The sequence below is a fragment of the Clostridium cellulovorans 743B genome (assembly GCF_000145275.1).
Taxonomy (GTDB): domain Bacteria; phylum Bacillota; class Clostridia; order Clostridiales; family Clostridiaceae; genus Clostridium_K; species Clostridium_K cellulovorans.
Map to the genome: position 1 here is coordinate 4,094,676 of NC_014393.1, position 57,671 is coordinate 4,152,346.

Consider the following 57,671-nt stretch of genomic DNA (forward strand, 5'->3'; position numbering starts at 1 on the left):
ACAAATAGATTTGCTTAGCTCACTCGCTTTTCATTAGACAGTAACCTCACGATTACTATTTAAACAACTTGGTATTCATAAAGTTTTGTTCTGAATTTAAGTATCTTATTTCTAGTTTTAATGTCTACATGCTCTATATTTCCTTGATGATGAATCAAGTTATGACATTCATTACATACCCAGGCTAGATTGGTAAGTTTATTGATTTTATCCTGTGGTAGTTTTGTATTAATATGATGACAGTGCCTATTTCCAAAGTGTAGTGACTTACTACAGCATCTACATTTATATTTATCTCTGTTATAGGCATATTCTCTATTCATGTAATATTCAAAGTTATAAGTAACTCTATTTTTATTAATTAGAAGAATATCTGTATCATACATGGGTGGTCTATCCAGTGCCATTTTCCTAGCTTTGCTATTTTGGGTTTGATATAATTCTCTTCCTTCTAAAGAATAGGGTGTCATCTTCTGCTTAAATACTTTTCCCCATTGACTAGCAGTTATGTTAGCTCTTGTTATGCCTATATGTTGATTATCATTTACAAGTATTGCAAATGTTCTTCCGTTATATTTGGCATGTCTTTCTGGTCTATTGATTAGTAGATTAAGCTTGATTTCTTTCCAATTACTTTGCAGTTTAGGGAATACTCTCATGCAACTTCTTCTAACTTTATCGTCAATATAATTGAAAGTTTTACTACATATACTGCTTTTCCAGTATTCACATACTCCAACAATCTTAGAATTGATTTTCTCAATTTGTATTGCTTGGTCTATGTCTTTAGGTATTGCTTTTAGCTTCTTTATTTCCCTACATATATCCTTAACTTGTTGTTTTACTTTTTCCGTATTAGGAATAGCTTTTCCAACAACCTTTTTAGGATTTGGTTTAGAAGGTGTTTTTCTAGGTAATTCAGCTAATACATCAAATCCTAAGAATTTAACTTTTTCGCACTTAATATCTGTAATTACTGTCTTTTCCTCCGATAATTCAAGCTTCAATTTATGTTTGAAATATCTTCTGATATAGTGCAGTAATCTTTCTGCTTCCTGCCTAGATGTTGTTAATATCACCCAATCATCTGCATATCTAACTAAATACTTAGGTTTAATGCCTGTTCTCCTTAGTTTCTCTCGGCAATGTGAACGGTCGTTTTTAGTTTCAATTCCCTTTGGCTCTTGATACATACGACCTATCATCCAGTCGAAACTATTTAGATATACATTAGCTAATAATGGAGAAATAATTCCTCCTTGTGGCGTTCCTGCTTCAGTGAGATAGAACAAATCTCTCTCAATATATCCTGCCTTTAACATAAGCTTAATCAAACATAACATCCGCTTATCATGTACTCCCATTTTCCAGAGCTTATTTATCAACACCTTATGATTGATGTTATCAAAATAACTTTTGATATCACCTTCAATAACGTAATGCGGAATATCTTTGCTCGTAGAGGATATTACATGAACAATAGATGCTATAGCATGACTGCAAGCTCGGTAAGGTCTAAAACCATAACTATGAGGATAGAATTTTGCCTCACAGATTGGTTCTATTACTATGCGAATACATTCCAGTATGATTCTATCAATTACAGTTGGTATTCCTAGTGGCCTTTTCTTACCATTACTCTTAGGTATATATTCTCTTCTTGCAGGTTTAGGTTTGTAGTTGGAAGCACTCTTTTTAACTAGGCTAATAACTTCCTCCTTTGACATTTGTAAATACTTATCTATTGTATTTCTATCAGTTCCAGGAGTTTTACTACCACTATTAGATTTAATATTATGAACGGCAGTAATAATTGTAACCTCATTAAAAGCTACTTCCATTAGACCGGTGAATGTCTTATTTAATTTGCTTTGCATGTAAATAAAGTCTAGCTTTTCATTTAATTCTTTTTCAGAATTGAAGTTGCTGCTTATATGCACAGATTATCACCTACTTTCTAATTTAATCTGTGGTTGCATACGGATTATTTCACCGATTATTCAACTTCATTAATACCTTGTTGTATCTATTTGTCTGGTGTCCTTCGCCATGTACTAGGCTTTCCCTAGCTCAGACTACTACGACACCTCTGACTTCCTAAATGCTTCATTGTTCTGTCAAACTCCACATATAGGCTCTCACTTGTTCCAATCTATCTATCCTTTTTAAAGTAAACCGTAGGTGGTTGCTCTACTCCGAGGTATCTCAACTCTGTTTGAATTCTAGTTATGCAGAGTCGTCTTACATTATTTCGAATGTAAGATTGTAATGAAAGTGGCAAGCTCATTACAAAATATCCTTAGCTTCCAGTTTTCACCGGCTGGTCGTTACGGAGCGTCAAACACAACTTTCTTACGTCACCATAGTTTACGGATGCCCACCTTTATACTCTTCCATGCCTATTACTAGGTTTAGGTTTTTCAAAGGTGTCTTCACCACGCTTTACACAATGACTATTAACAGATAACCACTGCATAGTGGAGTCTTAGCATTCATACTATCTCTGGCTTCGATACGCCATCAACGATATGAATTCTGTATGACCAAGGTACTTCCCCTTGGATTTCGATAGATTAGTTTAGCTGTACAATCAACTATCTAGTTTCGTAATCTTTATCAGAGATTACTTGTTAGAAACAAGTCGCACTACCACCTCATACCATAGGATGGAATATATTTTCCTTAACAAAACTATAGGCATGATTACCTAACTTATATGTAATCATGCCTATATATGCTAACTAATGTGCATCATTAGTTAATATTATTCTTCAATTGTAAAATTAAATAACAGCTATTATAAAACCATGCTTTTATGCACAACTTTTAAAATTGTCCATTCAAACTTTGCACTTAATACCAGTAGACACATTTATCATTTACTATAGACATCAACTACCTTTGCCACATAATCATCCATACCAGATTGGGCTAAAACTACAATAGATTGGTTTTCTCCAGCTATATCAACTCGATATGCTTGAGCTTCATCTCTGTCACAACTCTTGTCTCTATTAACATTTATTTTATTCTTCTCTGCAACTCCATAATCCTCCAGTATTTCTGTAACTCTATTTTCCACCTCACCTGTTGGACATTCAAGTATACTAATTCTATCAATTACCTCATGGATTTTTTTCATTCTGTTAGCCTCCTAGTAAATTAGTTTTACGTTGTATTATGTCCATTTATTTTTTACTTAATTCTATATTATCAGTGGTAGAATTTATAATTTTCACTAAACTAACCTCTCCTGTACTGTTGCTTATACTCATCAAAGTTCCAAGTTCTAAAAAACTTTTTAGCAGCATTATATCCTGCTTCATATAAAAACTTTTGCTCACTTTCACTTAGACTAAATTGAGTACTAGTAACAGTTTCTGTAGGAATAAATATAGTTCTAACTTCTGAATGTTTATCTACATGCCTCATATCATGTGCTTGTGCCATTGTCTGAACAATAGCTCTTCCATAACTAATAGGTCTATCGATATTAACTGACGTAGCTGAAATATTCTCCTGTGACAAACGGAAACCAAATGTTGGCCACCGTGGTAAACCATCTTTCCTATCAAATATATCAACAGGATAATTACTAAGTAAGCCTCCATCCACCACATAGCAACTTTTTTTATTGGTTACCCATTTCACTGGTTTAAAGAAAAGCGGAATAGTACAGCTCATCCTTACAGCTTTTGCAATTGACATTTTATCTTTAGATACACCATAATAATTTAAATCATCTGGGAAGACTATCATTCTTCCGTCAGTAACATCAGAAGCAATAATTTTAAGATTATCCTCTGGCAGATCAGCAAAAGAATAAATCTTCTTTTTAACCAGTAAATTTTCTATAAAGTTTTCTAAATAATCATTATCGTATATACCCAGTTCTCGCCATACCGCTATCCCTTTCCCTACCACAGGAATACTTTCTACCCAATTCTTACCAGGAACTCTTTTGTAATCCATTTGATGCATAATACTACTTAATTCTTGTCCCGAATATCCACTAGCAAGAAGTGCAGCAATAATAGAACCAGCAGATGTCCCTGCTAACTTGTTCCAGTGATAACCTTGTTTTTCTAAGAACGTAACTGCACCAACATGTCCAATTCCACGTACTCCTCCACCTTCAAAAACAGCATCAGCTTTCATTTCAAATACCCCCCTTATTTATCCTTATCCATACCCAATATAAAATCATGAATTTTAATACTAATTTTGAATTATTTGTATAATTTAACCATAGTATAATTATATCATCCTCCAAAATTCGTTTCATATAAATAACTCCTATACTTCCTATAATTTAAACATTTAAGTTATTTATACTACCTGGTTTCTCTCGCAAAGATAAATTTCTTATTATTTTTTATTTTAATCGAAACTCCTTCTATAATCTTTCTATTCTCAAACTACATTAAATATTCGTGATTCCTAAACAGGTAAAAAGTCACGCAGTGTAAAGTTATATTTAAAAGCCTATAGAAACTATTTTCTAAATAATAAAACAAGCCTTAATTACTCTTATTGATGTAATCAAGACTTGTTTATGAGTTTCTATTTATTTGTATTTTCAGTTGTGCCTGTAGCAGGAATCTGGATTAATGAACCACTACCGGTCATAGTTGTTGGCAGCTTGCCATCCCATTTGCTCCACTTTGTATATTCTACCAATTCAGGAGTTAAACTTTGTTTTACCGCATCATTTGCCTTAGCTTCACCTTGTGCTTTTATTAAAGCAGAGTCAGATTCACCTTGTGCATTGATTCTTTTAGTCTCTGCATCAACTTTAGCTTGTTCTTGTAATACTTTAGCAGTTTGTAATTTTTGTTCTGCGTCTACCTTGTCTTGAATTGCTTGCATAGAATTATTATCTGGCCTTATAGCTAAAAACGTAAAGCTTTCTACTGAAATACCATACTGTTCCATGTCCTTTGTAAATTCGTCCATTACTTTTCCTTGTATTTCTGGTCTTGATGCACCATAAACATCCATAACTTCATAAGAAGATGTTACATTGTTGATACTTGATTTTAAACTTCTTCTTATAAAATTATTTTCAATAGTTTCAGCACTCTGACCTCTAAACTTTGTAAATATATCTGGCAATTTATTTACGTCCATGTGATAAGAATATGATACATCCACATTAACTGGTTTACCAGACTTTGTATTTATATCAAAACTCTCATCATCTTTACCTCCTTCCTTATTATCCTTGGATAAGAATACTGTTTCTGTTGAAACAGGATAGCTCGTTATATGTTCTGTTGGTAAAATCAAATGCCAGCCTTGACTAAGAGTTTTATTTTTTATACCACCGTCCATACCATAAATAACGCCTGCATAACCTGGTTTAATCTTTGTAACAGACATTGCTAAAAGAACTGTTCCTGCTATCATTACACTTGCTGTTATTAATCCACCTATTAAAAACTTTCTTGACATATATCTACTCATTTTCTTTCTCTTCCTCTCTCTTTATATCTTTCAAATTTTCATTAAATATTTTAGTAGTTTTTTCAGCTGCTTGTCCTATCTTTTCAAAATATCTAGATAGGAATATCCATACTAAGACTAATCCGATTATTACAAGTGCATAGAATACATACATTTCTCTCCCTCTTTCAAGCTAATAAATAATCTTTTCCACTCCCGATAAATTTTCAAATTGTTATGTAGGTAGCTTCTCAATGAAATCCACCTCCAAAGATGATATATGTATTATATGGTTTTCATAACCACTTTTCAAGTTAATAATTAGCCTGATTATGGTTATTTCTAAGCACTATTGTTAGTGTATACAATTACAAGCATGTCCATCTTCGATTATCATCATTTATCACCATTTATCTTACCTACTTATTTTTAACAAGTATATTTCATTGAAAAACTTAACATTCTATAATTTTCTATATAATAAACAAAATGCCCCAAAAATCTTAGATTTCTACCTCTAAGATTTTTCGGGAATTCTTCATATAAACTATGATAACACATTTTCTATTAATATCACCCGAACTGCCAAATGCTATGACTTAGGTTCCCGTATCTATAACTACGATGTAATAATCTTGCTATTTTCTTATCATCAGCTGCTCCCATTGCATAAAATATAGGAATAAAGTGTTCAACACCATAAAGTGGCACTGCATACTTAGCTGTAGGTTCCAAAGAATGATAATTATACAGAGATTCTAAATCCCACTTCTCCAAACAACTTGCTAACCACTGATCAAATTTAATTGCCCAATCGTCAACACCTATATTATCTTTCTCCCAATTCAAAGCACCAAGGTTGTGTACAGTTCCTCCACTAGCAATGATTAAAACATCCTTCTCCCGTAATGATGATAAGACTTTCCCTATTTCATACTGGTCTTTAGGCAAAGTATGAGGGCTTACAGACATTGAAATCACAGGAATATTTGCTTCAGAATAAATCAATCTGAGGACTACCCATGCACCATGATCTAACCCGCGTTCTGCATCAACTTCAAAAGGAATACCTTTCCTATGGAGCAACTGTTGAATTTCTTTAAATATCGCCTCATTGCCTACTGCTGGATATTTAATTCTATACAATTCTTCTGGGAATCCGCTAAAATCATATATCATATCATACTCGACAGAATTGCCCACCTTTTGAATATCCGACTCCCAATGAGCAGAAAAAATTATAATAGCTATTGGCTTCTTTATAGTGTCACTTAATTTATACAAAAACGTAGTATATGCATTATCTTCAACTGCTAATAGCGGTGATCCATGTGCGATGAAAAAATATGGTATCATATAATCACACTCTCTTTATAATGTTTCTTTTACAATCTTGGATACCTCCTTTAGATAATCTCCTCTAATTTCATCAGTGACATATGGAACCGCACCAAAGAAAATATGTTTTACATCCTCTATTCCACTAAAATTAAATATCCCTTGATCTGTAGCTTGCTTCATTGAATTATGCATTCCACTTGCAGAATATGCTTCATTTGGTGAACCTGTGGTACAAAATAACAACCCCTTCTTACCTGTCAATAAACCTTTTGGTGCTCCATTTTCACTGGTATATGCAAAGCCATAGGAAAATACTCTATCCACATATCCCTTTAATATTGCTGGAACAGAAGCCCACCAGACTGGATAAACAAAAGTGATAACATCCGCCCATTTAATATTCTCTTGTTCCGCTGAAATATCTTCAAGCACCTTTCCGCTTTGTAAAGCAACAAAATCTGCTGGCTTAAGTATTGGGTCAAACCCAATTTCATATAAATCCCTAACTCTTACAGTGGCTCCCTTTTCCTTAGATGCATCAACTACTGTATCTAATATTCCTTTGCAAAAACTCTTGGGATTTGGATGTGCAAAAACTACTAAATGATTCATATTAATCCTCCATGTTTTAAAAACTTCTGTTTTATTATTAATCTAAATATTAAGTTTTATCCAACTATAAAAAACAGAAATAGAAACTGAAGCAAACGTTATTCTATATAAAAATATAGACTGCAACTTATAATAAATTTGTTGCAGTCTATTTGTCACTATTCACTTATTCATATGATTATGTAAAACATTTCTTTACACTTTTAATCGATTATCTCAAATAAGATACCACTAAATTTGGCTACCTCCATGGATAATTCAATAATATCATCCTCATCATTAATTTTATAGAATTCTTCAGTTTCTGAAACAGTACCACTATAGCGTTCCCAATTACTATGAAGAATCAACTTCACTTCTTGTCCTTCTTTTAAGGTTATATAATAGTTTTCGCAATCTTCATTTCCAAAGTTAAAAACTGCTAACAATGTCTGTTTAACCCCAGTTCTTGCTATTGTATAAATACATTTATCATTTTGCTCACAATCTATCCACTTAAAATTATGTAGGCTATAGTCATCATGTAATGGCTCATAATATTTATAAATTTGATTTAAGTTTAAAGTATATTGGTGGTAACAATCATGAACGGGATATTGCAAAATATCCCAATCTTGTTCTCTTTTTTCATTCCATTCTCTTAGCTGTCCAATCTCATTTCCCATAAAATTAAGTTTCTTTCCTGGATGCATTATCATATATAGGTACATAGCCCTTGCTTGAGGAAATTTATCTTCGTAATATCCACTCATTTTTTGCATAATAGTGGCTTTTCCATGTACTACCTCGTCATGCGAAAGAGCTAAAAGGTATTTTTCACTATAAAAATACAGCATGGAAAAAGTTAGTTTATGATAGTCCCTTGCACGATATTCTGGCGCTGTTTGAAAATATTCTAAGGTGTCATGCATCCACCCTAAATCCCATTTGTAATCAAAACCTAATCCATTTAATTCTACTGGTCTAGTAACCCCTTCATATGCAGAAGAATCTTCTGCTATAAGCATTGCTGTTGGATGTATACTTTTCAATCCTGAATTCATTACTTTAAGAAACTCTATAGATTGTCCATTTTCCCCTCTTTTTTCATCCCCTTGCCAATAAATAAGACGACTTACTGCATCCATTCTCAATCCATCAAAATGAAACTCTTTAAGCCAATAATTAGCTGCTGACTGCATAAAACACCTTACTTCTCGCCTTGAATATATAAAATTATAACTACCCCATTCACTTGTCCCTACGTCCGTACTTGGATACTCATATAAACAAGTGCCATCATAATTTCTTAATCCATAAGCATCAATGGCAAAATGAACCGGAACAAAATCTAAAATAACACCAATACCTGACTGATGTAATTTATCTATCATCTCTTTCAACTGATCTGGCGTTCCATACCTCGCTGTTGGAGCAAAAAATCCAGTATTCTGATATCCCCATGATTCATCACAGGGATGTTCTGATAGTGGCATAATTTCAATATGGGTATATCCGTCTTCCCTGACATAATCAATTATTAAATCAGCAATTTCGGAATACGAATACCAGCCTTCTTCCTCATCAGTCTTCTTTTTCCAAGAGCCTAAATGAAGTTCATATATGTTAAGAGGTTTATCATAGTTAACACTACGATTTTTCATCCATTCCTCATCGTTAAAACTATATGAGTTTAAATCTGTAGTAATGGAACAAGTACCAGGCCTTAACTCCATAAAGAACCCATATGGATCACAATGCTCATCTCTTCTTCCGTCTTCTGTATAAATGCAATACTTATACATCATACCGTAATCTGCCGAAACTCCACTAATAGAAAAGACACCACTTTGAAATTCTTGACTCATAGCCTCTTCTTGCCAATTATTAAATTCACCTATTATCGTTACATGTTTTGCTCTTGGTGCATAGGTACGAAAAGTAAATCCGTTACTTTCTTTATGAGCGCCAAAATACTCATATGCATCAAAAGATTTTCCCTCATAAAAATCCTGAAGTTTCATCTGTTATTACCTCTTTAATTTCTTATATTTAATTTAGAAAACTCTTCTACCTTACACAGATTCTATCTAACAATGACCTTATGCCAGTTCTATAAAATCAACACCTCTTAAATAAGAATTAAATTATTATTTATATATTGAAGTATAATGTAACGGTAGTTCGTTAACTTATTTACCATTTAATTCCATTATATAAAAAACAAACAATTTTGTACATAAATAAAGCATATTTGTTTTCGACAATCTTCTATAATGCCTTATCCCTCTTGACATATAAATTAAATAGGAGTAATGTATCTCTAGTTCTGACGCCAAAAAATTTTTATTATTTAACACCCATGATCCAAAGTTATTTATATGAATCCATATGAGTCATCAAATGCAGTATCTTTAGTAAAGAGTATATATAATTAAGAAGTTTTTGAATTTTATAGTACAGCTTTAAATAAAGAAAGGTAATAGATTAATGGAAGAGATTATTGAAGAAGTTTTTGAAATTTATATCTTTCTTCTTGAAAGATAAGAAAAGAGTTAATCCTCCTGAAAATGATGAGGAAAATATTGCAAAACTATAAATTATAGTTTCGCAATATTTTCTCAACTTCCTTTACTGCCTGTTCTGGTCCGCAGGAAGAAGTAAAAGATTCTTGAACTTTCTTTACCTGTTTTTTATATGTTGAACTTTCTAGCATCAGTTTGGCTTGAAGCTTTAGATTTTCTGCAGTAACCTCTTTTTTCTTTAATACTTTGCCTGCTCCAAGGTCTTGCAATCTATAAGAATTAAAGAACTGGTCTGCTCCAAGTGGCACCATAATCATTGGTACGCCTAGATACATTCCATCAGAAACACTACCCATTCCACCATGAGCTATAAATAAATCTGCGTGTTTCAATACTTCTGCCTGAGGTACAAAATCACGAACAATAAAATTTTCAGGTATGTATCCTATTTCTTTAATTCTATCTTTATTACCGGTAGACATAACAACTAGATACTCACTATCTTTAAATGCTTCAATTACATTTTTAAAGAAATCTGTCCATGTATTAAAAACTGTACCAAGAGTAGCATATATAACCTTCTTATTTGAGTTTTCTAGGCTTTCAATAGGAAAAGATTTATCCTTAACAGAAATTGTTGGTGTTGGACCAATATATAAGCATTTATTTTGAAAATCATTTTCCCTAGGTTGAAAATATCTGCTGGTAAAAATAATATTTAGTGATGCTGATTGAGGACTAAAAAATGTCAGTAAATCATTGACTTTTACTTTTAATACACGAGCTCCAAATATTTTAGAAACTCTTCTTCTAATTTTAGGATGATGTGCAATAAAATTAATTACATTGGGAATCCCTCTGGATTTTTTAAAAAGTTCTTTAATAGTTTCTTCATTTTGTAAAAATACAGCGGAGCAAAATATTATTGGAGTCTTAACTTCCTCTTGTAATTCTGCAAGACTTGGACATAATCCACCTATTACTACTGCATCATACTTTGATGCTAATTTCTTAACTTTTATGTACATTTCATTAATACTCTCACGTACCTTCTTAATAGAATCAAATGGATTACTAAGATTTATATTAACTGATCTATAGTATGGAATTATCGTAGCACCACAGTACTCAACCTTTTTTTGAAAGTCCTCTGTAATCAAATAATCTACTTCATGTCCATTGTTTACAAAGGCTGAAACCAAAGGAAAAGTTGGATTTGCATGTCCGTGCAGCGGTATATTTGCGAATAAAATCCTTGCCATAATAAAATTCCTCCTAATAATTCTACTAAAAAATAAAAAATCGTTGATTTATGATTTTATTATACTACCTAAAAAATACAATTCAATAAATAAATTGTATTTACACTCCTGATTTATGTATAAAATAGTATTATTATCAGAATTCCAATCCGTGTATAGCAAAAATTTCCATATAATAATAGTCCAATTTCATTAGTACCTATATTGCCATTTGAAATAAAAAAAGTGCTCCATCTAAATGAAGAGCACCCCACTAAGTAGACACAGTTAAAAAGACTGTTGTAGAATCTACTTAGTGGGGTGATTTTTATATCTATAGATTTTTATCTAATTCAAATTTTATTTATGCGATATATTGTCTAAAAGTTTTACAATGGATTTTGATGTATAACTCATTTGATCCTCATTTGTTATTGATGCCTCTCCATCACCTTTCTGATATCCGTAATCTCCAAAACCACCATGATTTCCACCGGCTATTCCTGTAAATACAGCATCCTTTGGCATAACTTCTTTTGCTTTTGTTATCTTGCTTATATCCGCAACCTTATCATTCTCACCCCATAAAGACAATACTTTTATATCTCTACTACTAAAATCTCTCTTATCTTGTGCATAGGAGGCTAATAAAACTAAGCCTTTTATATTATCATGCTTATCTGCATAATCTGCTGCTATAACTCCCCCTAAAGAATGTCCTCCTATAGCCCAAGTGTTAATTTCCTTATTTTTATCTATGACTTCACTGGCCTTGTTTGAAGAAAAAACTGCTAAGTTGAATCTCATTTTTGCTATAACAACGGTATATCCATTAGACGCTACTTCCTTAGCCATAGGAGCATATGCTGAAGCTTCTACCTTTCCACCTGGATAAAAAATGAATCCTATATCCTTTGCATTAGCTACAGGCTTAAATACAATATCACCATCTTGTTCCACTTTTACTTTAGAGTCTGACTTTAAGCTATCTAATGCTAAACTTCCAGACTTATAATATGTGCCTACATAAATAAAAAATACAGAAAGCAATATTAGTAAAATAATTGAAACTGTTGCACAAATTTTAAACTTTAAAGATTTCTTTTGTTTCATCAGAATATCTCCTTTTCAACTTACTAAGCTCTTCTATTCAATTAATAATTCTAACATATTTCATGGTTATATCATAAATTTAAAATTTACTTTATCCTTTGAAACCCTCATAATATTCCCCAAACAGCGTCTTAATATGATTCTTTGGTATCAAAACTTACCATCGCCCTTAAGATAGCAATCAAAGAATTCTAGAGAAAGCTTGTTTATAATTTTAAGACAAGGTTTTGCGCCGGTGGTAGATTTCTGTTGGTTAAATATATCAGTCAAAATAGGACTTGAAAGTGCTAGATCTGTTAATGTTAAATGCCCTACTCCATTAATATCAACATTAAATTCATCTTTATCTCATGCATAAAAAAATACAATAAGTGTAAACACTATTGCTTTTTTTATGCATGAGATAAAGCTGGAAATATTAATTTTTTCTTTTCAATTTCCTCTAAATCTTCTCCTAAAATAAATAATGTGCAATCTTCTTTTTGTAGTTCCTTTACAGTATATCCTACTTCATCATATGGAGTAAATCCAAGAACCACCTTTTTTATTTTATTTCCAAAAGAACTTATTACTGTTTCTAAATCAATCCTACACTCCGCAATAACTTGATAAATTTCAAGAACTTCTTCATTAACTTCAGCGATAATATAAGCCTTCTCTTCTGGTAAATAATAGACACAATTATTTAACCAACCAGTTGTCCAAAAAGCTACTAGTCCAAAATTATCAACATTAAATCTATCATTGCTAACACTATTTTCTAATATATTAAAAAAGTGTTGCCAATTAACCTTATCAGCCATATCAATATGCTGTATTTTCTCTATATTATCTGAAGAGTCAATGTCCTTGATGTATTGATATTCTCTAATTTTCTTAAAGCCAAACTTAGGATAAAAATCTAGAACTGTATCATTACCAAACAAATAAATTCCATCAACTTTATCTTTATACTCATGGATTATTTCCTCCATAAGACTACGACTTAAACCAAGATTACGGTAATCCTCGTCAGTCATGACTGTTCCAATTTGAATATAATGCTTTTCTATTCCATCCATCTTAAAGTCCATTAGATTGACAGATATATTAGCTATAGCTTTTTCACCATCAAAGAACGAATACGGAATATATTTTTCTCTCCAAAAACCATTATTATACCAATCTGTAAAGTCAATCTGATGTATTTTTTTAGCTAATTCATTAAAACCCTCTCTTAATTTATCATTATTTTTATAATCCTTAACATAATTGTATTTCATCATAATTACCCTCTCTAATCATTTCATTATTTTAACAGTAACTCAATACTGTTTTAAAGGCAACCTCATAATTATTTAGTAAGCAAAATTATGCATCAATTTTCTGATTTATGTAGCACCAACACTTGTGGATACTTAATTATGTTACAATCTTTTATCTTAATGATCCTACTGAAATACACAAGCGACCTGAAACAAAGTCATGTTAATCCTTAAAAAGACCACCTAGATTTTAAATTCTAGGTGGCCTTCATGTTTTATTATGTAATTGATAAGTATCTCAGTTTATATTGCTTTTTTTAAGAATGCAAGATCAATTATGTTGATTTTTCCATCCTTATTTAAATCTGCACTAGCTTTGTTTATCATTGTATCATTGTTTAATACATACTTCTTTAATAACTCAAAATCAAGTGAATTAACTACATCATTACCGTCTACATCGCCTAGAAGATTTACAGGTTGTGCATTCTTGTAAACTTTTGTTACTGTAAGGTCTGCACCAGTATCTCCAACTAAAATACCTTGGATTCCTGGTAATACCTTACCATAGCTATCATAGTTTGCAAGAGCTTTCTTATATGCACTTACCATATCATTTATAGTAAAGTATGCAGTCTTTGTAGTTGCGCTTGTTTTGATTGTTGAAGGTTTTACCATAACCCAACCTGTACCAGTCAAGTTTCCATATAGGACTAATTGAGGTACATTTTCACTTGTGTAATCTACAGCTATTGTAAAATCATTTGTAAATTCAGTATCTACAAAATCTAAGCCATAGGATAATGAAAGTGCTGTGCTCCAGCCTGTACAAGATGCTGTACCACTAAATAATACGTTTGGATCAACGGTTGAAAGATCTCTTGGATTGTTGAAACCATCTTTCATAGCTTGTACTAATTCAGGATAAGGGAATGTAAGGTTTTTTCTATTTAAAAGCCCCAGTCTCTCACCTGTGCTACCAAAATTATTATTATCCCACCACAAACATGGCATTCCATAAGCAGTAGCTGTTGATACATAGAACTTCGTAAAGTTAATTCTGTCTTGTAAGTTATCTTTATCTGTAATCGCGAATTCACCGATAATAACAGGAATTCCCTTTTTAACAAATGTGTTGTTTAACATTCTGAAAGTCTTGTCAATAAATGCTGCGTCAGCATCACCAAAGGTAGTTGGTGTACCTGGAGCTATATTAAGTGCTAAATTATATGGTATGTAAGCGTGGATAGATACTGCAACATTAGGATCATTTGGTACTACCATACCAGCAACCTTAGGATAATCTGAAGAAGCACAATAAGTAGGAACCATTATAAGTCTCTTAGCATTATTTTCGCCAGTTGCACGTATTACAGGAACTATTTTTGCGTTATATTCATTTAAGACATTAAAGTATTCTGAAGTACCAACCCAGTCTTCTTCATGTCTTGGTTCATTTATTGTATCAAATATTAATTTATCACTATAATCTTTAAAGTGGTTTGCAATTTGAGTCCATACAATAGTACCTTCGTTAATGATGGCAGCTTTGTGTGCTTCATCAAATTGACCTTGGAATTTATTATGGTGAATATTAACAATGGCATACATATCGTTAGCAAGTGCATAGTTTACAACTGTTTCAACACGAGCCATATATGCTGGATCAATAGTATAATTAGCATCAATATAGTTTTCATCCCATCTTACTGGAATACGAACTGTATTAAAGCCAGCTGCCTTTAATGTATCAAACATTTTCTTTGTTGTTACAGGATTACCCCAACCAGTTTCTCCGCCAACTGATTCTAAAGTATTTCCTAAGTTCCAACCAATCTTCATGTCTTTTACTAAATCCATAGCAGAAAGACCTCTCATTTCTGTTGGGTGAGTGTAATCAGCAGGGAATTCTGGTGCTGGTGGTACATATTTAATAAACGTATAATCTGTTACTTTTACATCAGCTGTAACACTAGTAACCTTTTGAAGATAGTTTACTTTTGCTGTTGCATCTGTTGGTAAATAAGAGTTTAATAAAATTTGTTTTGTGTTTCCTGTAAGTCCCCAAGAAGCTTTTTCTGCTGCAAATGCTTCTGAGTAATCTTTATTTAAGTTAATCACAAGGTCATCATAACCTGTTGCTTTAATTGTAACTGTTCCAACATGGAACTTTAATGTGTTTGCATCTCCAGCAGCAAGATTTCCATCAACAATATTTATACCAAAGTTTGCTGTAGCATTTGCTTTTGCTAATGTACCAGCAGCACTAATAGCATTTAAAGTTGTATCAGTTTGATATTGAAGACTAACACCATCACCTACGCTCATCCAAGCCCAGTCATCGGTGTTTTGTGCAAAAGCACTAGCAGAAATCTTTGTTTCAACACCTGGTGTTGTGTAAAGAACTTCCCCAGTTGCTGTTGCTGGTTTAATCGATTGATAATCTGTTACTGTAACATCAGCTGTAACAGAAGTTATTTTTTGTAGATATGCAGCTTTTGCAGTTGCATCCGTTGGTAAATAACTATTTAATAAAATTTGTGTGTTATTTCCAGTAAGTCCCCAAGTCATTTTTTCTGCAGTATATGCTTCTGAATAATCTTTATTTAGAGCAACTACAAGATCATCATAACCTGTTGCTTTAATTGTAACTGTTCCAACATGGAATTTTAATGTACTTGAGTCTCCTGCAGCAGCTAGGTTTCCGTCAACAATTTGGATACCAAAGTTTGCAGTTCCATTTGCACTTGCAAATGCAGTACCTGCATTGATAGCATTTACGTTTGTAGCAGTTTGATATGTTAAAACAGCAGTATCTCCCATGCTCATCCAAGCCCAGTCATCAGTATTTTGTGCAAACGCACTAGCATAAATCTTTGTTGCATCACCTGATGAGTATACACTTTCAGAAGTTGACCCAGTTGATGCTGGTTTAACAAATTGATATTCTGATAATGTAACATCTGCTTTTACACTAGTAATCTTTTGTAGATACGTTGCTTTCGCTGCTGCATCTGTTGGTAAATAATCATTTAGTAAAATTGATGTATTGTTTCCTGTGATTCCCCAAGAAACTTTTTCTGCTGCATATGCTTCTGAATAATCCTTGTTAAGATTAACCACAACATCATTATATCCAGTTGCTTTAATAGTAACTGTTCCAATATGGAATTTTAATGTACTTTTTTCTCCTGCAGCAAGATTTCCATCAACAACCTGTAACCCAAAGTTTGCAGTACCATTTGCCTTTGCAAAGGCACTAGTAGCGTCGATGGCATTGAAATTTGTTACGTCTTGATATACTAAGCTAGCAGTATCTCCCATACTCATCCAAGCCCAGTCATCAGTATTTTGTGCAAAGGCACTAAGATATATCTGTGTCGTAGTGCCTTTTGTTGTGTAGTTAGCTTCTGCGGCAGATACTTTTACCAACGGTTTGCTAACAACACAAGAGAATACCATTGCTAAAACTAGCAAAAATGATAGTATTCTGTTTCTCTTCTTCATGATAAATCCTCCTTTTTGTATATTTCCCCTAAATTTAAGAAATTATTTTGTGTATACATATAACCTTATAAATTTACTTTTTAAGGAACATACATACACATTTTTAATTATATACTATATTTCTGTAAATTTCCTCATATATATGTCATTTTTCTATATTTTGATGACTTTTTTCAATGTTTTCCCGATTTTTTTTTATTTTTCTTTCCATTTAAGCATCCAAAATTAAAAATAAAGCAAAAATCCTAGTCTATTCTTCATCTAGCATCCCAGCATTCTTATATAAATTATAGAAATGATTTGTTGGTCCTACCCCTTTTCCTATATCTAACGAATGTTTTATAGCAATAGTTATATATTCCTTAGCTTTTTGTATTGCATCCTTTACACTATATCCAAGAGCTAGGTTAGCAGCTATTGCTGAAGATATAGTGCATCCTGTTCCGTGAGTATTCTTTGTTTGTATTCTTTTTGAATAAAAATGTGTCAACTCTTTTCCATCATATAAAACATCTATAGCTTCTCCTTCTAGATGTCCTCCTTTTAGGAATACATTTTTACACCCTAATTTATATATTTCTTTAGCAGCCTTGTCCATCTCTTCAACAGTTTTTATTTCCTTTATATTTGAATTTACTTCTTTTAATATCTCTTCAGCCTCTGGTAAATTTGGAGTAATTACTGTTGCTAATGGAACCAACTTAGTTATTAATGCAGTTTTAGCCTCTGGTTTTAGTAATGAATATCCACTTTTTGATATCATAACTGTATCTAACACTAAGTTGCTAGGTTTATATTTCTCTAATCTACCACCTATAGCTTCAATAGTTGATATTTTTGAAACCATTCCTATCTTCACTGCATCTACTGAAATATCTGTAAATATAGCATCGATTTGAGCTTTTATAATATCTTCATCTATATCTTGTACAGCAAAAACTCCTTGAGTATTTTGTGCAGTAACAGCAGTAATAACACTCATACCATAAACACCATTTGCACTAAAACTTTTTAAATCTGCTTGAATGCCTGCTCCTCCACAACTATCTGAACCTGCAATTGTTAAGACTTTTTTCATCATATTTCCCTCCATATAAGTTTAATAAAACTGTAAATAAAAAACACAAACCCATAGGATTTGTGCTTAAACTGTCACATTGACCAAACAATATAATAAAATAATAAACAACTTCCTACGCTGGCATTACCCAGTTCAGGTATTAGGGTTAAAGAATTAAGGTTCTTAATCTCAGTTGGCCGATCCAACACCCCTGTGTTATAGATTTCTTAACTCTAACCTCTACTTACTCTAAAGGTTTTAAATTTAGCTAAAACTTATCACTCAAGTAGCTAAGGGAATATTCTTCTAAAACATTTCAAAAATAAGAAATTTAATCCCGGCGTAGAAATCTCTAGTTACATATTCAATTTTATAATTCATCATAACATACAGTCTTATTAGCTTCAAGTAAGTGATATTAATAACATTTTACATTGAACTTTTTACCGTCAGACACAATGTTGATTCTTAGAATGCTTGTTAACTTACTAAGACTCTTAATATTATTTATAAACTTAACATTATTCTTGCTCACTGCCTTTTCAATTATTTTTACTATATCTTGTTTTTGATTATAATTCAGCTTAAGATTGTTGCTTAGACATTCTCTATTAATATAAGTGAGCGTAGTCCATACTTGCTCCTCTGTTATACTATTTATATCCATCAGAACCCATGTAAAATCTTTTCTCCTATTATTTTCAGGATATGCAGCCTTAAAAAACTCTATGAAATGATTCACTAACTTTGGATCTTTTTCTTTAACATATTTTCCAAGTTGTGACTTTAAACTGTTCTTCAAATACATTATTGTATTTGGCTTCACAGATTCCTTTAGATTGTCTATATTTTCATAAATATAATTATATGTATTTATAATCTGCTCTTCACTTACATTTTCCTTCTTAAGGATTTTTACTATATCAATATATTCTAAAATATTCTTCTTACAACTAAGATCTTCATTATATAATTTTTCCCAGATTTCAACTGCAGTTAACCCTTCAAGCTTATTGTTACTTAACACTTCTTCTTTATCCATATGTAGTCCTCTCTCTTTTAGCTTTCTTAGTCCTTACATTGTACCATAGTTTCTATAATTACTCCTAGATTTCTAAGTTATTTAAAATTTCTTGGAATTCTTATAGAAATTAATATCAAAGAGAAACCTAACACATAACCATTATTTAATGTGAGCTGTAGTAATGTATTCATGGCCTTTTGGCACTTCATCATTTTTTCTATTAAACTCTATGGTTTTACCCATATGCAACGCCGCAATCTTCAAATGACATAAGGCAATACCCATGTCAATTCTATTAAACTTATTGTATGCTACTGCTTTTATGATGTTCGGTAGCTTACGACTGATAATAATATTATCAATACTTCCAGAAAAATACCACGGCTGGCTGTTCGTAGCAGAAGGTGCTAATCTTACAGCTTCAAGCAATTTGTCTGCATCCTTTAAAGAAGAAATTTCAGATAAGGCTTTACGCTTAAACTCTGAAATATCATCTCTGTGGACTGGCTCATTAGCATTTCCAAAGGCCAAAGTTATAACAAAGCCCAAGCCGTTCCTCGCGGAAGATACTTTTTGAGGTATACTCATACCTAACCAACAAGCACCAATTCCATTTGACGATAAAAATAATTCCACCTGCTGCAACATAAATCCTACATTCTGTAAATAACCATCTTTTCTTTCAGAATAAACTACAATATAGTGTGGTACTTTGATTGGTAATATGGTCTTTATCTCATTTTCCGGTAGTATGACAATATCAGTCTTGATATTATCATACAATGGAGTAACTTTCTCTATAAAATCTTTAATCCTTTGTAGGTCAAAACTGTCAATTGGTTCATTACTATATTTACGGACAGATTTTCGTTTTAAAATGGTGCTGTAAAAATCTAAATTATTCATATTTTTCTTTCCTTTATACATTTAGTGATAGCAATTTTATATTATTTTTGCTTCATCAGAATTCTAATGATATGTTTAAGATTGTACCATTATATCATCTTATATAATATATATTATCTGTTAGAACATTATTTTATTATTAATAATATTCAAATTACTGGTAGTTGTAATTAGTCTTGCACTAGGTTTTCCGATTTCTAACCCAATTATACCAACAATCAGTTGGTATAATTTTAATCTATACTCATTTAAGTTTTTCTTTCAACTACCACTGATTATTACCTTAATTTAAATCATCAAGAAGCCCTATAATTATTATTTCTTTTAATATAGAAAGTTGGCAAAATAATTCTAAATCATTTAAGCCAACTTATCTAAACATATATTTATCTAATTTATTCACCGTAAAAACTTTCCATTGTTTATGTTAAAGGTTTAAAAACTTCTCATTTAAATTATCTGATTTATCATTAGATTTTAAGTAAAAACCCGAGGTTATTGCACCTTTTGGACAAACTGCTTTACATTCACCACAACGAATACATTCAGCAGTATTTATTTCTTTAGTAACTTTAACATTCATTTTACATTTTTGCTCACAACTTTTGCATCCATTACATTTAAGTTTGTCTACATTCATTTGATAAAAGCTGTATTTATTGAACAAAGAATAGAATGCCCCAAGAGGACAAACATATTTACAAAAAGGTCTATACATAAAAATAGATGAAAGGATCGTTAGAATCAATAAACCCATCTTCCAATTAAATAAAAATCCAACCATTTCTCTTAACCCCCTATTTGTGGCAACTAAAGGGGTTCCCCCCTCTAAAGTCCCTGCTGGACAAATCCATTGGCAAAAATAAGGCGGAGCAAGTCCATATTTATTAGTAAGAAAAATCGGTAATATTATTACTGGAATCAATAAAAATATATATTTAAAATATCTTAGGTTTCTATCAAATTTAGCTGGAACTTTAATTTTTCTAGACTTAATTTTATAGAGCAAATCCTGAAAAAAACCAAAAGGACATAAGAACCCACAAACTAATCTACCTAAAATTGTACCCAAAAGCATAACTATACCAATAACATAATAAGAAAAGCTGTATTGTCTTGCTCCAAGTACTGCCTGCAATGAACCAATAGGACAAGAACCTACTGCTCCAGGACAAGAATAACAATTAAGGCCTGGAACACAAAGTGCTTTAGTTTTACCTGTGTAAATATCCCCTTTTAAAAATCCTAAAAAGTATCCATTGCTAAAAGCTGTAGCAAAGGTTTGAATCATAGTTCTTTTTTTCATATCCTACTCCCATATATGTAGTGAAATATTTATATCCTTTTAATACACTACTCTGTTAGCTCTGATAATTTCACTATACATTTTTAGCTAGTTCCATCATATCTGTAATAATTTCTTTGTATTCACCTGGAGTCCTTGCCCCAAATATTGGTTCGCCAACCATTTTACCAGCTTTATCTACAAATATAGTAGTTGGAAGCGTACTCACATGACTCAACAAAACATTTGTAAGTTTTTCATCTGGAATTAAGGTTAAAAACTCAGCACCAGCATCTGTCATAATCTCTGTTGCTAATTGATTCTCTTTTTCTGAATCTTCACAGATTGAAATAATATTGCTGTTTTTAGGTCTCTCACTATAAAGCTTAGATATACCTGGCATCTCAGTAACACAGCCACCACAATATGTTGCCCATATATTAATCATAGTAATGTCATTTTCTTTAAAATAATCTGATGTTAAAGTTTCTCCAGTAATAGTTCTTGCATTAAATCCATTTAAATCTATATCCGAAAATTTCTTCATCTTACCAGTTTCTCCATCAGTTATCCCTGCAATTTTATCTACGTCTGGTTTTTTATCAGAGAAATATTCTAATTTCCCAATATTTATAACTGCAGAAAATATACCGAGTATTACAAAAAAAACTACTACCACTTTGCTATTTTTTTTGCTTATATCATTTTTAGTAACGTCGTTTTTACTCATATCAATCTACTCCTAACAAATTACTTCTTTCAACTATTTATCCTACTCCTATACACTCAAGACAAATACTTATAGCTTTTTTTACGACAACGGAAGATTCACCTCTAAAAGTACCAACAACAATAAAAATTAAAGCTATTGTCAAAAGAACGTATTTTGTATTGTCTCCAATAAAACCCTTCTTATCCATTTATGTTCCTCACAATTTTACTGATTATTTTAACCTATCAATAATAGCTTTCTCATATTCCTCTGCACTTTGTGATCCCAATATAGGTTCTCCTACTATTTTCCCATATCTATCAACAAAGACAGTAGTTGGAACCACACTAACATGACTTATCAAAGTCTTTGAGAGTTTTTCATCAGGAATTAGCGTTAGAAACTCAGCATTAGCATCCTTCATAATTTGTGATGCTAGTTTTACATCTTCCGCGTCTTTTTCTGTTCCTATACATATTGAAATAATATTGCTCTTCTCAGGTTTGTTTTTATATAGTTTAGCTATTTCAGGCATCTCTTTAATACAAGGATTACAATATGTGGCCCATAAATTAATCATTGTTATGTCGTATTCTTTGAAATAATCTGATGTTACAGTTTCCCCAGAAATAGTTTTAGTACTAAAGCCAGTTAAATCTATCTCAGAAAACTCTTTCGTCTCTTCAGCTTTTTCCTTAGTATCTTTTTGGGATACGTTTGAATTTGATTCTTTCTTCGGTACCCCTACTTCTTTTATACCGACTAAAACCAAAACAACTATTGCAATTATTAACACTATAATTGCTGGCGTTTTTTCACTAAATCTACTCATGTTGTTCACTCCCTTAAGATTCAACTACAGCTAGTCCTTGAAAATATTATCCTATTTTATCTTTCTAAAACAATTCTATTGTTAAACGTATTCAATATTGTATCATCACATTATACAATATTTTTCATTACAATTCAAATATGTAATATAATTACTTATTAAACTTTATTAACACATTTATCAAATAGCACTTCTGGATCAGTAAGTTAAAATCTACTTGCGATTACTACTGTAATGTAGTATAATTACCCACTTAATATTATATTTTACTTAAATATAAGTTTTTACATTTTATACTAGCCGAATAATTGCAAATAAATATTAATAGGAGGTCAAAATGCCTTATATAGAAAATGATGCTATAAAAATTTACTACGAGGATATCGGTATAGGTGAACCTATAATCTTTTTACATGGAGCTTTATCCCGTGGAATTATATCCTTTTCTTCTCAGCTATTTTTCTTCCAAGCTACTATGGAATTTAGAAGTATATTGCCAGATTTGCGCAGTCATGGACGCACTATATCTAAATCTTCTCAATGGGAAACTCCTCATTTAGCTGATGATATCATAACTTTGATGGACTCATTAAATATTCCTAAAGCTCATTTAGTTGGACATAGCTTAGGCGGTGACGTCGCTTTGTACTGTGCAATTAAATATACCGATAGATTTTTATCTCTAACATCAATAAGTTCTACTGGATCAATAAATGATGAAGTTCTAAATGAAAATAAAAACTTTACTCCAGAAAACCTTGAAAAGGAAGGTAAAATCAATTTTATCGAAATGATAAAGAAAAATCATTCGGACGCTTGCAGAGGAGATTGGAAAAACTTTATTAATCAAATGTCTTCAAACACTGAGAAATATCCTGATTTTTCTGATATGGATTTAAAGAAAATAACCATTCCAACTTTATTCATTATTGGTGAGAATGATCCTTTAATCAAAGAAAATGAACTACTACGCTTAAAGAAGAATGTTAAAAACATACGAATTGAAGTCCTAAAGGGCTGTGGTCATTATCCTCATACAGTTCTAGAACAACCTATGAAAGTAAATGAAATACTTATTGGGTTCTTCAAGGATATATAACATACTTAAAATTGAATACAGCGTATTTAGGCGAAGGTAGAGTAAATTCAAGAAGTCACTTAGACATACTATGTAAGTGACTAAACCTCAACACAAATTTTATATAAAAAAAACATCATTATTTTTATCATCTGCTGTTATCCCATATGTAATTTTATAATTAGTTTGTAGTTAGAATTTTAGATCTCTCTTGTCTTTTTAATAACAACATATAATTTTCAATAAAAACATATACTAATAAATATAAAAGCAACTTTAACTTCTAAAAACAACTATAATTTATAAAAAAGAAGGGATATAAATGATTAAAAAACTTATTACTATCAAAAGAACAGGTTTTATTTGCCTTTCCACATTGATAATATTTATGGCATTGATTCTACTATTGCCTTCCACAGTTTACGCAGGTGAAGCAGATTTAAAAATTCCAAACCTAACTTCGCATCAAAATACTCTTCTTGTTATAGGGCTTGTAGTCTGTGTCTTAGGGATGATTTTTAGCTATTACCAGTATATAAAAGTTAAGAATATTAGAGCTCATAGTTCTATGTTGGATGTATCAAAGATAATTTTTGAAACTTGCAAGACATACCTAGTGCAACAAGGAAAATTTATTGTGTTACTTTTTATTTTCATTGGTAGCATCATGATATTTTATTTTGGATACCTTGAGAAAACTCCTTTCACTGGGATTTTAATTATTTTAGGTTGGACAATCTTAGGAATTCTTGGGTCTTATTGTGTTGCTTGGTATGGTATTCGAATGAATACTTTAGCAAACAGCAGAATGGCTTTTACTTCTTTGGAACATAAACCTCTAAAACTTTTAGATATTCCACTTAATACAGGTATGAGTATAGGTGTACTTTTAATATGCGTAGAGTTATTTATGATGCTTATCATCCTATTGTTTGTACCAAGAGAATTAGCTGGTTCTAGTTTCATAGGTTTTGCCATTGGTGAATCCTTAGGTGCTAGTGCACTACGTATTGCTGGCGGAATCTTCACGAAAATTGCTGATATCGGTTCTGACCTTATGAAAATTATTTTTAAGATAAAAGAAGATGATCCAAGAAATCCTGGAGTTATCGCAGATTGTACTGGCGATAATGCTGGTGACAGTGTAGGACCTACAGCAGACGGCTTCGAGACCTATGGAGTTACAGGAGTTGCAATTGTTTCCTTCATAGTTTTAGCAGTAGGATTAAACTTTAATGAATCTGATAAATTGCTTTTACAAAGTAACTTCTTAACCTGGATTTTTGTAATGCGTATCTTAATGGTGCTTACTTCTATATTTTCTTTCTTCTTGAACAAAGCGGTAAGTAACATATACTATGGAAAAGCTGAAAATCTTGACTTTGAAAAGCCACTTACTAATTTGGTGTGGATTACTTCTATCCTATCAATTTTTGTAACCTTCTTTGCTAGCTACTGGATGATTGGTCCTAACTCTACAGTTGGAACATACTCTAGCAACATATGGCTTGTGCTTTCCATAATTATCAGCTGTGGAACACTAGGTGGTGCATTAATTCCTGAATTCACTAAAGTCTTTACCAGCAACCATTCCACATATGTACAGGAATGTGTATCTGCTTCTAAAGAAGGAGGCGCTTCACTAAATATTTTATCAGGATTAATCACAGGTAACTTCAGTGCTTTTTGGGAAGGGATGGTTTTTGTACTACTAATGTTCATCGCTTACATAGCTAGTACATTTGGTTTAGACGATATAATGATTTATCCATCAGTTTTTGCTTTTGGCTTAGTGGCCTTTGGTCTTCTAGGCATGGGACCTATTACTATAGCTGTTGACAGCTATGGTCCAGTTACAGATAATGCTCAATCAATTTATGAATTGTCCTTAATAGAGACTATTCCAAATATAACTAAAGTAATTAAACGTGATTTCGGATTTGAACCTGATTTTGAAAAAGCAAAATATTACTTAGAGGAAAATGATAGTGCAGGAAATACCTTTAAAGCTACAGCTAAACCAGTGCTCATTGGTACTGCTGTAGTTGGTGCAACGACAATGATTTTTTCTCTTATACTAGTTATTCAGGAAGTACTCGGCATAAAGCCAGAAGATACTTTAAACCTTCTAAATCCATACACTCTCTTAGGTTTCCTTTGCGGTGGTGCCATTATCTTTTGGTTTTCTGGAGCATCCACCCAGGCAGTTGCAACTGGAGCTTATAGAGCCGTAGAGTACATCAAAGAAAATATTCAATTAGATGAAAATGCAGATACAAAGGCTTCCACTGAAAAATCTAAAGCAGTTGTAAAAATATGTACCCAATATGCTCAAAACGGTATGTTTAATATATTCATTGCTTTATTTTCCTTTGCATTAGCAATAGCATTTTTATCAGCGCCGGCAAATGGAAATACCCATGCAGTTTCTTTCTTTATCTCTTACTTAATTGCCATTTCAGTAATTGGTTTATTTCAAGCAGTGTTTATGGCTAATGCAGGTGGTTGTTGGGATAATGCAAAAAAGGTAGTTGAGGTTGAACTTAAGGAAAAAGGTTCCCCACTTCACGATGCAACTATCGTTGGAGACACAGTAGGTGATCCTTTTAAAGATACTGCATCCGTTGCTCTTAATCCAATAATTAAATTTACTACCCTCTTTGGAATGCTTGCTATGGAGATTGCAATTACTGAAGCCTTTAGAGACATCGCTGTTTATGTGGGAGTAATATTTCTTATAATAGCCCTAATTTTCATTTGGAGAAGCTTCTATAAAATGAAGATTGGAGCTAGTAAATTAAGCTAATCATATAGAATAATTTCAAAAGACGTCCTTATATTTTATGCTAAAAAATGAAGCATAAAATATAAGGACGTCTTTATCTAAGGTACAATTTACTGAGAAATCTGTTCTTCTATTTTGGTACAAGTTTAATAATTCTATCATCAGTTTTATCAGGGTTTCCTCTTCCATCCATATTACTTGTAGTTATATATATTGCTCCGTCCTTATCTTCGATAACTTCACGTAATCGTCCATATTCATCCTTCAACCAAGCTTCTACACTTTTTACCACTGTTCCATTTTTATTAAGGGACACCGAAAGTAATTGTTGACCTTTTAAATTAGCAACCAATAATTTACCTTTCCATGGTCCTTGCTCTACAAAGGTAATACCTGAAGGTGCCCAAGTCTCATCGCCACTTTGTATTAATGGTTTTTCAGTGTCAACTTTAGTAGCCTCTTCATTACCTTGAACCAATGGCCAACCATAATTGGCTCCTGGCTTAATTATGTTTATTTCATCATGAGCTGTTTGCCCATGTTCTGATTCATACAATACTTCTTTTGAATTCCACGCTAAACCTTGAGGATTTCGATTTCCAAGACTATATACTGGCGAATTAGGAACTGGATTATCTCTGGGAATTCTTCCATCTAACTCTATTCTGAGTATTTTCCCGCCTAAACTTGCAAGTTCCTGGGCCAGTGCAGGATTACCAGCATCACCAGTTGTTATATATAATTTATTATCAGGACCAACCTTTATACGTCCTCCATTGTGTATTCGCCCACCGGGAATTTTATCTATGATAATATGATCAACATATGCTTTATCATTTTTCTCTACTAATCTAACAATTCGATTGTAAATATGATTAGCTTCTGCATAGGAATGCATAATGTACATATAATGATTCCTGGAAAAATTCGGATCTAGCGCTATTCCTAATAGTCCGCCCTCTCCTAAACCTATAAAAGGTGCAGAAAGGGTCAACATGGGTTGCGACTGAAGTACGCCATCCTTAATAAGTCTAACTGCCCCTGATCGCTCTGTAAAATATATATTTCCTTCATCACTTATAGCTATAGCCCAAGGTACATATAAATTTTCTGCAATAACTTTAACTTCATAGGGAAATTGCCTTGATTCTATAGATCTTTCTTTTATAGCAACTCCCTCTTCACTACGAAATAAAAAACTTGGAAGAATTTTATGATTTATTTTCCTCATGGCACCAGTCTCCAAACTTATTATTGCTCTATTTTTATATTATTCCTCTTGGAGGTTATGGTTACCATATTCCTAATCTCATTTATATTCATATTTTAAACTTAATCTTAAATAATCACTTTTAAGTACTACTGCATAAACTCCCTTAATCATAAAAAAGAGTTTTCTTTCTCTTCACTCGGTTTTCTATAATTACTTTTACGTAATTGTATGTGATAAAGCTTTTTCTTTTGTTTATTCTTCAGTATCTTCTCCACCCTCTAGAGATAACTCTCCTATATCCGTTACCTTATCTTTAGTAACATATATTTCATAGTAAAAATGTTTTTTATTATCACTATAAGTTCTTTCATAAGCAATAACCTTTCCTAGCTTATCTTTATTATCCGAATTTTCTTCTACATATATAAGTTCTGCATACATATCTGAAACATCTATATCAGATGATTTTTCCCCATCTTTTTCTACTTGGAATATATAATGCTTAACACCGTCAAGTTTCCCTTCTCCTACATAATACCCTTCAACCTCTACTAGATTTGCTTCCATACTTAAAGTCTGAGTATAGGTTGCAGTTCTTTCTTTTTTCTGATTACTACTCCTTATTAAAAATATTATACTTGCAGTGATTATCAATAATACTATTACTACTATTCCTAAAATTAATGGTGTATTTCTTTTTTTTCTACTTAACTGTAGCCCTTGTTTTCTTCTTCCCATTTTCTTCTCCTTCTATTTCATTACTTTACATACACAGGATAGTACATGCAAATATTATTAGTAATTAAGGAGCCTATTCTAGTAAAAATTCCTGCGTATTCACAATCTGTTATATATACCCCAAACACTGGATATAAATTTTCTTTCCAATATTCATATTTATAATCATATACATTCACTGAAAGAGTTTGTATATGGCATAATTCTTGAAAAATACAATCTTCCTCTGGAACATTTTTCAATTGAGATGAAATGACAACCCCTTCCCCTTCTCTATTTAGCAAAGGCTTTACAACAAAATCATTAGTGTATTTTATCATTTCTTCAAAATCAAAAGTAGTATAAGGTATATGTTTCTTAATTAATTCCTCTTCCTCAATACTATAATATTTATACTCCATAAGCTTCCATATGATTGCAAAGAAAGCTTTTGATTGAGATATTATAGTATTAGTGGGATTAAGCGAAAATAACTTTTTCTCAATTATAAGTTTTTCTATACACTTTAACCCTTCTTTTTCAATACCCAACCAATCCAAAGGATAATATCTAAAAATACAATCAACTTTTTCACCATACAAATACGCAGTTTCATCTACTACCTTAATATCATATATAGAGCCACTTATTACTTTTACCTTAAAAGCCTTTGATAAAATTTTTTTCATAGTATTGAATGTATATATATCTTCATAATAATTTGTCCCAACACAAGCAATTGTATTTATTTCACTACCATCTTTTTTATAATCCTTAAGAATTTTTTCTGCTGACTCTATTATTTTATCTTCTAAATAGTCATTGGCTCTCAATAATGATTTGTCATTAATATAATCATATATTAACTTGTCTATATTAATACTTTCGCATATACCTGCTGGTGTCTCTGAATTTATTTCTAATACCTTCCACTGATTATTAATATCTAAAATAAAATCCAACCTTCCTAATAAAGTAAAAGAATCTGTTAAATCATTTAACAATGAAACTTGATTAGTAATCGCTAGTATATCACTATAAATATTTATGTTATCTACCAATAGCCTTTGGGTCTTTGAAAAAAGTTTAGACATCTTATTCGTAATATCCTTTAGCTCATGAAATTTACTATTATCCATAACCACATAAGCTGTATTCAAATATCTAAACTTTTGAACATATGCTCCAGAAAATCCATAGTCAATAACTGCTTTTGCATATAGTTCCTTATAATCAATATTTGCACTATTTTTCACCGAAAGCATTTTCTCTTGAGCTACAATAGGACTTATCCAAGTTGTTTCTTCACTAGTTAAATAGGATTCGTTCCACCTAACACAAGTTCCTATAAGCTTATCTCCAATTATAAAGGGTCCTAGATTAGCAAAGGCATCACATTGCTTAGTAAAGTTTCCATTATAGTAAGGTGCTTTGTGTAATTTAATAGGATAAAACTCCTGCAATATGTATGAGCTATTCTTTATAGCTTCCTTAACATATTTTATGCTATCTTCCCATTGTTCCTGAGAGTGAAGTTTTCCAATAAAAACATCATTACTATATCTACCATATACAGGTTTAATAACATAATTATTTTTGTTATCTCTGGCTAAGCTTATATTGTTTTCATTAAATTCTACTGTCTTAGGAAATACTTTTGCTATTAAATTTTTTTCAAAGCCAGAAAGTCTATTATCCCTCTGTTCTATTAGCTTCCATAAGTAAGTATACAGATTTTTGCATTGTCCTATAATTGCTCTTGGATCGTTCAATAAAAGAATTTTTTCTTGTTCAAATAAATCCAGTATGCTCTCTATATTTTTTATTTCATGTAAGAACTCTGTTGGAAATAATCTCATTAGAACATTAATTTCATTACTTTTATCAAATGCATATAGCTTTTCATCTTCTACAAATAAATTATTTACGCCAACACTCATTAAATTAAACTTTTCATTATCTACTAGGTGTTTGATAACCATAGCCAAATGAGTTTCTTCGTATTTAGTGGCATCCGTTAAGAAGCCAATGTTTATATGAGTATTATTAGGAAAATGAGCTTCACATATTTTATAAATGTATGAAGTTAAATTGCTTCTAAATTCGTTATTTATATTGTTATGATCCTCATAAAGGTCTTCCATGATGAGAATTTCTCTTTGAGCACATGGCTTATCATAATTTAATTCCGCAAAGAAAATATCATCTTCATCTTCTCTTATAAATGTATCGAACCTTGCCCACAATAGAGGTGCTAAAGGATTTCTTAATGTAAGAATTCTGTCTTTCAATGGGAAGTTTGGTATATATTCCTTGTAATCTTCAAAGGTTGTATCAATATTTTCGATTACCTTTACTACAATTTTATTTATCTCTTCAGAATAAAATTTTATTTTATCAATATAATTTTCACCGATGAAAAATGGAGTTGGTGTGAATACTTCCTTACCTCTTGTTGAATTGACCATGTTGTAATCAAATAAAAACTTATGGTATATATGTTGTTTACACATTCCGAAGAACTCCTTTATTGTTTACAAAATTTTATTTGATTACGAAGATGAACTTGTAGCATGGGAACCGCTATACGATGAGCCAGATTTAACAATTGCACCCTTTGAAGATGATGATGATGATGTCCAAGACTTCCAACCGCTAGAAGAAAATTTTGAATAACTACTGCTTGAACTTCGTCCAATACCACTATAGAATATAAAAGCTGATGATCCATTTCCGTGATAAGTAGCTTGATCTTCCTCTTCTTGCTCTTCTACTTTTTCTTCATAGGATTTAAAAGAGCATCCTGTTAAAACTGACCCACCTGATATAGTCATGATTATAGCTGTATTTAAAGAAATTGCTTTTTTTCTCCAATTACTTTTTTCCTTATTTGGAGTTTCCTCCGTGGTTAAATTTTCATCAGATTTCTTCTGTTCCATAACCCTTACCCCTTAATAAACTAAAGTTTTTTTTATATTTTACTCAATTTTATTACTTCTATTTCAACATTATTTTCTTGAAGATAATTAAGATAATTATTTACATCTTGCTTAATTATCTCTTTTGTTATAAAGATAACTTTTTTAATATTCAGATCCTGTAGAATTTCTGCATATGGAAATTCTTCTTCAGTTACCTCATATTGATTATTATATAATGTGGGATTATCTAAATCAATGTCATCAATATACCTGTTAAAATCCATAATAAAGGAATAACTTTTATATTTCCCATGTTGAATAAGAGTATCAGCATAATGCAGCAATTTGCTTGCTAATTCTCTGCTTCCAACTATCCCATATTTATTAAAAATATTATTATAAGATAGTATAGGCTTTATATAATAATTATTATTTAATAAATAAGCATAATCTACACTATCTTCACCAGGCAAATCTATCATATATATAGAATTTTCTTTATTAAAAACCTTCAGTTTATTTAATTTCTCAAGGGTTTGAATATTATTATCATCCAAACCTACATTCTCTATTAATGTAATATCCAATAGATAATCTTTTAAAGTTGTAAAAGGTGTACTTTTAAAGTAGCACTCAAATACACCACTGTTATCGTACCATTTAATAAATTTATCATATAAATTCATATGTTACCCTTTCTTATATGTTACCTTTTCTCAAATGCTGCTGTTCATTATAAACAGCTGCCAGTATTCTGTTTGCATTTATAATATGAGTATAATCATTTCTTAATGTAATAAACTTATTATTAATCTGTATATCTACCACTTCAACAACAACTTCTGGTCTTCCTTTGTTATATGCTTTTGCTGTTTCGTATAAATAAACTTCTGTCTTTCTCAGATCATACAGATATTCATTTTGATAAGTTAGTGCAAAAAAATTATTCCAAACATGCTTATAGCCTTCATAATCGTAGCCTTCTATTCTGTCATCAAAGACCTCAACTCTTGATACTTCCTTTTCTATTGCTGGTCTTTCTGAGTTATATTGATAACTGTCTTCATAAATGTATACAAACATAAAATAACCTCCCTTAAATGTCTAGTGATATTATATTAAGCAATTCTTTTTGTAAGCCTCTCTAAAATTTTCCCTATCTTCTTCTCTATAGATTGACTAAATTTCCCAATATTAATTCTTTTAAAAATATTATACCTAATTAAATCTATTAATGAACAAAATACATAAATTATAACAGCAGTGGTTACTACTGCAAAGAATAACTTTATAGAATTAAATTTATAAAATGTCTGAAAACTCTTCCCAATAATATGTACCTTAACTAGTGGATGTAAATGTATTAAATAAACACTAAAAGATACTGGTGCAAATACTTTTATTATTTTTTTCATAATATTCTTCTTAAAATCACATTTAGAAAAATATAATAATAAGCTTACTCCAGCCACGAAAATCAGTGGTGCCGTATACTTAACTAAAAATTCAGAGCCTTTAGCTTCCCCTACCAACTTTGTTGTTACATATTCCAATATAAACTTCCCTATCCAAGTAACAAAAATAGCACAAAAGTATATAACCAAGTACCATTTCTTTTTAATCTTATCGCCAAAAGAATATTTTTTAATGTATCCACCTACCAAATATAAAATCATTAACCATAATGGACTATAGCCATACATGGTATTAAAAATATCTGTTCGAGAAATAGCTGTAATCACAGAGAAAATTATAACTATAGTAATTATTAATTTTAATGAATTACGCTGACTTAATGTATTAATCAAATGATTTAAGAATGGTATAAAAAAGAACATCGCAAAATATGCAGTGAAATACCAATATTGTTTTCCAACAACCGGCAAAACGGTATTTATTGCTGCTTTTATACTAACTGAGTTTGGCACGAATATAGCAAAGATCATAGTTATAATCACTGTATAAAAAACAACCTGCAACCATAAGGAAATTATTCTATAGTATTTAAACTCTATATCAACGGAAACATATCCACTTATTAATGCATAACAATTAACGGCACATAATGATGCTATTTCCAAGAACCATACGATTTCATAATTGGTCGATAACATGTCTGTATTTTCTAAAATGCCACCTTGGCCCAATATATGCAAAATCACCACCATAAACATCGATATCATTCTTAATAAATCAATACCCAGCTTTCTATCTTTTGGTAACGAAGAACTACTATCCAAAATTAGATCCCCCTAACTACTTTTACAATATAAATAAGAACTCGTTTTAATGAATCTATAGTACTAAAAACACACCTTTACAGCACGAAAATTTTCTAACTCTAAATACAGATCTTTTTAACCATATAAAATTAAACCGTTTATCCTGAATTAGTATATACACCTTTTATTTCTTAATGATCACGATGTATGATATAGTTTAATAAATGCTTAAGAAAGGTTGTGCTAAGTTTCATCTCTTGTAATATTTCCATTGCAAAACAATAATGCTGCCACATTTCTTTTTTAGCCTCTTCTAATCCTAATATTGATACAAAAGTTGAACTATTATTTTCGGCATCCTTACCGATGTTTTTTCCTGTTAATCTTACTTCACCTTCTACATCTAACAAGTCATCCTTTATCTGAAAAGCTATGCCAGCATGATAAGAGAACTTTTTGAGAGCTTCCATCTCTACTTGATCTCTTGCTGCTAAAATTGCAGGCATCATAAGTGCTGCTTCAAAGCCCTTACCAGTCTTATAAAAGCACATCATATTCAACTGCTCTAAGGTCAATTGCTTTCCCTTAGCTTCTAAATCCATCGTTTGACCTTTACATAAATCTGCAGTGGTTTCTGTAGAATATCGAATCAGCTTTAAAACATTTCTTAAATCAAACTGTTGGAGAAATGTTTGTTCCTCAATAGCCTTTTGTGTTAAAAAAAGTCCAGTTAATTCTGCTATAGCAACATTATATACCTTATGCACTGTCGGACGTCCTCTACGAATATCTGCATTATCCTGTGCTGGTAAATCGTCAAATATAAGTGAAGCAGTATGCATGTATTCTAGTGACCTAAGAAGCGGCAACATTTCTGATTCCTTTAATCCATATTCCTTAACACCCATAACCCAAGCCATTATAGGTCTTAATCTCTTTCCATCACCTCGCAAGCTATAATTAGCAGCATTACTTATAAAGTCTTCCATCAAAGAAACCTTCTCATCTTTTGGAATATCTAAAGACTCATTTACTTGCTTACGCACGGTTTCAATGATATCTGAAAATTCCTCCTTCTCTTTTTGCTCATTTTTTATATTCGTAACCATATGGTCTCGAAGCAATTTATCAAAAAAGTCCACATTCTCTGCTTTTTCAACCATATCTTGAATTAACTTATTAAACTCTGGACTTTTAGGAGAAAAAATTTCCATAACTTCATTATAGATGTCGTTCCCCATTCGTTCTTTAAAGCGTTTGAGTCCGTTTACTGCACGATCCAAAATAACTTCACAAGTCTTAGTGTCTGAATTATATACGTTATGTATTAAATTTGAAATGACTGTCCAGTAAAGTTCAAATGGATTTATAAGATCTGATCGCTTATCATAATATTTCATATAATAAGTATACGGTGTTACAGCTCCCTCTTTCATATCATCAAACATATCTGCAAAATCATCTGCTAATTGATTATAAATGCCATAAAAAAATGTTCGGTTATCAAAGCCTATATCTTCAGGGGCACCGATTACTGAGCGAGTAATTAATCTAGAAGAAGCTGACTTTAAAATAATAGGAATAAAAATCTCCTCATTACTATAATCTTCATTATTTATATCCTTAATACGATCTACCTCTTGAGAATTAAAAAATACATATGCTTGATCTAAAAATGCTTTCAACTTCTCTGGCTTCTGATGATTTTTAATATACTCAAAAGCTTCCTTAAGTTCACTATGGACATATCCTATTAACTTCTGATTATTTCCATGCCACGCACCTAATTCTGGCACTGTTCCTGTAACAAGAGTGGTACGTATTAAATCAGAATACTTTTCTTCCTCATCAATAGATAAAATCTTTGCATCTAAAAGATCATCAATGAATGGATATGTAAGCCCATAAGAATACCCTAACCTAATAGCCTCCTCAATTTTTCTTTTACGCGCTTCCTTTGATAATTCCTCACCCATTTCTTCAACTTGGTGCATAGTTACCCCTGCAATGATTTTAATAAGTTTTCTTTGAGCTTCCTCAGCATTCATCTCCGCTGGAATATTAGAAGCTACAGTCTTTAACTTCTCTACTAGCCAAATCATAGTTGCTTCGATGCCTTCCTCTTGGGCTTTTCGATATAAGTTAGCTGTGCTGATGCTATCAGTTTTATCTCCTGACTTTTCTTTTTTACTCTCCTTCGTTAGATGATCTCTTAGCTTATTAACTGTACGCTGAATTCTCGCTTCTGTGTCTGAATCATCCAAAGTCTTTCCTAGATCACGCATAAAAATATAGGCGATACTTCGTTCCAAATAACTGTCTAATTCCCCTGTATAATCTAACCATTTAATATAATTATGATAGTCTTTTGAAACAGAGTTTTTCTTTCTTCTAGAGAATATTGATAATAATGACCATCGCTGTACATGATTACTCTTCCACATTTGTATATCCCTTGTTAAAGTAGAAATATAGCTCTTTTTCACTACCTGTTGATGTAATGACTTAAAGTAATAAGCGGCCTTCTGTTCTGCTATCTGATAAAATTCATCTGCCTTCTTAACTAATTCATTATTCATAATTTTTAATTACTCCTGCTCAATTTACTCTGTAAATGTTTTCTAGGTTGTAATATTAACAATTATATCATACCTAAGATACTTGAAACTATAAATTTCCATTATTGAAAGCACATCAAAAACCTGTAGAACTATTCAAATTTCAATAACTTCTATGTAAAATCTTTATTGACGCATATGTTTTTTTATTACAAAAAAAATTATAGGAACATCACTTTGATACTCCTATAATTTTATATCCATAAATACTTCTCTTAAAAATCTACATTGACTTTACCAACAGTATATATGTTTACTGTAGAAACGTTCTTGAAACTTATATATAGGCTCTGTGACTTTGAAACTTCTCACAGCAGCTTATTAAAAGTCTCTATCTTCGGTTAATCTCTCCAATACCAACTGAAGTCTTTTATAACCATCTTCAATCTTACCTTTATTTCTAGTATTTAAAGCAGCATCAAACTTCATCAACTCTAACTCAAGTCTTTTTCTAGTGTCACCTATACTTTCTTCGTATAATCTTTCTGCCTTCAATAACAATAACTTATTAGCTTCCTGTTCTCTTGGATGAATTTTTAGATAAGAAAGTTCTGCCATTCTTTGTTCTATTTCCTCATCTGTCATTTCAACATTTTGACCTTTTATTATGGTCTTTTTTATCTCTCCTGTAGAAACAACCTTTACTTGAACCTCTAGGATAGAATTTATATCATAGGTGTAAGTTATATCTATCGCTTCTTCTCCTGCTTTCGCTTTTGGGATATCTATTAAGAGTTCTCCAATAGATAGATTGTTAGAAGCAAAACGACTTTCACCCTGAAGCACATTTATTCTAAGTTTGCTCTGATTATCTCTGACTGTATAAAGCCTTTCTGTTCTGCTAGCTGGAATAACCGTATTTCTTTCAATAATAGGATAAAAATATCCAGACTCATACTGGTTTTCTTCTATCTCCTTTGATACTTCTGTTCCAAGGGTAAAAGGACATACATCCGTCAAGATAACTTCTTTAATAGCTTCATTTCTTTCTTTCATAGCCGCTTGGATAGCGGCACCTAAAGCAACAACTTCATCTGGATTTACCGAAGTATTTGGCAATATTTTGAATAACCTGCTAACAAATCTATGAACTATTGGAAGCCTTGTAGCACCTCCAACCATTACTACTTGATCAATATCAGATAGCTTTACATTAGCATCGGTTAAACTTCTTTTAATTGGCATTCTTATACGTTCTAGCAGTTTTTCACATTGCTTTTCGTACTTATCCATGTCTATAGTCATTTCTAAAATCTCGTCATTGATCTTACAAGACATAACAGGAGATTTTTCTGATATAAAACTTCTCTTGCATAACTCTGCCTGTTTCTTTATGTGAACCACAGTCTTATGCTCTAATTCCTCCAATTTAATACCTTTCTCACTTAAAAACATATCCACAAGTACTTCTGTAAAGTCCTCTCCTCCAAGAAAATTATCTCCAGCTACCGCATGTACCTCTAAAATATTTTGGAAAAGTTCTAGAATAGATACATCGAAGGTACCTCCGCCTAAATCAAATACTAAGAAACGAGTATCCTTATTTTTCTGATATAAACCATAAGCTATAGCTGCAGCAGTTGGCTCACTTATGATACGTTCCACCTTTAATCCTGCCAGTTCTCCTGCCCTTTTAGTAGCTTTTCTTCTAGCATCATTAAAATAAGCAGGAACGCTGATTACCGCTTCTGTTACTTCTTCACCTAAATAAGCTTCAGCATCTTCCTTTAAAGAACGAAGTATAAAAGAGGATAATTCCTCCGCTTTAAACTCCTTATTTCTTAAGGTATACTTTTTTTCTGTACCCATATCTCTTTTAAAAACACTAGCACTAGCATTGGGATACATGAGCATTCGCTCTTTGGCAGTTTCCCCTACATAGATTTGTTCATTTTCATCTATACTGACTACTGATGGAGTCAAATGTTTTCCTAAACGATTAGGAATTATTTTGGGTCCATCTTCTGTAAAATAAGCCGCTAAACTGTTTGTTGTTCCTAAATCAATACCTATAATCATATGCTACCTCTATTACTTCTTTATACTTAATTCTTTTATTTTAGTATAATAATGCAAATTATCTGGTGAAATACTCAAAGCCTTTTTATATTTTTCCAAAGCTCCTGCATAATCATTTTCTAACTCAAGCATAAGTGCTTCCAATTCCAATAGTTCATAACAAGTACAGTAGGTACAATGAGTACAATTTAAAGTATTTTTCATAGTATTAATATAATGCTGAGTTCTACCATATTCCCCGATATTATAATTCATAAGAGCGATGCTATAAAGCCTTAATTTACGATATTCTGGATTGCTTAATGCACCTTCAATACTTCCATACTTGCTATAATAAAGACTATTAATTTTATCTACATAGGCTACACCTTTTTTCTCTTTTCCTAACTCTTTTAGGCAAGTTAAGATATTACTTAATGCATCTTCTTGTTTTTCTGAATCATATTTTGTAGCAATCTTGTATGCCTTTTTATAGTACTTTAAAGCCTTTTTCTTGTTTCTTTCAAGCCAAAGCATATAGTCTCCCATCTTTATATATGGCATAGCGTTTTTAGAAAAACTCTTTATTGCTTGCTTATAAAGTTTATAAGACTCTCTTGCATTTCCTTCGTAGGCAAATATATCTCCACCCTCTAAAAGAAAATCCATTACCCAGTCTTCCTCAAGTTCAAAAATCTTTTCAACTTGATCTAGAGCCTTAGTCCAATCACCTATCTGTTTATATACATCAAGAATTCTTTTATTTGCCCATATAGGATTATCACCTTTTTCAGCTATCATTTCATAAATTTCAATAGCTTTTTCATATTGACCTATTATCCTATAATAAACTGCCATATTTCTATGTGGAAGAAACTCACCATCTTTTACACGTTCAATGGACAGCTTATAAAATTCATACGCTCTATCAAGGTCACCTAAAACCTTACATGCATATCCTGCGTTGTTATATGGATATGCATCATCCTCATTATATTCACTTGCTTTTTCAAAAGCTTTAACCGCGTCTTCCATATTATATGCATCTAAATATATAAGGCCTAATTCAGTATAATAATAACAATTCGGGTTTATTTCAACCTGTCGTTTTTCATACTCTACTGCTAATTTATAATTTTCTTGATCATAACTTTGCTCATGTCTTCTTTTATAAATCTCTGCTAATTCACCATGGACATATAGATGGTTTGGATAATCTTCAACTACTTTTAGGTAGCACTCAATAGCTTCATTTTCTTTTTCCTGACCTATTGCAGTATAGCAAATTCCCATACTATAATAGAGATTAGTTCTCTCTGGTTCTTTGCTAAGCATTTCTTTATACATAAGAATGCAAGTCTGGTACCTTTTTAAAGCATAAAGAATATCACCTTTCAGCATCAAGCTATTATAACTAGGTTTAAGTTCTAATTTCTTCTCTATAATTTCCAATGCACTTTCATTTTCATTCATATCATAATAGCACTTTGCCTGTTCATGAAGAATGCTCTCTATTTCCTCTAAATCTCCTAATTCTTTTTGAGCCTCTATATAAAGTTTTTCTAATTCTTCTACAACTTCTTTTCTTTCTTGATTGCTATCAGCTGTAATTCTTCTATTTTCTAGTTCTAAAAGTAAAAGTTTATTACTTTGAACCTCTTCTTCTTTTGCTCGATTAATTACTACTAAAACATCTTCCCATCTATCATAATATTGATAAACCTTTACTGCAAATATATATGGACTTGCATCTCCAGGATAGATTTCTATAGCATTATGGTAATCATCAATAACTTCTCTATACATATTCAAATTATAATAAGCTTCTTGTCTATAAAGATATGCTGGAAAATACCCCTTATCTGTTCTTAGAATTTCATCACAAACATCAACACAACGCTTATCATCACCCATTTTTAGTAATGCTTGAGCTTTTGCTGATAGATATAAAAGAACATTAGAAATATTCTGCTCTTCCTTAACTGCTAAATCAATATATTCAATGGACTTGTTTAAATCTTCTATTTTTTCCTCTTTTTTCACGGCAAAATGATAATGACATTTTGCCATAAAATAATAAGCTAAACCTGTCCTTTTTAACCTACGTGCTATCTTTTCTGTACCATCATCTTCAGTATTTAATATAGCCTCTAACCATTTTTCAACACATGGAAAGCCTTTGTCATAATCACCTTGTTCTAAATATACACGGCTCATCAAGTTGTTATAATCGTAATAAACTTCATCATCAACTTCCATAGTGCTTATTAACTCAACGCACTGATTAAAAAGCTTATTTTGGTAAAAGCACCAGCCTAACTCTACCCTAAGTTCGTTGTTCTTAGGTTCTCTTTCTAGCTGTTGTTTCATTTCTTCAATCAAGGCTACATTAGCTTTTTGCATTCCTTCACGAAGATGCTGGCTATAACTATCTATTTCAAGTAAATCTATATACCTTTCTTTTGCTTCCTTATATTCTCCCTTTTCCAAATAATAATCCGCAAGAAGAACCTTTGCTCCAAAATATTCTGGGTCAGCTTCAAGAATAGCTGTACACTCTTCATATACATTTTCAAGTTCGCCGCACTCTAAATACATTTCAGCAATGTAATATCTTATGTAAAGTGCCTCATATTCTGTACCTTGAAGCTTCTTTGCAATTTCTTTAGCTTCCTCAAACCTTTTATGTATTGAAAAATATCGAAGTTTCTCTACCTCAAGGTATGGATGCCATAGATCAATTTCCTGTAGCTTTTTTAGTACTTCCTCTGAATCATCATATCTGTTCTCACTATTAAGTGTTTTAAAATCCGAATATAATCTTATAAATTCATCTATATCCCCATCATCAGCACCCTGAAATTCTGAATAGCTAATCCAATCTTTTGTTTCAGAATCTTCCGTGATGTAGTTTATAAAGTCCACTGGGAATTTTTCATATAACTCTTCCTTAATATCTGTAAGTTGAAAAGTATCTACAATCAACCTCCATACTATTCCTGGTAAACGATAATGATCCATTAAAAAAGCAAGTAAAGCTTCCATTACTTCATTGCATGTATCAAAATCTTTGCAAACCTCGTCATCAAATAATTCACGCCAACATTCAAGATTAATCCTTGAAGATCTTTTCTTATATACATCCTCTACTCTTTGTATCCATTTCGAAATGGGTGTATCTGAAATTTCTTCTTCCTCAACAATATTTGATAACCTAATTGCTTCTTCATATGCTTCTCTAAGGAGTTTAAACCCTTCTGGATCATCCTCTGGGTTAACCTTCACTAACTTTCCTCGATAAGCTTTTTTAATTATATTAGTATCTTTAGTCTCATCTACACCTAAAGTATCAAACACTTTTTTCTTATCCATTTATACTCTCCACATAATTCCTATTGATGTTTTTATATTAACTTTAACTCGTTGTGCTAGTTAAATACGTTGGCAATACTTACAAATAGAAAAACTCCAGCATATTTGCTAACCTATCATTAAAAAACACGACTAATCTAATGATAGGAGGCTAACTTATATGCCAGAGTTTAATAAAGATTTTATCATAACAATAAACAACTTAAAAGATTTTATTGTTGTCACTTATGTTATAATTGATGATTTTTACCAAAAGGTAACTCCAGCATTTATTATGAACCGTCGCAATATTGATAAGTCAGTAATGTCTGATAGCGAAATCATTACTTTATCTTTAGTAGGCGAACTCTTAACCATTGACTCTGAAAAAGCTTGGTTTGGGTTTTGTTCTAAAAACTTACGAGATCTGTTCCCTAATTTTTGTAGTAGAACAAGATTTCATAGAGTAAGAAAATCCTTATTTCGAGTCACAGATGCAATACGTAAGGAATTTATGAAATTTCTTAACTATCAATATGATCGAATAAGAATTGTAGATAGTATGCCTATTCCTGTGTGTAAATTTGGTAGAGCTCACTTTCATAAGTCATTTAAGCCGAAGGCTGCCTACGGGCGATGCGCTTCGAAAAAAGAGACATATTACGGCTTCAAATTACATGCATTAGTTGCTTTAGATGGCTATATCACAGACTTCTCTATTACTGCTGCAAACATTGATGATAGAGACGCAGTCTGGGAACTTATAGATAATTCAGTTGTTAATACACTAATAGGCGATAAAGGCTATATAGGTCAAAAGATTGCTTCGCAATTAAAAGAGATAATGGATATTAATCTTCTAACCATAAGTCGTAATAACAGTAAAATTAAACTTTTAAAACCACTTAGGCAACTCATATTCAAGGCTCGTCGTAGAATAGAAACCACTTTTTCTCAGCTCTCCGAGCAATTGAATATACAGAGGGTTCTTGCAAAGTCAACTTGGGGCTTTGCTACAAGAATAGTAAATAAAATATTAGCTCATAATCTTTGTTATTTTATAAATAAAATCTTAAATATAGGTATAGATACAGCAAAGATTAAGACATTAATATTTGGATAATAATTCCTAAGGATTTGGCGACATCTTCATTAGGAGAAGTCTGCTCAAATATATGGAATAAATATCCTATTAATGAAAACTTATCTGTTAGCACAACAGGTTAACTTTATATTGTCCATATCTTAAAAGTATATATTTTTTCTGCGACTGTACTAAAATTTATTCAACAAAATTATTATTGTTATCTTAAAGTTATTAAATTTCAGCATTGCTAATTTAAATCAGCAAAAAAACTTATAGAATAAACAATAAATATGATTATTCGCCAATAGTAACATAAATCCTTCTACTTATAGTATCATAAATTCTTCTCCTTTAGGAATTGCGGTAGGAACTACAATTAATGATTTCCTACCGCTATTTCACTTTAAAATTATTCAATCTAAGTAAAAATATCCACTATGATTTACCCCCAAAACCATCAATTCAATATATTGACCTCTATTTACATATGATTCAAGTAAATTTATTAACTATTTTTTCATTTTTAATTTAAGTTTCAATATTTATATTGAACTTCAAAAGGATTACATTGTATAATATATCACATAAGGGGGAATTACTATGAAATTTAAAAATTTTAAGAAAAAATTCTTATCATTATCGTTAACGTTAACGTTAGCTTCGACATTTTTACCTAATTTTGCTCCTGTAACTTATGCGGAGAATGGAAACGTTTCGAATATTTCCAATTATGTAGCTTCAGATTGGAACCAAGTAACATTTGGACAAACAACAGACACAGGATATAACAATATCTCAGTAGATGATGCTAATAAGTCCGTTACTCTTACTGCTGGTACTGCTGATGGTAAACGTACTGGTGGAAAAATAACTGGTTCCCATGATGGAATTTCTTACTACTACACTACAGTTGATCCTTCAAAGAATTTTGTACTATCAGCTAATGTAAAGGTTAATTTCTTTGCTAAACCAAAATTCGATAAGCAAGAAGGCTTTGGTATTATGGCAAGAGATGCTATAGGACCAGATAAAAATGCTGATGCTTTTCCATCAAACATGGTTTTAGTTGGCGGATACAGTGGACTTATTCAATCTGTATTTAGAAACAACATTGTGGATGCTACTGGCGCTGGCGCTACTATGGAGGATGTAACTAAATTTGGTGATCGTCCAGTAAATGATGGTACTGCTACATATAAATTAACAATGAAAAAGACAAATACAGGCTATCAAGTAAGCGTTGATGATGGCAAAGAAAAAATATACTATAGACCAAAACAGCTTGAAATACGAGATAAGGATCATGTTTATGTTGGATTCTTTGTTGCTCGTGTTGCTTCAATAACAGTTTCAGATATAAACTTCACCACATCAGATGTAGCAACTGATCCACCTGGTGAACCAGAACCACCAAAACCTGTAGCACCTTCAATAATTATGACTTCAGCTACTACTACAGGCGATTCAAGCTACAACTTTAATCTTTTATCAAATGTTAATGGCGACATTAAAATTAAACAAAATGGCACTGAATTATATAAAGGTGCTCTTGATAATAATGCTATTACTAAAAACACAACTTTAGTTTCAGGCGATAATACTTTTGATGTAGTATTTACTCCTGATAAAACACAAAACATCACAAGCGCTGACCCTATAACCTCTAAGTATGTTGTATCCCTTAAATCTTACGGGACATCAAATGAATCTATATATGCTTCACCAACAGGTACAGCAGATGGAAAAGGGACTTTAGATTCTCCTACAGATATTTATTCAGCAATCCAATATGTAGGTACTGGCCAAAAAATATATTTAATTGGTGGAACCTATGATTTAAAAGCTCCTATAAACATCAGCAAGAGTAACAGTGGAACTTATGATACTCCAAAAGTTTTAACTGCTTATAATCAAGAAAAACCTGTACTTAACTTTAGTAGTTCTGGTGGCTTTGTTGCTGGCGGTGATTATTGGAATATAAGCAATATCGATGTTACAAACACTGTGGCAACAGGCTTTAAGGTTTCAGGAAATCACAATGTTATATATAAATTGAATGCATATAAAAACGGTGATACTGGTATTCAAATAAGCGGAAATGCTAATGATAAAATAGATAAATGGCCTTCTTATAATCTTTTGTTAGATTGTACATCTCACGATAACATAGACGCATCACAAAATAATGCTGACGGCTTTGCAGCAAAACTTACTTGTGGCGTAGGTAATGTTCTTAGAGGCTGTATTGCCTATAGCAATTGCGACGATGGTTACGATTTATATTCAAAACTTGAAACAGGTCCAATCGGTGCAGTAACCATAGAAAACTCTATCGCTTATGGAAATGGAGTTCTTTCAGATGGTACTAGAACCTTAGGAGATGGAAATGGCTTCAAAATGGGTGGTGAAGGTCTTCCAGTTAAACACGTTTTAAGAAACAGTCTTGCTTTCAATAACTTCAGCGATGGTATTACAAGTAACTCTGACCCTGCTGTAACCTTTGAAAATTGTACATCCTTTAACAATGGAAAAGTTAATTTTAATTTACAATACTTCAATAGTGCTATTCCTCAGTTTACTGCTAATAATAATCTTTCATTTAAAACTACTGCTGCTTTAGCAGATAACATACCAGATACAAATTTAAATGACAGTAATTATTTTTATAACGGTACAGATTCTCAAAATAAGAGTGGCGAAAAACTTTTAGCATCAGACTTTAAGAGTCTTGAAGCACCTAAATTAATTGAAAGAAATGCTGATGGAAGCATAATTCAAGGAAACTTTATGATGCTTGCAGATAACTCTAGTATTCTAGGGGGAGCTGATTTATCAGATTTCTCAAATATAACGGCAGTACCAGGAACTCCTGGAATACCAGACAGTGCTGCTCCACGAGCGCCATTTGTATATAATCAAGCTAACGGAATCTGCGATATTCCTGTCCATAATGCTAAATTAGCTCCAAGTATAGTTAAATTTAATAATGGTAACTTTATAGTTACTATTATTAATTCTATATTTGCTGATGCAAAAACTGGTGTTAAACTTCAAAAAGCTGCTCCTACTGTTTCAGAAGCTACACTAAAGAGTAGCATACCAAATACATTAAAATTAATATTAGACATTTTTGATTTAAACTTATATATCAATGGATCTGAAGTTCATGCTTTAGCAGAGCCTATAACATATACAATAAAGGTAGATGCAAAAGCTTTAAACAATGTTGATACAAAGAACCTTGCACTTTATTCTTTTAATAAAGACACAAACAAATGGGAATTTGTATCTGATGCTGTATATGATAACAAATTATCAGAAATCACAGTAAAAACACCTCATTTAAGCACCTTTGCTATAATGGAAAAAGTATCACAAAATACCGTTGTTACAAATACAGATCCTACTGGTAATAACAACGATAATACTAATACTAATACTAATACTAATACTAATACTAATAACGATAATACTAGCACTACTAATACTGCTCAACTTCTTCCTCAAACAGGCTCTAGCATTGATACAAATGTACTTATTGGCTTAGGTATGATTATATCTGCTTTAGGTGTTATAACTTTAATATCTTTAAAAAATAGAAAAGAGAATGCTTAATAATTAAAAGGTATACCTTATTTCACTTACCTATAAAAATGATTAATTTATACTATGATTTAGACTGATACCAGTTAAACTCCTAATAACTTCTTATTACCGTCAACAAAAATAAAATTGATTAATCATTTATTATTAAGCACTACAATAAAGGCATAGAACCTTAAAAAACTTAGGGTTCTATGCCTCTCTTTTATAATTGGACCACACTATATAGTTATGTTTTTTAGTTTTCCATACTCTTGACTTTTTTAATATGACTTGAATAAATCCTAGACTAAACCTTACTGTTTATGATAGAATTTGCTATAATAAAACTTATGTATTTTTATGGTATATAATGTAAATAAAAAACTTAATTAGAAATTCTCAACAAGCTACTAAAGGAAAAATGCAAGATTAACTTAGCTTTATGCTAAAGTTGCAATCAATAGAAAATAAATTTATCTCTATACTAAAGCAAAGATTGAAATAAAAACTCTAATATACTAGTATTCCTTAAGGAGGGACATAAATGTCATTTAAAAGGCAAGCACCAAAAATGTCTAAAATAATATTAGTATCTATATTTTTGAACCTAATACAAGTTATTTTTATAACATTATTTATATATTATAAACATAGCAATCCATATATCGTTGAAGGAAATTTTATTATTTATTCAATTGCAATAAGTATAGGTTTTAATAGCATTATTACTGGAATCATATTTTATAATCTTTTATTTAAGAAAGGTAACAATAATTTAATAGATACAATAAGTCATCTGGAAGCGCTTAATAAAACCCTAAGAACTCAAAGACATGATTATTTAAATCATATTCAGGTTATTTATTCTTTGATGGAACTTGAGGAATATGATGAAGCAAGGAACTATATAGAACCTGTTTATAAAGATATAATAAGAGTTAGTAAAGCATTAAAAACTTCAAAACCAGCAGTAAATGCTCTTCTCCAATCCAAGCTACAGATGGCAGAAAAAAATGAAATAGACATGGAATTAGAAATAAAAAGTGATTTAGAAAATCTCAATATGGAACCTTGGGAATTTTGCAGAGTTATTGGAAACATAATCGATAATGCTATATTTGCATTAAAGCAAAAACCTACTAATAGATATATGTTTGTTGAATTTGCAGAAACTATGCAAAACCTTATAATCAATATCTCGAATAATGGTGATCCTATTCCTAAAGAAATAATAAATAGAATATTCGAAGAAGGTTTTACTACTAAGGGATCTAAAGGTGATGGCATGGGACTCGCTATAGTAAAGGAACTTATTGAAACCTTCCATGGTACAATAACTGTTACCTCAAACGATCAACGAACTTCCTTTGAAATAGTTTTTCCTAAACATCATATATAAATTAGGGAAGCTTATTTTGATATCACCTATAAATAATTAGGTGTATCTAACCTTTGAGGTTTACTCAACTTTTAAGCTTCCCTTAAAATTCAATCATATAAATTCCATTATTTAAAGTTCATGAAAATCCTATGGATATATTGAAAAATCGATATAGTCTTAGAATTTTGATTAAAATTTATATATTAATTATGGTATATTACATATTCTTATACTCTGTCCTTTTCGCTATTTTCATTTTGAAGTAAGCTATGCTTTCTTCCATAAGTAAAGTATACTATCAGTCCTATAATAAGCCATATGATAAAACCAATCCAAGTTTTCAAATGTAATCTTGATAGTAATGCAAGACAGCATAATATAGTTATTACAGGAATATATGGTACTCCTGGGCATCTAAAAACTCTTTTAAAGTTAGGCATAGTTTTTCTCAAACGAATAACTGAAAGAGAAACTACTATAAAACCTAATAAAGTACCAATACTCAAAAATTGTACAATAGTATCAAGAGGTAAAAAGCCAGCTATTATAGCTGCTACAGTGCCTGTTATTATTGTAGAAATATATGGTGTTTTATGTGTTGAATGAATTTTTGAAAAGTACTTTGGCAATAGACCATCTCTTGACATACCCATAAATACTCTCACTTGACCATACAAAACAGCTAACAGTGTAGACATCATTCCAATTATTGCTCCAGTTCCGACTAAAGCTGATCCCCAATTTATACCTACCCTTGCTAAAGCGCCTGGCACTGCGTTTTCAGGAATTATTTCTTGAAAAGGTACCATGCCAGTAAGCACAAATGCAACAGCAACGTACAATAAACTTACAACTGTTAAACACATTATTAGTCCTAAAGGAATATCTCTTTCAGGATTTTTTGCTTCTTCTGCTGAAGTAGAAATAGCATCAAAGCCTATATACGAGAAAAATATAGTTGATGCGCCTGCAAATATACCCTTCCATCCATATGGGTTAAATGGCTTGTAGTTAGATACATCAATATGCATCATTCCAAGAACTATAAATAAAAGAATTATTGCTATTTTAACTCCAACAATTATATTGTTTACCTTGGCACTTTCTCGCATTCCGTAACATAAAAGTATTGTAATTAGTGCAATTATAAGTACAGCAGGTAAATCAATAATCCCACCATTACTTGGAGATGCACTTATTGCTTTTGGGATAGTTATCCCGAAACTCTTCATCACACCTAAAAAAGTCCCAGACCATCCTGATGCAACTGCACTACACGCAACTAAATATTCAGCTGTTAAACACCACCCAATAATTACTGCTACAATTTCACCAAAAGTTATGTACGCATAAGAATAAGTACTGCCTGCAACTGGGAACATTGTTGCAAGTTCTGAATAACATAGCCCACAAAAGCATGCTACTATTGCTGCTAAAATAAAAGAAACAATAACAGCAGGCCCTGCTGCATGTGCGCCTTCTCCTGTAGCAACAAATATACCAACACCAACAACTGCGCCGATTCCTAAAGCACCAATATCTTTTGCAGTTAGATTTTTCTTTAGGGATGTTTTTTCAATTCCCTCAAGTATTTGTTCAGTGGTTTTCTTTTTCCAAATGTTCATACTTCCTCCTTAGTAAATTAAAATAACATTTTTATTAAATGTTATCTTTAAACTTTGTAAATACTTAAATATTATAAGTATTTGATATTCACTTTACAAGAAACCCAATAATTTACCAATTGTTAAAAATCATATCATTTATATCTTAAGTGTTACCCTTTTCAAAAAAAATTAATTATTAACTGTATATCTGATAAAATTATTTATAATTAAATATAAAATCCTTAATTGTATAACTAAAGAAACCAAACATGACATTTCAGCTTCAAAAGTGTATAACTTAGAACTTTTCTATTATTTCTCTTTATAATTAGTCTTATTATACTTATATAGAGTTCCTAAAAAATGTTTTATCTATCAATGTTAGATGATGGAATTCTTTAATGAGGAGGGAGGTATAAAAATATGGGCGCATTTTTACCAGATATCACAGTTCTAACAATTATTCTTTTATTAGTAGGCTTTGGGCTGGTATTTTTAGAAATGCACATTCCAGGTTTTGGAGTTCCAGGAATTCTAGGAACTATATGTTTGGTACTGGCAGTAGTATTAACAGCACAAAACTTCGGTCAGGCACTAGTTATGTCTTTAGCAATTTTAGCTGTACTGGGTGCTATGCTCGGTGTGGTTCTAACATTTTTTACGAAAGGGAAGCTGTTTAAACCGTTGATACTGTCAGATGAACAAAAGAAAGAGCATGGATATATTAGTTCCTCAGATTTAGATTACTTACTAGGAAAAACCGGAATTGCAATTACAGATCTAAGACCAGCGGGCTCTGTAGATATAGGCGGGGTTAAGTTTGATGTAATCTCTAATGGAGAATATATTTCTAAAGGTACTAAGGTTGAAATATTTAAAGTCAACGGAGTAAAATTATTAGTTAAGAAAGCTTAAACTATAAATTGATTTCTAAAATCATATATAAGATAGTTAATTAAAGGAGAGATTATTATGAGTCCTGATCTTATAATTAAAGTAGTCATAATTATTGTTGTTGTAGTATCCTTATTTTCAGTATTTGCCACACTTGTGCCAGTTGGATTATGGATATCCTCTTTAGCAGCAAATGTTCAAGTAAGTATATTCAATTTAATCGGTATGAGGTTGAGAAGAGTTGTACCTTCTAAAATAGTAATTCCACTTATAAAATCAACAAAGGCTGGTATGGGACTTACTGTTAACCAATTAGAAGCTCACTATTTAGCCGGTGGTAATGTAGATAACGTGGTGAATGCTTTGATTGCAGCCCATAGAGCTGACATAGACCTACAATTTGAAAAAGCAGCTGCTATTGATTTAGCAGGTAGAGACGTTTTAGAAGCAGTTAAAATGAGTGTTAATCCAAGAGTAATTGAAACACCGAACGTTTCAGCCGTTGCTAAAGACGGTATAGAACTTCTAGTTAAAGCTAGAGTTACTGTTAGAGCAAATCTTGAAAGATTAGTCGGTGGTGCTGGAGAAGCGACTATTTTAGCCAGAGTTGGTGAAGGTATAGTAACTACTGTTGGTTCTTCTAATAGCCATAAAATCGTATTAGAAAATCCAGATGCCATTTCAAAAACTGTATTAAACAAAGGCTTAGATGCTGGTACTGCCTTTGAAATCTTATCCATAGATATAGCTGACGTAGATGTAGGCAGAAATATAGGAGCTCAACTTCAAACCCTTCAAGCAGAAGCTGATAAGAACATAGCTCAAGCTAAGGCTGAAGAAAGAAGAGCAATGGCTGTAGCTAAGGAACAAGAAATGAGAGCTGCCGTTGTAGAAGCTGAAGCTGAAGTACCAAGAGCTATGGCTTATGCCCTTAGAGAAGGAAAGCTTGGAATAATGGACTATTATGATATGCAAAATGTTATTGCAGACACAAATATGAGAAGTTCAATTTCTAATGCTGGAAGTAAGACTCAAAGTGTAACTCCTGATGATAAAGAAAAAAAAGATAGAAAGTAATCTTTTAGGAGTGTGAAAACTATGAAATATAACGATGCTTTCGACATCTTAAAAAATGTTTCAAAAGGTCTGAAAGATTCTAATTTTGTATCAGAAAAGTTTGAAAAAAATGATCTTTTCAACATTGCTAAGGAAGCTTATTTAAATACTACTGCTAATACAAAAGTTTATCCACAATATAAAAAATATAATCAACATAATAGGTCTGTTCCTATAGATGTTATTGATTCTTTTAATAGTGACACTGTAAATAGCGAACCTCTTAATGATGAGTCTATGAATAGTGATTCTATGAACAATATCGTCACAAAGGAGGATAACTCAAATATTGATTATAATAGTAAAAAACAATACACTTCTTCAAATCCACAAGGATTGCTAGATTCTATTGCTGAAGAACTAACCCCTACAAAACTTCAGCAAGCCATTGTCCTTTCTGAAATAGTTGGAAAACCAAGAAGTAAAACTAGAAAAAAAAGAAGATTTTAAAGTTTAGGAGAATCCTACAATGAATATAAAAGTGCTTATAGTCGATGATGAACAAGGAATGAGAACCATAATAAAAAAAGTATTAACTAAATCCGGTGGTTTTGAAGTTATCGGTGATACGGATAATGGTGAAGAAGCTATAAGCATATTCAAAGAGCATCGCCCAGAGGTGGTGTTCTTTGATATTGAAATGCCCGGCTTTAATGGCATCGATTGTGCCAAGATACTAACAGATATAGATCCAAAGACCATAGTTATTTTTGCAACAGCTCATCAAGAATATATGTCCGATGCATTTCAGTTATATGCTTTTGATTATTTAATTAAACCATTTAAAATAGAAAGAATACTTCAAACTTTAGATAGGATAAAAAGCCTAAATAGACCAAGTAATAATGATGGTATAGACAAAATTATAAAACATGAAAAGGGTCTTGATAAGCTTATGATAAAAAGTAAGGAAGGCATAAGCTTTGTGGATACGACAGAGATAGTATTAATACAAAGAGAAGACAGTTCTACTGTTATATATACTAAAACAGATAGCTTCACTACCTCTATTTCTTTATCTGAAATAGAAGAAAAGCTAGAGCATCCTCAATTCTTTAGAAGTCACAAATCGTACATTATCAATCTATCCTTGATTACAAAAATTTATCCTTATGGAAGATGGACATACGTAGTTAAACTGAAGAATACAGAAAAGGATGCACTACTTACTCATGAAAAGTATGAAGAAATAAAGAAACTCTTTAGTATATAAAAGTTTAGAAACTTCATTGTAAAACACTTGAAGTTTCTAAACCTTCTCTTTTTTAAATCACTCAATTTATTTTCTTACCTTTTTCGTTTTATTATATATAGCATCAGCTACCATAACCTGACCAAGAGAAATTCCTCCATCATTAGTAGGGACTTTACTATGATAAAATACATTGAAATTTAAATTTTCTAGAGCAATGATACTATTTACTAATAGATATTCGTTCATAAATACTCCACCACTAAGTACTACATTATTAATCTTATAATCTTTCCTAATACGGTTTGTTATACTTACTAAAGCACTAATAATTGTAGAATGAAATCTCCTGCTCAAATTACTAATATCATACTCTTTCTCCGATACTAAATTTACAATTTCACGAATCATAGCCCTATAATCAAAAATATATCTATCATCACGCTGTAAAATCTCGTAATTAAAAGATTTATCTAAAGTAAAATCCCTGTTTAATAATCCTTCAAGCTCAATAGCAGCTTGTCCTTCATATTCTATAGAAGTACACAGGTTTATTAAAACGGACACTCCATCAAACAATCGCCCCATACTGGTAGTTTCAAAAGCGTTTATTTTCTTCTCTGACATCTTATAATATATTTTCATTTCTTGTTCTGTATATTTGCTTAAAAATGGCAAGCCTAGCTGTAGCATCCCTTCCCCATAGGTCCTATATAAAATATCTAAAGCCACTCTAAAAGGCTCTTTAATTGCTTTGTCTCCCCCCAATAGGTAAAAGCTATCTAGAGACCCTACTCTTTTCACAGAATTATAGTCTCCTACTAAAAATTCTCCTCCCCATATGGTGCCGTCATGTCCATAGCCTGTACCATCAAAAATAATACCTATAGTATCTTCTTCTAAGTTATTCTCAGCCATACAAGCTGCCATATGTGCGTGATGATGTTGTACTTTTATTACAGGTAATTCTGATTGAGACATGGCTTTAAGGGAGCTTTTAAAGTTAGGATGTAAATCACAAACCAGTACCTTTGGCTCTATGGTAAGGAGCTTCTTTAAATGTTCTACAGCATTGAATAGTGATTCAAATATCTTATCATTTTTTACATCTCCAATATGCTGACTTATAAAAACCGTATTACACTTACTTGTAGCCACTGTTGCTTTTAGCTCAGAACCAAGTGCTACTATAGACGTTACTTTTTTATCTATTATGATTGGGTATGGAGCAAAACCTCTAGCTCTTCTAATTATTGATGTTATAGGCTTCCTTAGTGAATTACTATTTGAATAACGAACTATAGAATCATCAACTCTAGTATAAATATCACGATTATTTAATATAAAGTAATCTGCAATACTATTTAGTTGTTTTATTGCTTCATTGTTTTCATATACTATAGGCTCTCCTGATATATTTCCACTAGTCATAATTAAAGCTTCTAATCTCCCATCCTCTAATAATAAATAGTGAAGTGGCGCAGATGGCAGCATTACTCCATAGCTTGGATTATTAGGCGCTATAGCGTCAGGAAGCATATGAGGTTTTTTCTTTAATAACACAATTGGTCTTTCTACTCCGTTAAGCAACTTCTTTTCTTCTTCTGATACTTCCATATATTTTTCTGCCATTTTAGTATCATTAACCATAATTGCAAAAGGTTTAGAATCTCTTTTTTTTAGTAAACGTAACTTCTTAACAATTTTTTCATCTAAAGCATTAGCAGCCAAATGAAAGCCACCAATGCTTTTAATAGCAAATATCTTGCCTTCTAATAACCTTTCTTTACTAAAACTTATAACATCCGTAGCTATAACAACCTCACCATTTTTATCCCTAAGTTCTAACTGTGGTCCGCAAATGGGACATGCATTAGGTTGTGCATGGTACCTTCTGCTATTGATATCTTTATACTCCTTTTGGCAATCAGGACACATCTTAAATTCCTTCATAGTTGTGCTAATTCTATCATAAGGCATCTCTTTAATAATTGTGTATCTAGGTCCGCAATTAGTACAATTAATAAATGGATATTTATATCTACGATTATTTTTATCTAACAACTCATCTACACACTCTTTACATACATAGGCATCTGGAGGGATAAATGTATTGGTTTCTCTCCTCTGTATACTTCTCTTAATAATAAAATCAGCATATCTTTTTTGACTCTTACTAACTGGAATCTCAATTATATCTTGAATCTTAGCCATAGGTGGGCATGAAATTTTTACGTCATCTATAAAACTATCTATATCTCGCTGCTTTCCTTGAACTTCAACCACAACGCCCTCTGAATCATTTAGCACCCATCCCTTTAGTTCATATTTTGCTGTTATTTTATGTATGAATGGTCTAAAACCTACTCCTTGCACAATTCCCTTAATTCTATAACGACAAGTTTTCATATACTTTATACCTCAGCTTTAACAAGTTCTTAGTGATCCAGCTACAAATAACTACTCTAATATCTTTTTATTTTAGCAATTATCTATTTACCCATTACTTCTAAACATTTATTCATGTGAGACCTCCTTAGGGTATTTGCTGTATGATTTCTTTTAGTATCACTAAATATTATTCTTTTGCAATAATTTTATCCCTTATTAGCTTTCACTCTTTTCAATAAACTATAGAAACCAATGGCAAGTCCTGTGGTTGTTCCAAAAGATACTAACATGAATAGTAAGTTCTGCTCAAAGTCAATCCAATCTACATCAATTGACATAGACACCAATATTCCAAAAGGTATGGAAGCAATTGCACATATCAAAGCAAAGAACTTTATTGATTTTCGTCCGTAAAGCAAATGTCCTATGAAAATCCCGTAAATTGCATCTGCAATGCTTAATGCCACTATATTAGGTACAATTTGCGCTTTTACCTGTTCCAAGTTCTTCAAAGAAGGAATTATGAACCCAATAACCTCAACTAATAGCTCACCTATGATAAATCCTGAAAGAAAACCTGCAAAGCCGCCAAGCAAACTTCGGATAATTACTGCTAGAATCTTATCTCGATCTAACTTACTAAGGATAAATAACATAAGTAAGCTACCAATAGGAAGTCCCAGTAATAATATCATTCCCTCATTTATTTCTAAACTTATTAAACCAGCAACGGTTCCAACAATTAAAAATGAAATCAGTCCAACAAACATTGTGAAAAGCGGGTAAAATTTATAGTAATCTATACTCAATTTTCCTCTCATCTCCAGACATCATATCTTTTATTTTTATTTCATTATTTAGCCTTTCGTCTTCTCCAATTAATATAACCTTCTCTACCCCCAACTTATTGGCATAATTCATTTTTTTCTTTAATGGATTATCTTCAAAATACACAGTGACCCCGAAGCCCTTTTTCTCTAAATATTTCGTCACCTCCATGCAATAATCTAAAGTCTCTCCAATTGGTATTATTATATAATCTAATTTATTTTTTATTCTATAATTCCCTATAAACCCTATTTCCTTTAACACGAAAAATAATCTGGTTATTCCTATTGAAATCCCTACCCCTGGCAATAAATTTTCTGTATAACTTCCTGCTAAGTTATCATATCTTCCGCCTGAACAAATTGAACCATAGCTTTCGTTTCCTATTAATATTGTTTCAAAAACAGTTCCTGTATAGTAATCAAGTCCTCTAATAATCTTTAGATTTATCCTAAATCGTTCACTAGCCACATCTAAGTGTTCTAACATTGCTTTAACCTGTCTTAATTCATTTATTCCTTCAAGAAAATACTCATTTTTAATCTGAAGCTTCGTTAGTCCAGCTAAGATTTCTTCATTACTTCCTTGAATATCAAGTATGTTATTTAGATATTTACTTTTTTCCTGCCCAATAATATTTGTAATCTGATCTTCAAAAGATTTTTTGTCTATTTTATCGTACTTATCAATTAAGATCATTATTTCTGTAACATTTTCTATCTCTTGCTCAATGAGAATACCTTTCAATACTTTTCTATTGCTAACTTGAAACTGATAATCTAATAGTCCGATCTCCTTAAATGCTTTATCTGCTAAACTTATGACCCAAGCATCGTTATTTATACTTAGTTTATCCTTACCGATAACATCCACATCGCATTGATAAAACTCTCTATATCTTCCTTTTTGATTTCTCTCTCCTCTATATACTTTTCCTAACTGATATCTTCTAAAAGGAAAGGTTAGCTCATTATAGTATTGAGCTACATATCTAGCAAAAGGCACTGTTAAATCAAACCTTAATGCTAAATTATTTTTGCCCTTTTGAAAACTATATACTTGCTTTTCTGTTTCTCCACCATTCTTAGCAAGTAAAACCTCTGCTTTCTCTATGATTGGTGTATCGATAGCCATACAGCCATTATTTTTATAAACAGCTGTAATTTTATCAACAATATCATTAAAAATTTCTTGTTCCTTTGGTAATAACTCCATAAATCCTGCTAATATACTTGGTTTTATAATATCCATATTCATTGTATCCACTCCATATCCAATTTTATTTATATATCTGATGGCTAACATCAATGACACTTCTTCAGCGGTTACATATCCTTGGATAACGGCTTCTAAACATTAAAAATGCTAAGAAGCGAACTACCATCCGTAACACGCTATTGACGGATGCGTCCCTGGATAACGACGTCTAATCATCAGATATTCTAATAATTCTGTTTACCCATAACAAAAAACCATGTAGGCAAATATCCCACATGGTTCGTATAAATTATGCTAGCACTTAATTTACATCACCCAGAGATACAAGCCTACTGAAATAGACTTGTATCTGTTAAGACAGACCAAGTCTCTAGTGATGATGATGTATTAAATTAACGTTATTGATTGTAAGTGTTTGCATAATATTCCTCCTAGTTTTTATTTATTAACATTATATATTGAATTAATTAAAATATCAACAGAATCTACTGCTTATACTAGCTATATTTATGCAAACAATTTGTTAACATTACGCGAATATGTTATAGTTTATTCATAATATATTATTATTTGGAGGAAAATATCAAATGAAGAAATGGAAAGTTGAAGCTGATGGAGTAATTCATGAGATTCAGTATAAACG

At 31.6% G+C, this 57,671-nt stretch carries 43 protein-coding genes and 1 riboswitch (1 of these 44 only partly in view); of the genes, 10 read left to right on the forward strand and 33 right to left on the reverse strand.

Translation table 11 applies throughout. The annotated features are described in order from the left end of the window. Positions 1-59: 59 nt before the first annotated feature. The 19 genes from ltrA to CLOCEL_RS16810 form a co-directional block, all read right to left on the reverse strand. Entirely contained in the window at positions 60-1,940 is a 1,881-nt protein-coding gene (gene ltrA, locus CLOCEL_RS16725) for a group II intron reverse transcriptase/maturase (protein ID WP_010073422.1), read from the reverse strand. 935 nt (positions 1,941-2,875) lie between these two features. Continuing rightward, a complete protein-coding gene (locus tag CLOCEL_RS16730; protein WP_010073423.1) occupies positions 2,876-3,142 on the reverse strand; it encodes a hypothetical protein in 267 nt (88 codons plus the stop codon). A gap of 101 nt (positions 3,143-3,243) precedes the next feature. Continuing rightward, the gene (locus tag CLOCEL_RS16735) at positions 3,244-4,158 is read right to left on the reverse strand and encodes a patatin-like phospholipase family protein (RefSeq protein WP_010073424.1); all 915 of its coding nucleotides are present in this window, start codon (positions 4,156-4,158) and stop codon (positions 3,244-3,246) included. 405 nt (positions 4,159-4,563) lie between these two features. Further along, positions 4,564-5,466 (reverse strand): prohibitin family protein, encoded by a 903-nt coding sequence (locus CLOCEL_RS16740; RefSeq protein WP_010073426.1) that lies wholly within the window; start codon positions 5,464-5,466, stop codon positions 4,564-4,566. Beyond that, positions 5,459-5,620: a hypothetical protein gene (locus CLOCEL_RS23320; RefSeq protein WP_010073427.1), complete on the reverse strand. Its 162-nt coding sequence runs from the start codon at positions 5,618-5,620 to the stop codon at positions 5,459-5,461. The genes CLOCEL_RS16740 and CLOCEL_RS23320 overlap by 8 nt, the downstream gene beginning before the upstream one ends. A gap of 398 nt (positions 5,621-6,018) precedes the next feature. Then, positions 6,019-6,801 (reverse strand): DODA-type extradiol aromatic ring-opening family dioxygenase, encoded by a 783-nt coding sequence (locus CLOCEL_RS16750; protein ID WP_010073428.1) that lies wholly within the window; start codon positions 6,799-6,801, stop codon positions 6,019-6,021. A gap of 15 nt (positions 6,802-6,816) precedes the next feature. Then, on the reverse strand, positions 6,817-7,398 hold the full coding sequence (locus CLOCEL_RS16755; protein ID WP_010073429.1) for an NAD(P)H-dependent oxidoreductase: 582 nt from the start codon (positions 7,396-7,398) through the stop codon (positions 6,817-6,819). Positions 7,399-7,601: 203 nt separating this feature from the next. After that, the gene (gene glgB / locus CLOCEL_RS16760; RefSeq protein WP_010073430.1) at positions 7,602-9,401 is read right to left on the reverse strand and encodes a 1,4-alpha-glucan branching protein GlgB; all 1,800 of its coding nucleotides are present in this window, start codon (positions 9,399-9,401) and stop codon (positions 7,602-7,604) included. Between the two features lie 569 nt (positions 9,402-9,970). After that, positions 9,971-11,164, reverse strand: coding sequence for a macrolide family glycosyltransferase (locus CLOCEL_RS22080; RefSeq protein WP_013291843.1), 1,194 nt, complete (start codon positions 11,162-11,164; stop codon positions 9,971-9,973). Positions 11,165-11,503: 339 nt separating this feature from the next. Beyond that, positions 11,504-12,256, reverse strand: coding sequence for an alpha/beta hydrolase (locus tag CLOCEL_RS16770; protein ID WP_010073434.1), 753 nt, complete (start codon positions 12,254-12,256; stop codon positions 11,504-11,506). 392 nt (positions 12,257-12,648) lie between these two features. Beyond that, the gene (locus tag CLOCEL_RS16775) at positions 12,649-13,521 is read right to left on the reverse strand and encodes a GNAT family N-acetyltransferase (RefSeq protein ID WP_013291844.1); all 873 of its coding nucleotides are present in this window, start codon (positions 13,519-13,521) and stop codon (positions 12,649-12,651) included. Between the two features lie 282 nt (positions 13,522-13,803). After that, positions 13,804-17,007 (reverse strand): cellulase family glycosylhydrolase, encoded by a 3,204-nt coding sequence (locus tag CLOCEL_RS16780; RefSeq protein WP_010073437.1) that lies wholly within the window; start codon positions 17,005-17,007, stop codon positions 13,804-13,806. Positions 17,008-17,257: 250 nt separating this feature from the next. Further along, positions 17,258-18,085, reverse strand: a complete 828-nt coding sequence (gene thiD / locus CLOCEL_RS16785) for a bifunctional hydroxymethylpyrimidine kinase/phosphomethylpyrimidine kinase (protein ID WP_010073438.1) — start codon at positions 18,083-18,085, stop codon at positions 17,258-17,260. A gap of 94 nt (positions 18,086-18,179) precedes the next feature. Beyond that, a riboswitch (TPP riboswitch) is annotated at positions 18,180-18,290 on the reverse strand. Between the two features lie 195 nt (positions 18,291-18,485). After that, a complete protein-coding gene (locus CLOCEL_RS16790) occupies positions 18,486-19,109 on the reverse strand; it encodes a hypothetical protein (protein ID WP_010073439.1) in 624 nt (207 codons plus the stop codon). Between the two features lie 141 nt (positions 19,110-19,250). Then, the gene (locus tag CLOCEL_RS16795) at positions 19,251-20,018 is read right to left on the reverse strand and encodes a nitroreductase family protein (protein ID WP_242655175.1); all 768 of its coding nucleotides are present in this window, start codon (positions 20,016-20,018) and stop codon (positions 19,251-19,253) included. Positions 20,019-20,424: 406 nt separating this feature from the next. Then, positions 20,425-21,303: a 4Fe-4S binding protein gene (locus tag CLOCEL_RS16800; RefSeq protein WP_010073441.1), complete on the reverse strand. Its 879-nt coding sequence runs from the start codon at positions 21,301-21,303 to the stop codon at positions 20,425-20,427. A gap of 73 nt (positions 21,304-21,376) precedes the next feature. Then, the gene (locus tag CLOCEL_RS16805) at positions 21,377-22,012 is read right to left on the reverse strand and encodes a TlpA family protein disulfide reductase (RefSeq protein WP_010073442.1); all 636 of its coding nucleotides are present in this window, start codon (positions 22,010-22,012) and stop codon (positions 21,377-21,379) included. Between the two features lie 37 nt (positions 22,013-22,049). Then, positions 22,050-22,202 (reverse strand): CD1871A family CXXC motif-containing protein, encoded by a 153-nt coding sequence (locus CLOCEL_RS23325; protein WP_010073443.1) that lies wholly within the window; start codon positions 22,200-22,202, stop codon positions 22,050-22,052. Between the two features lie 24 nt (positions 22,203-22,226). Next, a complete protein-coding gene (locus CLOCEL_RS16810) occupies positions 22,227-22,826 on the reverse strand; it encodes a TlpA family protein disulfide reductase (RefSeq protein ID WP_010073444.1) in 600 nt (199 codons plus the stop codon). 337 nt (positions 22,827-23,163) lie between these two features. Here CLOCEL_RS16810 and CLOCEL_RS16815 point away from each other — a divergent pair, with 337 nt between their 5' ends. Both CLOCEL_RS16815 and CLOCEL_RS16820 read left to right on the forward strand, forming a co-directional pair. Then, positions 23,164-23,925 carry an alpha/beta fold hydrolase gene (locus CLOCEL_RS16815; RefSeq protein WP_010073445.1) on the forward strand — a complete coding sequence of 254 codons (762 nt, stop codon included), beginning with the start codon at positions 23,164-23,166 and terminating at the stop codon, positions 23,923-23,925. A gap of 301 nt (positions 23,926-24,226) precedes the next feature. After that, positions 24,227-26,710, forward strand: a complete 2,484-nt coding sequence (locus CLOCEL_RS16820; protein WP_010073446.1) for a sodium-translocating pyrophosphatase — start codon at positions 24,227-24,229, stop codon at positions 26,708-26,710. Between the two features lie 109 nt (positions 26,711-26,819). Here CLOCEL_RS16820 and CLOCEL_RS16825 read toward each other — a convergent pair whose 3' ends face one another. The 10 genes from CLOCEL_RS16825 to CLOCEL_RS16870 form a co-directional block, all read right to left on the reverse strand. Further along, a complete protein-coding gene (locus CLOCEL_RS16825) occupies positions 26,820-27,920 on the reverse strand; it encodes a PQQ-dependent sugar dehydrogenase (RefSeq protein ID WP_010073447.1) in 1,101 nt (366 codons plus the stop codon). 234 nt (positions 27,921-28,154) lie between these two features. Continuing rightward, entirely contained in the window at positions 28,155-28,640 is a 486-nt protein-coding gene (locus tag CLOCEL_RS16830; RefSeq protein ID WP_010073448.1) for a hypothetical protein, read from the reverse strand. 20 nt (positions 28,641-28,660) lie between these two features. Continuing rightward, on the reverse strand, positions 28,661-31,132 hold the full coding sequence (locus tag CLOCEL_RS16835; RefSeq protein ID WP_010073449.1) for a glutathionylspermidine synthase family protein: 2,472 nt from the start codon (positions 31,130-31,132) through the stop codon (positions 28,661-28,663). Positions 31,133-31,171: 39 nt separating this feature from the next. Beyond that, positions 31,172-31,558, reverse strand: coding sequence for a hypothetical protein (locus CLOCEL_RS16840; protein ID WP_010073450.1), 387 nt, complete (start codon positions 31,556-31,558; stop codon positions 31,172-31,174). A gap of 32 nt (positions 31,559-31,590) precedes the next feature. After that, on the reverse strand, positions 31,591-32,226 hold the full coding sequence (locus CLOCEL_RS16845) for a hypothetical protein (RefSeq protein ID WP_010073451.1): 636 nt from the start codon (positions 32,224-32,226) through the stop codon (positions 31,591-31,593). A gap of 13 nt (positions 32,227-32,239) precedes the next feature. Next, positions 32,240-32,623 (reverse strand): hypothetical protein, encoded by a 384-nt coding sequence (locus CLOCEL_RS16850; RefSeq protein ID WP_010073452.1) that lies wholly within the window; start codon positions 32,621-32,623, stop codon positions 32,240-32,242. A gap of 35 nt (positions 32,624-32,658) precedes the next feature. Continuing rightward, the gene (locus tag CLOCEL_RS16855) at positions 32,659-33,780 is read right to left on the reverse strand and encodes an acyltransferase (RefSeq protein ID WP_010073453.1); all 1,122 of its coding nucleotides are present in this window, start codon (positions 33,778-33,780) and stop codon (positions 32,659-32,661) included. Between the two features lie 173 nt (positions 33,781-33,953). Beyond that, on the reverse strand, positions 33,954-36,341 hold the full coding sequence (locus CLOCEL_RS16860; RefSeq protein ID WP_010073454.1) for a polyprenyl synthetase family protein: 2,388 nt from the start codon (positions 36,339-36,341) through the stop codon (positions 33,954-33,956). 360 nt (positions 36,342-36,701) lie between these two features. Beyond that, positions 36,702-38,399 (reverse strand): molecular chaperone HscC, encoded by a 1,698-nt coding sequence (locus CLOCEL_RS16865; protein ID WP_010073455.1) that lies wholly within the window; start codon positions 38,397-38,399, stop codon positions 36,702-36,704. A 12-nt stretch (positions 38,400-38,411) separates the two neighbouring features. Beyond that, on the reverse strand, positions 38,412-41,750 hold the full coding sequence (locus CLOCEL_RS16870) for a tetratricopeptide repeat protein (RefSeq protein WP_010073456.1): 3,339 nt from the start codon (positions 41,748-41,750) through the stop codon (positions 38,412-38,414). Between the two features lie 160 nt (positions 41,751-41,910). On the opposite strand from CLOCEL_RS16870, the gene CLOCEL_RS16875 reads away from it, so the two are divergent. The 3 genes from CLOCEL_RS16875 to CLOCEL_RS16885 all read left to right on the forward strand — a co-directional run bounded on the left by CLOCEL_RS16875 (position 41,911) and on the right by CLOCEL_RS16885 (position 47,800). Then, a complete protein-coding gene (locus CLOCEL_RS16875; protein ID WP_010076700.1) occupies positions 41,911-42,852 on the forward strand; it encodes an IS982-like element ISClce1 family transposase in 942 nt (313 codons plus the stop codon). Between the two features lie 564 nt (positions 42,853-43,416). Continuing rightward, positions 43,417-46,431 carry a right-handed parallel beta-helix repeat-containing protein gene (locus CLOCEL_RS16880; RefSeq protein WP_010073457.1) on the forward strand — a complete coding sequence of 1,005 codons (3,015 nt, stop codon included), beginning with the start codon at positions 43,417-43,419 and terminating at the stop codon, positions 46,429-46,431. Between the two features lie 514 nt (positions 46,432-46,945). Continuing rightward, positions 46,946-47,800: a sensor histidine kinase gene (locus CLOCEL_RS16885; protein WP_010073458.1), complete on the forward strand. Its 855-nt coding sequence runs from the start codon at positions 46,946-46,948 to the stop codon at positions 47,798-47,800. Positions 47,801-48,009: 209 nt separating this feature from the next. On the opposite strand, the gene CLOCEL_RS16890 is transcribed toward CLOCEL_RS16885, so the two are convergent. Further along, positions 48,010-49,407: an amino acid permease gene (locus CLOCEL_RS16890; protein WP_010073459.1), complete on the reverse strand. Its 1,398-nt coding sequence runs from the start codon at positions 49,405-49,407 to the stop codon at positions 48,010-48,012. A gap of 405 nt (positions 49,408-49,812) precedes the next feature. On the opposite strand from CLOCEL_RS16890, the gene CLOCEL_RS16895 reads away from it, so the two are divergent. From CLOCEL_RS16895 to CLOCEL_RS16910, 4 genes are read left to right on the forward strand one after another with little or no spacing between them, the layout of a single operon-like run. Beyond that, entirely contained in the window at positions 49,813-50,304 is a 492-nt protein-coding gene (locus CLOCEL_RS16895; protein ID WP_010073460.1) for an NfeD family protein, read from the forward strand. A 57-nt stretch (positions 50,305-50,361) separates the two neighbouring features. Further along, the gene (gene floA / locus CLOCEL_RS16900; protein WP_010073461.1) at positions 50,362-51,360 is read left to right on the forward strand and encodes a flotillin-like protein FloA; all 999 of its coding nucleotides are present in this window, start codon (positions 50,362-50,364) and stop codon (positions 51,358-51,360) included. Between the two features lie 21 nt (positions 51,361-51,381). After that, a complete protein-coding gene (locus tag CLOCEL_RS16905; RefSeq protein ID WP_010073462.1) occupies positions 51,382-51,849 on the forward strand; it encodes a hypothetical protein in 468 nt (155 codons plus the stop codon). Positions 51,850-51,868: 19 nt separating this feature from the next. Then, the gene (locus CLOCEL_RS16910; protein ID WP_010073463.1) at positions 51,869-52,612 is read left to right on the forward strand and encodes a LytR/AlgR family response regulator transcription factor; all 744 of its coding nucleotides are present in this window, start codon (positions 51,869-51,871) and stop codon (positions 52,610-52,612) included. Positions 52,613-52,678: 66 nt separating this feature from the next. On the opposite strand, the gene hypF is transcribed toward CLOCEL_RS16910, so the two are convergent. The 3 genes from hypF to hisS form a co-directional block, all read right to left on the reverse strand. Beyond that, positions 52,679-55,000, reverse strand: coding sequence for a carbamoyltransferase HypF (gene hypF, locus CLOCEL_RS16915; protein ID WP_010073464.1), 2,322 nt, complete (start codon positions 54,998-55,000; stop codon positions 52,679-52,681). 188 nt (positions 55,001-55,188) lie between these two features. Next, positions 55,189-55,752 (reverse strand): hypothetical protein, encoded by a 564-nt coding sequence (locus tag CLOCEL_RS16920; RefSeq protein ID WP_242655176.1) that lies wholly within the window; start codon positions 55,750-55,752, stop codon positions 55,189-55,191. Positions 55,753-55,771: 19 nt separating this feature from the next. Further along, positions 55,772-57,067 (reverse strand): histidine--tRNA ligase, encoded by a 1,296-nt coding sequence (gene hisS, locus CLOCEL_RS16925; RefSeq protein WP_013291846.1) that lies wholly within the window; start codon positions 57,065-57,067, stop codon positions 55,772-55,774. Between the two features lie 548 nt (positions 57,068-57,615). On the opposite strand from hisS, the gene CLOCEL_RS16930 reads away from it, so the two are divergent. Then, positions 57,616-57,671, forward strand: partial view of a hypothetical protein gene (locus tag CLOCEL_RS16930; protein ID WP_010073467.1) — the 5' end (the start) only. Its footprint extends 409 nt past the window's final position; 56 of the gene's 465 nt are visible here — the first part of the coding sequence; it begins with the start codon at positions 57,616-57,618; the stop codon falls past the right edge of the window.

Excerpts from the sequence above, each read along its gene's own strand:
- CLOCEL_RS16860 (WP_010073454.1), bottom strand. The coding sequence starts at position 36,341 with ATGAATAATGAATTAGTTAAGAAGGCAGATGAATTTTATCAGATAGCA.
- CLOCEL_RS16815 (WP_010073445.1), top strand. The coding sequence starts at position 23,164 with ATGCCTTATATAGAAAATGATGCTATAAAAATTTACTACGAGGATATC.
- CLOCEL_RS16890 (WP_010073459.1), bottom strand. The coding sequence starts at position 49,407 with ATGAACATTTGGAAAAAGAAAACCACTGAACAAATACTTGAGGGAATT.
- CLOCEL_RS16905 (WP_010073462.1), top strand. The coding sequence starts at position 51,382 with ATGAAATATAACGATGCTTTCGACATCTTAAAAAATGTTTCAAAAGGT.
- CLOCEL_RS23320 (WP_010073427.1), bottom strand. The coding sequence starts at position 5,620 with ATGTATGTATTCTATGCACTTGTAATAATCGGATTAGTCTTAGTATGG.
- CLOCEL_RS16870 (WP_010073456.1), bottom strand. The coding sequence starts at position 41,750 with ATGGATAAGAAAAAAGTGTTTGATACTTTAGGTGTAGATGAGACTAAA.
- CLOCEL_RS16845 (WP_010073451.1), bottom strand. The coding sequence starts at position 32,226 with ATGAATTTATATGATAAATTTATTAAATGGTACGATAACAGTGGTGTA.
- hypF (WP_010073464.1), bottom strand. The coding sequence starts at position 55,000 with ATGAAAACTTGTCGTTATAGAATTAAGGGAATTGTGCAAGGAGTAGGT.
- glgB (WP_010073430.1), bottom strand. The coding sequence starts at position 9,401 with ATGAAACTTCAGGATTTTTATGAGGGAAAATCTTTTGATGCATATGAG.
- CLOCEL_RS16920 (WP_242655176.1), bottom strand. The coding sequence starts at position 55,752 with ATGTTTGTTGGACTGATTTCATTTTTAATTGTTGGAACCGTTGCTGGT.
- CLOCEL_RS16755 (WP_010073429.1), bottom strand. The coding sequence starts at position 7,398 with ATGAATCATTTAGTAGTTTTTGCACATCCAAATCCCAAGAGTTTTTGC.
- CLOCEL_RS16790 (WP_010073439.1), bottom strand. The coding sequence starts at position 19,109 with ATGGATAAAGAAGAAGTGTTAAGTAACAATAAGCTTGAAGGGTTAACT.
- CLOCEL_RS16810 (WP_010073444.1), bottom strand. The coding sequence starts at position 22,826 with ATGAGTAGATTTAGTGAAAAAACGCCAGCAATTATAGTGTTAATAATT.
- CLOCEL_RS16910 (WP_010073463.1), top strand. The coding sequence starts at position 51,869 with ATGAATATAAAAGTGCTTATAGTCGATGATGAACAAGGAATGAGAACC.
- CLOCEL_RS16750 (WP_010073428.1), bottom strand. The coding sequence starts at position 6,801 with ATGATACCATATTTTTTCATCGCACATGGATCACCGCTATTAGCAGTT.
- CLOCEL_RS16840 (WP_010073450.1), bottom strand. The coding sequence starts at position 31,558 with ATGGAACAGAAGAAATCTGATGAAAATTTAACCACGGAGGAAACTCCA.
- CLOCEL_RS16895 (WP_010073460.1), top strand. The coding sequence starts at position 49,813 with ATGGGCGCATTTTTACCAGATATCACAGTTCTAACAATTATTCTTTTA.
- hisS (WP_013291846.1), bottom strand. The coding sequence starts at position 57,067 with ATGAATATGGATATTATAAAACCAAGTATATTAGCAGGATTTATGGAG.
- CLOCEL_RS16735 (WP_010073424.1), bottom strand. The coding sequence starts at position 4,158 with ATGAAAGCTGATGCTGTTTTTGAAGGTGGAGGAGTACGTGGAATTGGA.
- CLOCEL_RS16835 (WP_010073449.1), bottom strand. The coding sequence starts at position 31,132 with ATGTGTAAACAACATATATACCATAAGTTTTTATTTGATTACAACATG.
- CLOCEL_RS16740 (WP_010073426.1), bottom strand. The coding sequence starts at position 5,466 with ATGAGTAGATATATGTCAAGAAAGTTTTTAATAGGTGGATTAATAACA.
- CLOCEL_RS16730 (WP_010073423.1), bottom strand. The coding sequence starts at position 3,142 with ATGAAAAAAATCCATGAGGTAATTGATAGAATTAGTATACTTGAATGT.
- CLOCEL_RS16865 (WP_010073455.1), bottom strand. The coding sequence starts at position 38,399 with ATGATTATAGGTATTGATTTAGGAACAACAAACAGTTTAGCGGCTTAT.
- CLOCEL_RS16805 (WP_010073442.1), bottom strand. The coding sequence starts at position 22,012 with ATGAGTAAAAACGACGTTACTAAAAATGATATAAGCAAAAAAAATAGC.
- CLOCEL_RS16825 (WP_010073447.1), bottom strand. The coding sequence starts at position 27,920 with ATGAGGAAAATAAATCATAAAATTCTTCCAAGTTTTTTATTTCGTAGT.
- CLOCEL_RS23325 (WP_010073443.1), bottom strand. The coding sequence starts at position 22,202 with ATGGATAAGAAGGGTTTTATTGGAGACAATACAAAATACGTTCTTTTG.
- CLOCEL_RS16780 (WP_010073437.1), bottom strand. The coding sequence starts at position 17,007 with ATGAAGAAGAGAAACAGAATACTATCATTTTTGCTAGTTTTAGCAATG.
- CLOCEL_RS16770 (WP_010073434.1), bottom strand. The coding sequence starts at position 12,256 with ATGAAACAAAAGAAATCTTTAAAGTTTAAAATTTGTGCAACAGTTTCA.
- CLOCEL_RS16820 (WP_010073446.1), top strand. The coding sequence starts at position 24,227 with ATGATTAAAAAACTTATTACTATCAAAAGAACAGGTTTTATTTGCCTT.
- CLOCEL_RS16850 (WP_010073452.1), bottom strand. The coding sequence starts at position 32,623 with ATGTTTGTATACATTTATGAAGACAGTTATCAATATAACTCAGAAAGA.
- CLOCEL_RS16795 (WP_242655175.1), bottom strand. The coding sequence starts at position 20,018 with ATGTATAAAGGAAAGAAAAATATGAATAATTTAGATTTTTACAGCACC.
- CLOCEL_RS16880 (WP_010073457.1), top strand. The coding sequence starts at position 43,417 with ATGAAATTTAAAAATTTTAAGAAAAAATTCTTATCATTATCGTTAACG.
- CLOCEL_RS22080 (WP_013291843.1), bottom strand. The coding sequence starts at position 11,164 with ATGGCAAGGATTTTATTCGCAAATATACCGCTGCACGGACATGCAAAT.
- CLOCEL_RS16885 (WP_010073458.1), top strand. The coding sequence starts at position 46,946 with ATGTCATTTAAAAGGCAAGCACCAAAAATGTCTAAAATAATATTAGTA.
- CLOCEL_RS16800 (WP_010073441.1), bottom strand. The coding sequence starts at position 21,303 with ATGAAAAAAAGAACTATGATTCAAACCTTTGCTACAGCTTTTAGCAAT.
- CLOCEL_RS16775 (WP_013291844.1), bottom strand. The coding sequence starts at position 13,521 with ATGATGAAATACAATTATGTTAAGGATTATAAAAATAATGATAAATTA.
- CLOCEL_RS16875 (WP_010076700.1), top strand. The coding sequence starts at position 41,911 with ATGCCAGAGTTTAATAAAGATTTTATCATAACAATAAACAACTTAAAA.
- CLOCEL_RS16830 (WP_010073448.1), bottom strand. The coding sequence starts at position 28,640 with ATGGGAAGAAGAAAACAAGGGCTACAGTTAAGTAGAAAAAAAAGAAAT.
- thiD (WP_010073438.1), bottom strand. The coding sequence starts at position 18,085 with ATGAAAAAAGTCTTAACAATTGCAGGTTCAGATAGTTGTGGAGGAGCA.
- floA (WP_010073461.1), top strand. The coding sequence starts at position 50,362 with ATGAGTCCTGATCTTATAATTAAAGTAGTCATAATTATTGTTGTTGTA.